This is a genomic window from Paraburkholderia sp. SIMBA_054 (assembly GCF_046534875.1).
GTDB lineage: Bacteria > Pseudomonadota > Gammaproteobacteria > Burkholderiales > Burkholderiaceae > Paraburkholderia > Paraburkholderia hospita.
Genome location: NZ_JAWRXV010000060.1, coordinates 1 through 56,390, shown reverse-complemented (window position 1 = coordinate 56,390; position 56,390 = coordinate 1). Strand labels below are relative to the sequence as shown.

58 protein-coding genes and 2 pseudogenes (1 of these 60 running past the window's edge) are annotated in these 56,390 nt (G+C 58.9%); 35 read left to right on the top strand and 25 right to left on the bottom strand.

Going from position 1 to position 56,390, the window contains the following annotated elements; genetic code table 11:
• Positions 1-606, bottom strand: the 5' portion of a protein-coding gene (locus SB822_RS43725) for a hypothetical protein (RefSeq protein WP_086917353.1). The gene continues 192 nt to the left of window position 1, outside the view; the window shows 606 of its 798 coding nt (coding positions 1-606); its start codon is at positions 604-606; the stop codon falls past the left edge of the window.
• 589 nt (positions 607-1,195) lie between these two features.
• Here SB822_RS43725 and SB822_RS43720 point away from each other — a divergent pair.
• The 9 genes from SB822_RS43720 (at position 1,196) to SB822_RS43680 (ending at position 6,164) form a co-directional block, all read left to right on the top strand.
• Positions 1,196-1,624, top strand: coding sequence for a hypothetical protein (locus SB822_RS43720; RefSeq protein ID WP_410857585.1), 429 nt, complete (start codon positions 1,196-1,198; stop codon positions 1,622-1,624).
• A complete protein-coding gene (locus SB822_RS43715) occupies positions 1,621-1,899 on the top strand; it encodes a hypothetical protein (RefSeq protein WP_410857584.1) in 279 nt (92 codons plus the stop codon). The genes SB822_RS43720 and SB822_RS43715 overlap by 4 nt, the downstream gene beginning before the upstream one ends.
• Positions 1,896-2,174: a hypothetical protein gene (locus SB822_RS43710; RefSeq protein WP_086917356.1), complete on the top strand. Its 279-nt coding sequence runs from the start codon at positions 1,896-1,898 to the stop codon at positions 2,172-2,174. The genes SB822_RS43715 and SB822_RS43710 overlap by 4 nt, the downstream gene beginning before the upstream one ends.
• Positions 2,175-2,198: 24 nt before the next feature.
• The gene (locus SB822_RS43705) at positions 2,199-3,446 is read left to right on the top strand and encodes a DUF1173 family protein (protein ID WP_410857583.1); all 1,248 of its coding nucleotides are present in this window, start codon (positions 2,199-2,201) and stop codon (positions 3,444-3,446) included.
• A gap of 100 nt (positions 3,447-3,546) precedes the next feature.
• Positions 3,547-3,942, top strand: a complete 396-nt coding sequence (locus SB822_RS43700) for a hypothetical protein (protein ID WP_410857582.1) — start codon at positions 3,547-3,549, stop codon at positions 3,940-3,942.
• 39 nt (positions 3,943-3,981) lie between these two features.
• Positions 3,982-4,335 (top strand): hypothetical protein, encoded by a 354-nt coding sequence (locus SB822_RS43695; protein WP_133062231.1) that lies wholly within the window; start codon positions 3,982-3,984, stop codon positions 4,333-4,335.
• A 433-nt stretch (positions 4,336-4,768) separates the two neighbouring features.
• The gene (locus SB822_RS43690; protein ID WP_086917360.1) at positions 4,769-5,161 is read left to right on the top strand and encodes a hypothetical protein; all 393 of its coding nucleotides are present in this window, start codon (positions 4,769-4,771) and stop codon (positions 5,159-5,161) included.
• A gap of 106 nt (positions 5,162-5,267) precedes the next feature.
• Positions 5,268-5,942 (top strand): hypothetical protein, encoded by a 675-nt coding sequence (locus SB822_RS43685; protein WP_410857581.1) that lies wholly within the window; start codon positions 5,268-5,270, stop codon positions 5,940-5,942.
• Positions 5,943-6,023: 81 nt separating this feature from the next.
• A complete protein-coding gene (locus SB822_RS43680) occupies positions 6,024-6,164 on the top strand; it encodes a hypothetical protein (RefSeq protein ID WP_165904502.1) in 141 nt (46 codons plus the stop codon).
• Between the two features lie 357 nt (positions 6,165-6,521).
• Here SB822_RS43680 and SB822_RS43675 read toward each other — a convergent pair whose 3' ends face one another.
• Positions 6,522-7,652: an integrase domain-containing protein gene (locus tag SB822_RS43675; RefSeq protein WP_086917362.1), complete on the bottom strand. Its 1,131-nt coding sequence runs from the start codon at positions 7,650-7,652 to the stop codon at positions 6,522-6,524.
• 1,241 nt (positions 7,653-8,893) lie between these two features.
• Between SB822_RS43675 and SB822_RS43670 the strand changes: the two genes are divergently transcribed.
• The 4 genes from SB822_RS43670 to SB822_RS43655 all read left to right on the top strand — a co-directional run bounded on the left by SB822_RS43670 (position 8,894) and on the right by SB822_RS43655 (position 10,777).
• On the top strand, positions 8,894-9,913 hold the full coding sequence (locus SB822_RS43670; protein ID WP_086917363.1) for a PRTRC system protein D: 1,020 nt from the start codon (positions 8,894-8,896) through the stop codon (positions 9,911-9,913).
• Complete coding sequence (locus tag SB822_RS43665; protein WP_086917364.1) at positions 9,910-10,302, top strand: hypothetical protein; 393 nt, start codon at positions 9,910-9,912, stop codon at positions 10,300-10,302. The genes SB822_RS43670 and SB822_RS43665 overlap by 4 nt, the downstream gene beginning before the upstream one ends.
• A gap of 99 nt (positions 10,303-10,401) precedes the next feature.
• Positions 10,402-10,554: a hypothetical protein gene (locus SB822_RS43660; RefSeq protein WP_165904503.1), complete on the top strand. Its 153-nt coding sequence runs from the start codon at positions 10,402-10,404 to the stop codon at positions 10,552-10,554.
• Positions 10,547-10,777, top strand: a complete 231-nt coding sequence (locus tag SB822_RS43655) for a hypothetical protein (protein WP_410857580.1) — start codon at positions 10,547-10,549, stop codon at positions 10,775-10,777. The genes SB822_RS43660 and SB822_RS43655 overlap by 8 nt, the downstream gene beginning before the upstream one ends.
• Before the next feature lie 76 nt (positions 10,778-10,853).
• Here SB822_RS43655 and SB822_RS43650 read toward each other — a convergent pair whose 3' ends face one another.
• The 5 genes from SB822_RS43650 to SB822_RS43630 all read right to left on the bottom strand — a co-directional run bounded on the left by SB822_RS43650 (position 10,854) and on the right by SB822_RS43630 (position 14,238).
• Positions 10,854-11,075, bottom strand: a complete 222-nt coding sequence (locus SB822_RS43650; RefSeq protein WP_410857579.1) for a hypothetical protein — start codon at positions 11,073-11,075, stop codon at positions 10,854-10,856.
• 104 nt (positions 11,076-11,179) lie between these two features.
• The gene (locus tag SB822_RS43645; protein ID WP_086917367.1) at positions 11,180-12,274 is read right to left on the bottom strand and encodes a primase-helicase zinc-binding domain-containing protein; all 1,095 of its coding nucleotides are present in this window, start codon (positions 12,272-12,274) and stop codon (positions 11,180-11,182) included.
• Positions 12,275-12,550: 276 nt separating this feature from the next.
• Positions 12,551-13,369, bottom strand: coding sequence for a hypothetical protein (locus SB822_RS43640; protein WP_410857578.1), 819 nt, complete (start codon positions 13,367-13,369; stop codon positions 12,551-12,553).
• Positions 13,370-13,378: 9 nt separating this feature from the next.
• Complete coding sequence (locus SB822_RS43635; protein ID WP_086917369.1) at positions 13,379-13,813, bottom strand: hypothetical protein; 435 nt, start codon at positions 13,811-13,813, stop codon at positions 13,379-13,381.
• 95 nt (positions 13,814-13,908) lie between these two features.
• Positions 13,909-14,238 (bottom strand): hypothetical protein, encoded by a 330-nt coding sequence (locus tag SB822_RS43630; protein ID WP_086917370.1) that lies wholly within the window; start codon positions 14,236-14,238, stop codon positions 13,909-13,911.
• A gap of 388 nt (positions 14,239-14,626) precedes the next feature.
• On the opposite strand from SB822_RS43630, the gene SB822_RS43625 reads away from it, so the two are divergent.
• The 6 genes from SB822_RS43625 (at position 14,627) to SB822_RS43600 (ending at position 19,929) form a co-directional block, all read left to right on the top strand.
• Complete coding sequence (locus SB822_RS43625) at positions 14,627-15,301, top strand: nuclease-related domain-containing protein (RefSeq protein WP_410857577.1); 675 nt, start codon at positions 14,627-14,629, stop codon at positions 15,299-15,301.
• A gap of 354 nt (positions 15,302-15,655) precedes the next feature.
• Positions 15,656-16,939 (top strand): hypothetical protein, encoded by a 1,284-nt coding sequence (locus SB822_RS43620; protein WP_086917372.1) that lies wholly within the window; start codon positions 15,656-15,658, stop codon positions 16,937-16,939.
• A gap of 65 nt (positions 16,940-17,004) precedes the next feature.
• Entirely contained in the window at positions 17,005-18,189 is a 1,185-nt protein-coding gene (locus tag SB822_RS43615; RefSeq protein ID WP_086917373.1) for a FlhC family transcriptional regulator, read from the top strand.
• 15 nt (positions 18,190-18,204) lie between these two features.
• Complete coding sequence (locus SB822_RS43610) at positions 18,205-18,375, top strand: hypothetical protein (protein ID WP_410857576.1); 171 nt, start codon at positions 18,205-18,207, stop codon at positions 18,373-18,375.
• Between the two features lies 1 nt (position 18,376).
• Positions 18,377-18,751, top strand: a complete 375-nt coding sequence (locus SB822_RS43605) for a hypothetical protein (protein WP_410857575.1) — start codon at positions 18,377-18,379, stop codon at positions 18,749-18,751.
• Between the two features lie 191 nt (positions 18,752-18,942).
• Positions 18,943-19,929, top strand: coding sequence for a CAP domain-containing protein (locus tag SB822_RS43600; protein WP_410857574.1), 987 nt, complete (start codon positions 18,943-18,945; stop codon positions 19,927-19,929).
• A gap of 721 nt (positions 19,930-20,650) precedes the next feature.
• Here the strand turns inward: SB822_RS43600 and SB822_RS43595 are convergent.
• The 15 genes from SB822_RS43595 to SB822_RS43525 all read right to left on the bottom strand — a co-directional run bounded on the left by SB822_RS43595 (position 20,651) and on the right by SB822_RS43525 (position 37,580).
• Positions 20,651-21,796 (bottom strand): hypothetical protein, encoded by a 1,146-nt coding sequence (locus tag SB822_RS43595; protein WP_086917376.1) that lies wholly within the window; start codon positions 21,794-21,796, stop codon positions 20,651-20,653.
• A gap of 15 nt (positions 21,797-21,811) precedes the next feature.
• On the bottom strand, positions 21,812-22,399 hold the full coding sequence (locus SB822_RS43590) for a type 4 pilus major pilin (RefSeq protein ID WP_086917377.1): 588 nt from the start codon (positions 22,397-22,399) through the stop codon (positions 21,812-21,814).
• Positions 22,400-22,464: 65 nt separating this feature from the next.
• Positions 22,465-23,583, bottom strand: a complete 1,119-nt coding sequence (locus SB822_RS43585) for a type II secretion system protein (protein ID WP_086917378.1) — start codon at positions 23,581-23,583, stop codon at positions 22,465-22,467.
• 15 nt (positions 23,584-23,598) lie between these two features.
• Positions 23,599-26,058 carry an ATPase, T2SS/T4P/T4SS family gene (locus tag SB822_RS43580; RefSeq protein WP_410857573.1) on the bottom strand — a complete coding sequence of 820 codons (2,460 nt, stop codon included), beginning with the start codon at positions 26,056-26,058 and terminating at the stop codon, positions 23,599-23,601.
• A 4-nt stretch (positions 26,059-26,062) separates the two neighbouring features.
• Positions 26,063-26,674 carry a hypothetical protein gene (locus SB822_RS43575; protein WP_410857572.1) on the bottom strand — a complete coding sequence of 204 codons (612 nt, stop codon included), beginning with the start codon at positions 26,672-26,674 and terminating at the stop codon, positions 26,063-26,065.
• The gene (locus tag SB822_RS43570) at positions 26,661-28,013 is read right to left on the bottom strand and encodes a hypothetical protein (RefSeq protein ID WP_410857571.1); all 1,353 of its coding nucleotides are present in this window, start codon (positions 28,011-28,013) and stop codon (positions 26,661-26,663) included. Before SB822_RS43570 ends, SB822_RS43575 begins: the two co-directional genes overlap by 14 nt.
• Positions 27,950-29,566 carry a type II secretory pathway protein gene (locus tag SB822_RS43565; protein ID WP_410857570.1) on the bottom strand — a complete coding sequence of 539 codons (1,617 nt, stop codon included), beginning with the start codon at positions 29,564-29,566 and terminating at the stop codon, positions 27,950-27,952. The genes SB822_RS43570 and SB822_RS43565 overlap by 64 nt, the downstream gene beginning before the upstream one ends.
• 5 nt (positions 29,567-29,571) lie before the next feature.
• Positions 29,572-30,195 (bottom strand): toxin co-regulated pilus biosynthesis Q family protein, encoded by a 624-nt coding sequence (locus SB822_RS43560; RefSeq protein WP_086917382.1) that lies wholly within the window; start codon positions 30,193-30,195, stop codon positions 29,572-29,574.
• Positions 30,196-30,200: 5 nt separating this feature from the next.
• Entirely contained in the window at positions 30,201-30,629 is a 429-nt protein-coding gene (locus SB822_RS43555) for a lytic transglycosylase domain-containing protein (RefSeq protein WP_086917383.1), read from the bottom strand.
• A complete protein-coding gene (locus SB822_RS43550) occupies positions 30,626-31,879 on the bottom strand; it encodes a TrbG/VirB9 family P-type conjugative transfer protein (protein ID WP_086917384.1) in 1,254 nt (417 codons plus the stop codon). The genes SB822_RS43555 and SB822_RS43550 overlap by 4 nt, the downstream gene beginning before the upstream one ends.
• Positions 31,876-32,682, bottom strand: coding sequence for a transglycosylase SLT domain-containing protein (locus tag SB822_RS43545; RefSeq protein WP_086917385.1), 807 nt, complete (start codon positions 32,680-32,682; stop codon positions 31,876-31,878). The genes SB822_RS43550 and SB822_RS43545 overlap by 4 nt, the downstream gene beginning before the upstream one ends.
• Entirely contained in the window at positions 32,675-33,940 is a 1,266-nt protein-coding gene (locus SB822_RS43540; RefSeq protein WP_410857569.1) for a TrbI/VirB10 family protein, read from the bottom strand. The genes SB822_RS43545 and SB822_RS43540 overlap by 8 nt, the downstream gene beginning before the upstream one ends.
• A gap of 2 nt (positions 33,941-33,942) precedes the next feature.
• The gene (locus tag SB822_RS43535) at positions 33,943-34,818 is read right to left on the bottom strand and encodes a TrbG/VirB9 family P-type conjugative transfer protein (protein ID WP_086917387.1); all 876 of its coding nucleotides are present in this window, start codon (positions 34,816-34,818) and stop codon (positions 33,943-33,945) included.
• Positions 34,819-34,823: 5 nt separating this feature from the next.
• Positions 34,824-35,534 (bottom strand): type IV secretion system protein, encoded by a 711-nt coding sequence (locus SB822_RS43530; RefSeq protein WP_086917388.1) that lies wholly within the window; start codon positions 35,532-35,534, stop codon positions 34,824-34,826.
• Between the two features lie 651 nt (positions 35,535-36,185).
• The gene (locus SB822_RS43525; RefSeq protein WP_086917389.1) at positions 36,186-37,580 is read right to left on the bottom strand and encodes a replication initiation protein; all 1,395 of its coding nucleotides are present in this window, start codon (positions 37,578-37,580) and stop codon (positions 36,186-36,188) included.
• A gap of 1,062 nt (positions 37,581-38,642) precedes the next feature.
• On the opposite strand from SB822_RS43525, the gene SB822_RS43520 reads away from it, so the two are divergent.
• The 9 genes and pseudogenes from SB822_RS43520 (at position 38,643) to SB822_RS43480 (ending at position 48,492) form a co-directional block, all read left to right on the top strand.
• The gene (locus tag SB822_RS43520) at positions 38,643-39,851 is read left to right on the top strand and encodes a ParA family protein (RefSeq protein ID WP_410857589.1); all 1,209 of its coding nucleotides are present in this window, start codon (positions 38,643-38,645) and stop codon (positions 39,849-39,851) included.
• Complete coding sequence (locus tag SB822_RS43515; protein ID WP_086917390.1) at positions 39,848-40,837, top strand: ParB/RepB/Spo0J family partition protein; 990 nt, start codon at positions 39,848-39,850, stop codon at positions 40,835-40,837. Before SB822_RS43520 ends, SB822_RS43515 begins: the two co-directional genes overlap by 4 nt.
• A 661-nt stretch (positions 40,838-41,498) precedes the next feature.
• A complete protein-coding gene (locus SB822_RS43510) occupies positions 41,499-42,443 on the top strand; it encodes a hypothetical protein (RefSeq protein ID WP_410857568.1) in 945 nt (314 codons plus the stop codon).
• A gap of 1,588 nt (positions 42,444-44,031) precedes the next feature.
• Positions 44,032-44,205 (top strand): hypothetical protein, encoded by a 174-nt coding sequence (locus tag SB822_RS43505; RefSeq protein ID WP_410857567.1) that lies wholly within the window; start codon positions 44,032-44,034, stop codon positions 44,203-44,205.
• A 265-nt stretch (positions 44,206-44,470) separates the two neighbouring features.
• Positions 44,471-44,735, top strand: a pseudogene (locus SB822_RS43500) (DUF2182 domain-containing protein); the annotation flags it as partial.
• 207 nt (positions 44,736-44,942) lie between these two features.
• Positions 44,943-45,401 (top strand): SET domain-containing protein, encoded by a 459-nt coding sequence (locus SB822_RS43495; protein ID WP_410857566.1) that lies wholly within the window; start codon positions 44,943-44,945, stop codon positions 45,399-45,401.
• An 853-nt stretch (positions 45,402-46,254) separates the two neighbouring features.
• Positions 46,255-47,337, top strand: a complete 1,083-nt coding sequence (locus SB822_RS43490; RefSeq protein WP_410857565.1) for a patatin-like phospholipase family protein — start codon at positions 46,255-46,257, stop codon at positions 47,335-47,337.
• A gap of 487 nt (positions 47,338-47,824) precedes the next feature.
• On the top strand, positions 47,825-48,115 hold the full coding sequence (locus tag SB822_RS43485; RefSeq protein ID WP_410857564.1) for a hypothetical protein: 291 nt from the start codon (positions 47,825-47,827) through the stop codon (positions 48,113-48,115).
• Between the two features lie 170 nt (positions 48,116-48,285).
• Positions 48,286-48,492, top strand: coding sequence for a hypothetical protein (locus SB822_RS43480; RefSeq protein WP_410857563.1), 207 nt, complete (start codon positions 48,286-48,288; stop codon positions 48,490-48,492).
• A 131-nt stretch (positions 48,493-48,623) separates the two neighbouring features.
• On the opposite strand, the gene SB822_RS43475 is transcribed toward SB822_RS43480, so the two are convergent.
• Positions 48,624-49,037 carry a hypothetical protein gene (locus tag SB822_RS43475; protein WP_410857562.1) on the bottom strand — a complete coding sequence of 138 codons (414 nt, stop codon included), beginning with the start codon at positions 49,035-49,037 and terminating at the stop codon, positions 48,624-48,626.
• Between the two features lie 35 nt (positions 49,038-49,072).
• Here SB822_RS43475 and SB822_RS43470 point away from each other — a divergent pair, with 35 nt between their 5' ends.
• The 5 genes from SB822_RS43470 (at position 49,073) to SB822_RS43450 (ending at position 52,216) form a co-directional block, all read left to right on the top strand.
• Positions 49,073-49,294 (top strand): hypothetical protein, encoded by a 222-nt coding sequence (locus SB822_RS43470; protein ID WP_410857561.1) that lies wholly within the window; start codon positions 49,073-49,075, stop codon positions 49,292-49,294.
• A 66-nt stretch (positions 49,295-49,360) separates the two neighbouring features.
• Positions 49,361-49,534, top strand: coding sequence for a hypothetical protein (locus SB822_RS43465; RefSeq protein WP_410857560.1), 174 nt, complete (start codon positions 49,361-49,363; stop codon positions 49,532-49,534).
• Between the two features lie 21 nt (positions 49,535-49,555).
• Positions 49,556-49,774 (top strand): hypothetical protein, encoded by a 219-nt coding sequence (locus SB822_RS43460; protein ID WP_410857559.1) that lies wholly within the window; start codon positions 49,556-49,558, stop codon positions 49,772-49,774.
• A gap of 315 nt (positions 49,775-50,089) precedes the next feature.
• A complete protein-coding gene (locus SB822_RS43455) occupies positions 50,090-50,518 on the top strand; it encodes a hypothetical protein (RefSeq protein ID WP_410857558.1) in 429 nt (142 codons plus the stop codon).
• A 267-nt stretch (positions 50,519-50,785) separates the two neighbouring features.
• The gene (locus SB822_RS43450) at positions 50,786-52,216 is read left to right on the top strand and encodes an ISKra4 family transposase (protein ID WP_410857557.1); all 1,431 of its coding nucleotides are present in this window, start codon (positions 50,786-50,788) and stop codon (positions 52,214-52,216) included.
• 165 nt (positions 52,217-52,381) lie between these two features.
• On the opposite strand, the gene SB822_RS43445 is transcribed toward SB822_RS43450, so the two are convergent.
• Positions 52,382-53,359 carry a YeeE/YedE thiosulfate transporter family protein gene (locus SB822_RS43445; RefSeq protein WP_410857556.1) on the bottom strand — a complete coding sequence of 326 codons (978 nt, stop codon included), beginning with the start codon at positions 53,357-53,359 and terminating at the stop codon, positions 52,382-52,384.
• 380 nt (positions 53,360-53,739) lie between these two features.
• The gene (locus SB822_RS43440; protein WP_410857555.1) at positions 53,740-54,324 is read right to left on the bottom strand and encodes a CGNR zinc finger domain-containing protein; all 585 of its coding nucleotides are present in this window, start codon (positions 54,322-54,324) and stop codon (positions 53,740-53,742) included.
• A 345-nt stretch (positions 54,325-54,669) separates the two neighbouring features.
• Here SB822_RS43440 and SB822_RS43435 point away from each other — a divergent pair.
• Positions 54,670-54,936, top strand: a pseudogene (locus tag SB822_RS43435) (transposase); the annotation flags it as partial.
• 559 nt (positions 54,937-55,495) lie between these two features.
• Positions 55,496-56,353, top strand: a complete 858-nt coding sequence (ltrA, locus tag SB822_RS43430; protein ID WP_410857554.1) for a group II intron reverse transcriptase/maturase — start codon at positions 55,496-55,498, stop codon at positions 56,351-56,353.
• The last annotated feature ends 37 nt before the right edge of the window (positions 56,354-56,390 follow it).

Genomic DNA, 56,390 nt, shown 5'->3' with positions numbered 1-56,390 from the left:
CGCGAGGGCATCGAAACCCGCGTGAGACGCGAACGCGGCGAGACCGCGCATCAGTCCTGCAACTGTCGACTGGCTGTGATAGGTAGCCTTGCGCAGACTCGAACCGAAACAGGCCTCACTCCAGATCCTGCCTTCGAGCACGATTGCACTCGTCGTCCGCTTGATCTCCGAATTCGGACGAATCCCGAATCCATCGATGAGCAGCTTCGCGGCCTGAATCAGACCGATTCGCTTGCCCGCGTCGCCGCTGAATGTGCGTTCGAGGTGCGACCAGAAGGCATCGAAATCAGGACATTTGCCCGCTCTGAGCGCGCCGCGAATGTCCACCGAAGCGTTTTCGAGTTCCTTGTCTTCGTTGATCTCCAGCCGCCCGCCCGGTGGCGAAAACTGCGCGATCGCCTTGGTCACCAGAACGTGCGCGAGTCGGCCGCAGAAGTCTGAAAGCTCGCGCTCTGTCTTGTAGTCGGCTCTCGACTCGGTCGCGCGGTAGACGTATTGCTCGCCGCCGCGCGGAAACAAGGCCTCTTCCACTGCGGCGACTTCGAGATAGGCAGCCGCTGCCTTGGTCTGTGCATCCTTGAACTGCTGAACCAGTGCTGTGTACATGGGGTATCCCTGTGGGAATGCGACGGGGACACCGCGCCAGAGCGGGAGTGGTCCCGTCTGGGTTGAAGAACGTGCCGCGAGTGCGGACGTCGTATGAATGCGCCGAAGCGCGGTCAGTCGATGCGCGTATGCGCGTGTGATGCGTGAACGATACTGGCTTCACAGCGGAGCGACAGGCTCGAATGACGACGTTTTCGACATGCCTCTTGTATGCGCCCCGTGAGCGTTGTCCACAGAAACTGTGCACAAGTTTGTGGATAACACATTCCAACCGCCTCGATGGAACGTCCCCATCTGGGGTGACTACCAATCGGTCAGCATCGACCGCCGACTCTTTCAGGCGAGCGTGCGTAACACTCCCACGCGGCCAAGTTCTTATTACACGTAACGGCTACTCACGACGAATGATCACGGTTTTGGCATGTCTTTTTGCATATGCAATTACGTTTCACTTTCATTTTTTCGCGAAATGCGAGAGCGCAGCGAGCTAAGGCGATCGATTTCCTGCGTCTTTTGCGCAGTCGTCCCTCTGGTTGCAGCCGGAAAATACGCGTAACGCCCGCGAAAGCGGCACCGGGCACCGTCACCGATGAAATTTAGTCACCGAGCTACGCTATCCATCCTTGCCCTCGCCGTTGCCTCGTCGGTGGGTTCGATCGGACTCGCAGGCCTCCAGTTGAAGCCGCGGAGTGCGGCTGCCGACGTCATCATCAATACCGCGATCGTCGCGGAACTCAATGGCGTGCATGATGCCCTGAAGGACATTCCCGACACAGTACGCAACGGCGTTCTCGCGCGGCACGGCGTCGGCTCGGAACAGGCATTGGCCGATTCACTGGAAGCGCAACGCACGCATCTGGCGCAGGCCGAAGAGGCACGCGCGCTGGAGTTGCGCACCAACGACAGGAGATCCGCCATTCTGCTGGTTCTCACGCTTTTCAACGCGTTCGCGGCGGCATTGGGTGGAATCTCTCTATACGAAGCCTACCGGGCGAATCGTCGCCAAAGCGCTCCGTGATAACTCCGGATGAAATCAGCAGCCTGCGACCCTCGACGTTCTATCGCGTCCTGACGCGCGGATTTCGCCTGTCCGACGGCTACTTTCCCGGCCTGCTACTTGAACGCATGTTCATCCGGCAGATCGACGTTGAAGGCATCACGCTTCTCGAATTCCAGGCCATCGGCGGCTCGCGTCTCGTCCACGACGCCGCATCGATTGAGCGGATTGAGCCGTTAGGGCGCGCTCCACGAACGGCCGATACCCTGCGACAACCCGCCTGCGAGCAGTCATGACGATCATTTACGTGGAATTCTTCGACCATACCCTCGACCCCAAAGGCACCCGCGCTGGCGCGAAGCCGTCGATGGGTATGCCCGACAGCTGGCTCGATGCCCTCATTGGAGACGGCCACGTTGAGCAACGTGACTACGTTGCGCCCGGTGTCCTGAAAAGCATCACCGCGCGATTCCCGACACATGCGCATCGCGAGCAGTTCACATCAGCCGTGCGTGAAGTCAGCAAGCTCATGGGCACGCGCGCGGTCGTGCATGGCGATCGGACCTGGTAGCAGCAACCCCACAACGGAAAAGACATGGCACACATCGCGTTCGACGGCCTGACCATTCCTCTCGAAGAGATACAGGACAATCCTGCCCGATTCGCCACGCGGCTAGAACGGGCGAAAAAGATCCCGGGATATGCGGTGTGCTGCTGCCGGCCGTCGATTCCCGGCAAGCCGTTGCGCCTTGTCGTGCGTCGCTATGGCGCGCTCTTTCATCTCGCGCGCTGGCCCGAAGAAGGCCACCTGCACGACCGTCACCTGTGCGCCTTCTTTGCAGAAAGAGGTCCTCTCGAAGAATCGCCCGGACGCGCACACGACGCGATCCGAAACACGCCCAAAGGCCTGAACGCGAAGCTCGATATTTCGCTATCTGTACGCACGGTCGCTACTGTGACCCGTACGCCCAGCACCGAACCCACCCGTTCCAATACACGTCGTTCGGCACCGCTGCTGGGTTTTCTTCAGCGGATCTGGATGGACTCTGGCCTCAACCAGTGGAAAGGCGGCCCCCAACGCAACTGGGGCACGTGCAACGCGCAATTACTGGCGCTGCTCGGCGAAGGAAAGATAAATGGCAAGCCTATTCAGGACGTTCTGCATGTGATGCGCCGATACGAGGAAGCTGAGCAGGCGACTTTGAAGGCCGAGCTCGACTCCTTTCTCAGTCGCATCCAGACTTCGAAAACGGGCTCTGAGCGTGGTGTCGTGATCGCCGAGGTTAAGACGGTCGATCAGTCGAAGTACGGCTTTGTCGTGAAGATCCGTCAGACGTTCGAGCCGTTCTACGCGTCGAAAGACCTCATCGAGAAGACCGCCGCCTCCTATCGGCACGCGTGGCCGATGATCGGAAAATCCGAGGCCCGGATCGTCGCGGCGCTGTTGCTCGAGCGGACGAAGGACGGAAATCTTCGCGTGATCGATCTCGCCCTTCAACTCTGCAACAGTTCGTTCATTCCTTGCGATTCGAGCTACGAGGTCGCGATGGCCAACCGTCTGGTTGAAGAGCACCGCCGCTTCGTCAAACCGATGCGGCTGACCGACGGCGACATCATGCTCCCAGACTTCCGCCTGATCGATACGGCGCCGGCGACGGCAATAGAAGTGTATGGGAGGGAGTCGAACGACACCTACCGTGCCAGAAAAGCACAGAAGCAATCGCTCTATGCCCAAGGTGGCGAACCGTGCGTCGAATGGGTGCCGCCCGCTCCTCTCTCTGCAGTGGTCCTGCCTGCCGCAACTCGACATCACATCTTTGCCGGATACGTTTGTGCGACCTAAAGCACTTTTTGAAGGATCACAAGTGACGTCCAATTCCTTTTTTTTGCAGCGCGCGATTCCGTGCGACGCAGACTGGCACGTAAGCTATCCGGCACTCTGCATGGCAAGCTCGACCGATCCCGTTGATGAGCGGCGCAAACAGATCGTCGCGGCCGCTGCCGACGACACGAACATTCGCATGGTGTTCTTCAGTTCGCTCGGCGCGATCCTCGACTTTCAGGCGTCGTGGGATGAACTCGATGCGACAACGCAAGGCTGGCTCGCCTTCACCACCCGCTGGAATCGCTGGTGGTTGCCCGACGTCACGGCGCTCACTGCAATCGACCGTCACGCGCACGTGCCTTCCGATGTCCGCTTTGTCAAGGGAAACGTCCCGTGCAGCCCGACCGACACGACCGCGTTCCGTCAGTATCTCGACACCATCGAATATCACTACCGGCGCGACGAATCCATCTCGCGAGTCCTGTTCGCGCCTGATGCTACCGTTGCTGCTTAGGTGAGCACCGCGACCGCCTGTGCCAAAGAGATAACGATCATGAACATTACCGACGCGCGCATCCGACAGATCGAAAATGAGCAAGCGGCCCTGCCCGGCGCAACGCGAAACAACCTGACGATCCGCACTGTTCGCGCCGTTCTCGCAGAAATGGGCGTTGACGCAAGCACAATTGAGGCGGCTGCCGATGGGGATGTGCAACCGGCTTCGATTCCGGAACGCACCGACAGCGCTGCGTATCTTGCCCGTCGATTTCGAGACATGGCAAAAACGAGTCGGACTCTTGCGAACGATGACAGCCAGGAAGCTGCAAGCGCCCTCGAACGCGACGCCTCAATCTATGACCAGTGCGCGAATTTGATCGAGGCATTAGCAGCGAGTGAATCGCTGTGACGGAACAAGATCGCATCGTTCTGCATTCTTGAATGGCAACACCTGATGGGCGACAAAACGAGTTCCGTTATCCCTTTTCCGCGTGCACGCGTCACTACCGACGATCGCAAGCATCGTCCAGGCGAATGCTCGCACCACCACATCAAACTGGATACGCACGGAGGCATTGTGACCTGCCGCGACTGCGGCACGTCGCTTACGCCGTTCTGGGCGCTCAGTATGCTCGCCGACCAGTACGCTCTCGCAGTGGCCCAGATCGATCGGTTACAGGACCGCGTGTCGAGAGCGGACGCACGCATTCTCGAACTGTCTCGCGAACTCGACCAGCACGTCGAAACCGAAAGAGCACGAAAAACGGCACCAGACGCGCCTTGACGCGCCCTGCTCCCGTGATCGAATAGGACTCGACTGTCTATCACTGGAGCATTTCTTCATGAAGCGCACGTTCGACTGCGGCCACAGCGGCAAGGGCAAGTATTGCCACGCGTGCGCCATGCTCGCGAAAACCAAAGAAAATGCCCGTGCCGCGCGCGAAAGCAAACGATCCGAAAAGGCCCGCGCTGCCAGCATGGACCCCATCGACCTTTCCTGCGTAGATCATCTGGTTGCAGTACAGAGAGAGGCACGCGGTCTGCTACTACAGGTGCGAGACGGTACGCATCCCTTCGCGCTCAAAGGGAAGCCGATCAAGTCCTCGAAGGGACAGCTCGTATCTGTTCCTGTCGGACGATCGTATCGTCTGATGTTTGATGCAAACACGCTTGCTCCGCTCGAATTACTCACTCACGAGAGCTATAACAAGGTCGTAGAAACCCGCCCTGTTTGAGTAGAGCGTGTCAATGACCGATTTCTAGCCGTTTTGTGCGATTATCACGAGCAGACAAGACGCACCAATCTACAATAGCGTTACAGCTCTTGAACGAAAAAACGCAATGACTGACGAACTCTTCCCCTGCGCCCATTGCGGCGGCAACTGGGCTTTCGGATGGTCCCAACGCGTAATCAACCAGCGATCCAGACCGTTGACTGACTGGTCTCAGGTCGGCAGCAACGCCGGCCGTGCGCTGATCATGGACGACTTCGAGCCGCGCCCCCCTTCGGATCGACCAACCGAGTCCGTCTGCTGCATCTGCTGCGAAGACTGCGGGATGCAGACACCTTGGTTTCCCATCGGCAACGACAAGCACGCCGCGCTGAATAAGGCTGGCAAGGTCTGGAATGAGCGCCTGAACCGACCGGCAGCCACAGAAGGCGATTTGCTGGACCTCGTCCGCAAGGAGATTTCGCCCGTCGACGCGCCTTACATCCTCGACCTGCTTGCCCGAACCAGCGGGGATTGGGAAACGCGTGGGCCGATCTTCGCTGCGCTCGCGCAAAAGGTCATCGACGGGAAAATCACCGCCCGCGATTTCTGGCCGATCGAACCGGTGCTGATGGACGCCGCACGCTACCGCACGCTCCAGCAGCTCGCCCGCTTCGTCTACATCGATGGTGTGGCATCGGTGCAGTTCCCGCGGATTCCCGCAACCGGCGGCGACGAGGAATGCCCGTTTGAGACCCGCGTTTCGCTGGCCGTAGACGATCTGCCTGATCGCAGTCGTTGGTGACTTGACTTCACGCAGGCGACGCCATACTGGATTCAGGTCTCTCCGGTTGGTGAGGCCAGCCAAAGCCAATAGAGAAAACGCATGTCACCCATCGACTATATCCGCGCTGCCTTTCGCCACCGTACGGAGCTCATGCCCGAGATCGCGACGGTATTTGCACTCGGCATCATCTTCACCTATCACGCGTTGACCAGCCCCGCCCTCGACTGGATGTTTCGCTGAAAACGTCGGGCCCTGTCTTGCTCGATGCCGAAAGAAGTAAAGAACGCAAAGCGCAGGCGCATACGGAAACTCGGTCCCGCTCCGGATGACCTTTGTATGGGGCGTCATGAAGGACTAGAGCAAAGCATCAGCGTGAGACCCTGATTGATGCACGAAGCTGTCCGTCCGAGGGGCAGGCTTTCCTCCAAAGTGCCCATAACGTGTAATGGGCACTTTGTGTGGGAGAAATTTTTAACTCGTTGAATCTTCAACATTTCCTGAGACCCGATACTGTAGCCACCTAAGCACATCGACCGTTTTGTGGCTACAGTTCCGCCCTGCCCCTACGACTGTGAGCGACGCACTCCTCGCGGGCGTTCACACTTTCCCCAGAAGTCGATACAGCGCCTGTCGCGAGATACCCATGGCGATGGCTGCCTGACTCTTTATCCCCTTGGCTTCGTCAACAGCTTGCTCGGCCATCTCCCTCGTCATCTTTCGGGACTTCGTTGCAGCGAGCGCGTTATGCGTTGAGAGATAAGCGTTCGCCTTTGTCCTGCGACTATGGCCAGCAGCCTCGACCACACGCTGCATTGCTTCGGCGTGCGCCTCGCGATCGACGCGTCCGGCCGATTGCTTGATCGGGGCCGGTACACCCGTCAGCCGTTCATACATCTGCTGCAGAAATTGATGCCGCAAACCGTGGCTGGTGACACCGATCCCGGAATTGGTCACGCCGTGTTTTTCGAGGACGCGGTAGTAGCGGTTCTTCCACTGCTGTTTCGTCACGCCGTGCGGGATCATCGATCCGGTATACGGGTTGGCAAGATGCGCTGCTTCTTCGAGGACGGCCAGCTTGAATTCAATCGGCACAACGCGATCGCGGCCGCCCTTGGTGCCACGCGTGACACCAAGCATGCCATCGTCGCGTACCGCCTCGGCCGGCCTTAGGAGAAAACTCTCTTCGACCCGCAGGCCGAATGCTGCCTGAAGCTTGAGCTGGATCGCGACGTATGGCTCAGTCATGGCGATCTCTTCGATCTTTGCAGCGGCGTCAATGCCGTTCCCCTCCCATGACTTGTCCTCGAGAGCCACATACGACCGCACGAGGTTGCTCGACTCGCGATCCGCGTAATCGGCAAGTGTGCCGACAAGATTCGGCTTTTTCATCCATTCCGCAAGCGCGCGCAGATAGGTGAGCTTGTTTTCAATCGAGCCGCCGCTCAGGCCCGCTTTGATCCACAGATCAACCAGAACCTGAATATGCTTCTGCTTGAGCGCATACGGCGATTGAAGCGCGTACCCGTTCTGCCGCAGTTCCTCGAACGACCGACAAATCTGCTGCGTCCGATAGGTCTGCGTCTTGATCGACAGCGGCTTGGCGCTGATTCTGGTACGGCTATGGACGCGGTCCACATTCGTCAGGAACATCTCTTCCAGTGCAGCCTTGAAATCCGCAGGCAACCGATAGTCACGCAGCACCGCGCGCACGTTCAATATTGCGGCCATCTTTGTTGTTCCTCAGTCGTTGCAGGTACGTGCCTTTGCGAGCACCTGCTGCCCTTCGTTACCAGGCCTTCTCTTTGCGCTGCGCGCGAGACTCAGGGAGCCTATCCCCCGCCTCATCGTCCGCTTTGCGCTCCGCGTTACCCCGCCGGGTCATACCTTCCTGTCCTTTAGCGATTCCATTTGATCAGCCCCGCACGTGGAAGAAACGTGCATCGACTGTCCGTACTGCTGCCTGCTGCCAGACTCACGCCTCGCGTAATGCCTGCCTGCGACCCTGCTGCGTTGTGCATCCTCGAACCGGATCTGCCGTTGCAGAACCCATCGTCGTTGAATCGCATCCCCGCTGCTGTCGCTGGTCGAGCCACAGAGCTTTCGCTCCGCGAACCCGGCTATGCGGCTGCTACGGCTACCGAACCGGCCTTTGCGCGCTCTCGCGCGCCCGTGTACGCAAGTCTCGCGACCCGCACGACGCGGCCAACTGCCCGGTAATTCCTTTTGCGCACTTTTGTATCCGGCTGCGCCTACCGTTCGTCTTCCGTACAGGGAACATGTCGCCACAATGGCGCGCACATTCCCCCACCCCCAAGCACGTTCAATCAGCCGCAGTGTGGTTCGGGCCTCATGTAACGCACCCAGCTTCGTGTGCTGAAAGGGTGTGTCCATGCTCTTTGAGCGTAGTTCGTTCTGGCGTCCAGACTGTCCGACTGTCCGCTTGAACTTCCGCTCAAATTGCAAATTCGGGCAAAACCGCCCGCTAACCCAATGGATATCGCGGGTCCGGTGTCCTCAAATTGCGCCGGATTGCTTTTGATTTGAATCAGAAAAAGGCCGCATCAGATTGCGGCCTGCGACAGAAGGGGATTTCGCCAGGCATAGCGATTCCCTTCAATGATGAAACTCAAGGTCGATGCGCAGTTCGCGCGGTGGGTAACGCAGAGATTAACGGGGTCGCTTGGCACGCGGTGCTGCGAAAGCTGCGTAAATGTTGCGAGCTTTGATTCCTTGACTTCATTCCCAAGTCGCTAGAGTTGGAACGTCACAAAGAGCTTTGGCCCAAGGTTGGTCCGAGTGCGGGCCAAGCGAAACTCCAAGGCAGCTATCTGGCGAAGCGTTGAAGGTGGCTCGGGCCAAGCTTGGACCCAGCGGCGTATTCGCCATCGCCCTTGTTCAACTTCGGGCCAAACATGGCCCAAGCTTGGACCAAGCAACGTGACTTGATCTAACAACTCTGGAGAGAGCAAATGAAAGTATCAGTTTTTGCAGTCGACGTCGGATATGGAAACACCAAAAGCGCGTTCCGCATGGGTTCTGACATTGCGACCCAGATGTTCCCGTCTCTGGCGCCTATTGCAGTGAGCGACGCAGTGTCGGGCTTCGGCCAAGGTGTGCTACATGCACGCAAGGTCGCACCCATCGAGGTCGACGGCGCAACGTACGAGATCGGGCCGGGTGTTGAACTGTCTTCGGCATATGGCAACGCAGGGCGAACCTTGTCGGAAGACTTCTGCCTCACGCCCAACTATGCCGCACTTCTCGGCGGCTCACTCCATTTCGCAGGGGTGACGGAAGTCGAGCGCATGGTGCTCGGGCTACCCGTCCATAGCATCACGAAGTATTCCGCGCATCTGCGCGACGCGTTCACCGGCACCCTGAACTTCGGCCACGGCCCGGTCAAGGTAGGCTCTGTTAAAGTCGTACCCCAGCCGCTCGGCTCCCTGGTGTCATTCTCTGAATATGGCGGCAGCCGGTTCGACCGCGAGAATGCCCATCTCGTGATCGACGTCGGCTATTTCACGACTGACTGGGTGGTGGCGCATGGTTTCACAATGAACGATCGCCGCAGTGGCGGCGCACCGGGCGGTGCATCGCATGTCTACAAGAGCATCGCTTCCCTGATTGCGAAGCAGGAAGGTGAACCGGTCGACGATATCGAACGCATCGACAAGTGCCTCCGCGAGAAGAAGCCCATGCTGTTCTATGGCAAGGACATCGACCTCGTTCCCTTTCTCGAACAGTCACAGGCAGTCGTCAACTCAACGGTCAAGGAAATGCAGAACAGGGTTGGTCGCACCGCCGACTTGCGCTCGATCGTCCTCACCGGTGGCGGTGCAGGGCTGTACGAACCAGCGATCCGCGCTGCCTTCCCGCGCGTTCAGCTCGACGTCCTTGATGCGCCCTGCTACGCGAACGCGAAAGGCTTCCTGATCGTCGGTGAATCGACACTCGCGCGTGAGCGCAAGACGATGGGAGCCGCCGCATGAATGAGGTCACACTGGTCAAGGTAACGCTCAACGAAGCGACCGACCCTGATCTGTATGCCTACATCATGCGGTACGACAATCCCCGCGTGCGTGCTGGTGCTATCAGAGCGCTTGCGAGGGCAGCTCTCCGGGGTGAGCGCAGCCATTCGACAGCGGAATCAATAGCGGCGGTCGAACTGCCGCCCGTGACGATGCCTCGGTTGCCAGCTCAGTCCAGCGGCAGTGACATGCAGACGGACGCGGCCGCGAGCAAGCCCGATCTCCGCCCCGCCACCGATCTGATCGCTACGCGTGAGACGGCAATCACGCCTTCTTCCGATGCGAGCAGAGCGGGCAACGGCAGACGGTTCGACGAAGACGCGATTGCAGACCAGTTCGCGCAATTCTGATCAGGGCCGGCGACCTTGACTTCGCGTAGTATTTGCGAAGATAGGTCATCGGCTTGTCGGCACTTCACTGCCGGAGCCTCAACCTAATGGAGTCACACTGTGGAACTCTTCAACGTACTTGCGCAGGCCGACTGGACGCGTGCCGCGCGCTTCTGGCTTCTCGTCGCAGTGGCGCTCGCTGCGTTGGAGTCTGCTTATCATTTCCGTGGTGTGCTCAAAGCATGGCTTCGCAAAGGAGGCGATCATGTTTGAAAAGTTTAAGGGCCTCTCGCCTGCTGGCCGTCGAGCGGTCATCGCCGTCGCCCTGTTCGCCATCATGTTCGTCGACGTGTTGCTCCCTAAATGCGATTTCACGGTCGCCCTCTTTCTGGTGAGCGGCCTTGGTGGCATCTGGGCAATGGGTCTGATGCGCCCCATCCTGCTTTTCCTCTTTTTCCTGATGAGGGCTGTCCTCCGCTACAAAGCCATCGACTAGTGATGGGCTTCCCTGCCGTTCCAGCGGACGAAAAAAAACCCGGCCTATTAAGCCGGGTTTTTCTTTATGGGGTTGGTTAATGCAATAACGAAACACCTTGCGCGCGCGCCTGATGGCGAATGCAGTAGAACCATGCAGCATCAAGATCGACGCCGACCTTCTCAGGCTTGATGTTGCCTCGCTGGTGACGGTCGATCACATCGTAGGCGACCGCTTCCGACTTACCGACGCGCACGGAGCCGTTTTTGACGCCCGACGTTGCAATGATCTCAAACCGGCCAACAATCATCGTGAACATGCTTTTCTCCATTGAAAAGGCCCGACGGATTGCGGCCCCGATGGGGACGAATCCCCACCGGGCGGTTTAAGAAACAACACTTCAGCGGGGATGCCCGCCTTCAATCAAACATGCAGCGCCTGACGCTCCCTCCCCGCTCCCGGAGGAACGACGAGAGCGCGCGGCGCGGTGCAGGACGCCAACCACTCGTCTGCGAAATCGGTCCCTCGCACTTTGGGCCGGTGAATGATCACCGTGTACCCTTCCGCTCGAAGCCGCTTCGCGAGAATCAGCGCCGAATCCATCCCGGGCGATTTGCGCGTCTTGGGATCGACCACATCGAAGTCCGCGAAAATATGGACAACGCGGATACCGAGGCCTTCCGGCACAACGAAATCCGAAAGAAGGTTTCTGTTCAGGCAGTACCAGACTGGCACGCGAAACATCATGTGCGCCGCGAGCACTGTCTCCAGGCCCTCACCCACTCCGATTTCACCGTTCACAGGTTCCATCAACCGGACCGCGCCGCCGTTTAGCTTGTTCACGGTCACGTCGTTCATCTTCGCCGGCAGAACTTCACCATCGTTAGTGATGATCGTCGCCTTCGCGGGCTTCGACCGATCGAGGAAAGTTCGATGCAGCGTGCCGAGCCGACCGTCCGGCAATACGAACCGGGCAAGAATCCCGGGCCACTCGCCGATCAGCTTCTTCTCATAGCGATACTCGAGCATTCCAAGCCTCAACGCAGACGACGGCCCAACGGCCAGACCGGGAACGCGTGAACGAAGGTAGCGCGATATGAGATCGTCGCGCCCATTGGCAATCGCATTTCCCCACATCGAGTCGAGCCGCTTTTGTGCCCATGCCGGATCAGCCTTTCGGCGCGGGGCGGTGCCCTGCGTCTTGACGGCGTCGTTTCGTGCTGCTGCCGGAACGCCACCGGCGAGCTCAAGCATCAATTTCCAGAAAGGAATCCCCGCGATCTTGCAGATCAGTTCGAATCCGTCACCGGCTTTAGGGCCACCTGCATTGCATTTACGGCAAACCCAGTCGCCGCGGTTGCGTAGATTGTCATACGTGAAGCGGTCGTTGCCGCCACAAATCGGGCAAGGCGATCCCTTTCCCGTCAGCGAGCTTGCTGGCACTCCATACTTCTGGAGCAACGCAATCCACTGCTCCGGGGACAACTTGGGAGGCGGCTTGACATCTTTATCAAACATTTGTCACTCCAGATTGTGGTGTGGTAGAGGTCGATGCCTTCGAAAAGGCGGAAAACCGTTGCTCAAAAAAGCCGTCCGGGAACGCGATTGCGCACCGGCTCGAACGGCTTTTTTCAGCAAGGATGGTCTGATGGAAGGATTGGCCGCTGACTGCGGTGCGAAGAAGATCTCTCCCTCGTCGCTTTGCCCGTTCCACGCTGGGTACGGTCAAAGCAACGAAGGTGAGTTAATACGGGATCGATGGTGAGAATCTTCGGGATCAGTGCCAGTAGCCGATCACTTTTTCGTGATGGACCACAGCCACTTGTCCCAGAGAATCTGTGCTCCCGACGCATCGAGCTTGGGCCGACCATCGTTGCCGACGGCTGGAACCTTGATTTTTCCAAGGCGCCGGACCTCGACACGATCGCCAATATGGCAGCGCGCTTCGGCGATGGCTTCACGCAGTCCCTCGCCCTGCAGAACGTGCTGCTCGCCGCGTTGCTCAAGCGTCAGGCAGAAGGAGACATATGTCTTTCCCGGGCGTTTTCCATCCGGAAACTCCTTCTCGCCCCACTCTCTCACCTTGCCGTAGTGCGGGCGCTCGGATCGATGGGATTGTTGGGCCTTTACGGGTAGCTCCAGTGCCGGCGCATTGTCGATCACTAACGGGACAGGTTGGACATTCGCTCCAGCGCGCCCGCGCGAACCCGGATGGGCATGCTGTGAAGTGCTCGCTCCCGGGACGTCGGCAATCGGGACATCTGTCACGTCTGCCCGCGCTGACCGGATTGCTTCTGCGATCGCTTCCAGCATCGAGCATTGGTGCTCGCGCTGAACGGCCCAGTGGGGTTCCAGCGCCGGTATCAGCTTCATACCGACTGATGTCTCGCGCAGCTCGTAGTCGAATGTCGGGTGGAACTGGACAACGACGTCGCCCTCATCGCGAAAAAGCCGAGCCTGCCCAGCGATCACAACGTGACGCTCGTTATCCGCGCCGCGCCCCACTTCAACGGGAGGCGGCTGCGAAGGGGCTGAAGGGGCTGCCGAGCGCGGTGGCTGCGCAGCGCTCCCAAACAGGCCATCGAACATGCGGCCGAAGGAAGATGTAGTCATCACATCCCCCTACAGCAGGCTGCCGAAACAGCTGTGACGGACGTCTTCCATGTCCCGCTTGAGCAGCGGATTGCTCATGATGACGTCCTGGAGGATCTCCGGGTCAACGCCATTTATGAGGCAGACATACCGGTACGGCAAGGCACCGTCCCAGAATTCCATCACCCAACCGAGCGTCGCGCGATAGTCTTCCATCTCCAGCTTCTTTCTGTTTCTGAGCCGCTCGCTGAACAGCGTGCAGCAATCCATCAGCGATTCGGGCATGTTGTCACCCCGACGACTGTCGGTCGCGAGACTGATCAGTGCGTCGACCATTTTCTCCCGCACGTCCTCGCTCCAGAACTGCGGATCGGGAAGCGGATCGACCTTTGCCGGTGGAGGCGCGACGATCGGCGAAGCTCCGCCGAACATGTCGAGTTGCCATGCCGCAATTTCGTTTTCCATGGGATTTCTCCGTTGAACGGGAACCCATGACCCCGCAACGGGTTGGGTTCCCGTTGGGGTAAAGGTGCATGGACGCCCAAATGGGCGTCCATGCGTTACAGGCCAGCAGACTTGTCGTCAGTGCCCGTTTTAAGAGGAGCAACGACAGGCGACTTTGCGTACTGTCGTTTGATAGGCGTAACCGTAGCGGTCACGTTTTCGTCTGGTTTTGCTTGAGGCGTGGCGGCCGCTGGCGGTGCCTTGGCGTCGCTAGCCTCAACATCTGCTCGATGCGCATCGCGGATCGATTTCTTGATCCACATGAACACCATGTAGCCGACGAACAGAGCAGCAAAAAACGAATGGGCCGCGAAATACAACCCGATACAAACAAGAAGGAACGACAGCGGCGTGCGCGTCGCTTTCGCAACAAACTGATTCGGCATTTTTCTCTCCAGAAAAATTAACGCACTAGGGGATGTCCAGGCTGGTCAGCGCTGGAGGGGTTTCGATGCTCGGGTGAGCAGGGAAATCTGATGCGCGGAGAGACGCTTTCGTCACGGCTCAGCGGAGCCGTGGCGAAAACAGCAATCAACGAAGGAAGAGAGATTGAGAAGCAGAGACGCGAGCGTGGCCCGGCAGAGCCTGCATTCGATGCGTAGGAAACGCGGTGGTTAGTGAAAATTTACGCATCTGCGCGCATAGCGTGTGCGGGAAAGCTGCGAAAAACATACGCTCTTTGTCGCCCGATCCCAATTTGCTATTTCTGGCGCCTTGACTTCACAGCCGACGTGTCAAGCTGGTTTCCAGTTCAACACCGATGAAGGCACCGCGATGGTCCTCGAGATAGCACTTGCGATAGGCGCCTACCAGTTAGTCCGCCGCTTCAAGAAACGCACCAAGGTCACCTGGCAAGGGCTGAAGCCTTTGAGCCGGGCGGAAGCGCTGGGCGCACAGGGCGAGGCAGCAGCGCACGCAAAATTGAAAGAGACGCTGGAATGGCTCTGCGGTTCGGATTACGTCCTGCTGGGTGCGCCGCTGGTTATCGAGCATGCGCCAGGCACAGCGTTTCCGACCGCTGAAATCGATCATCTCGCCGTGACTCCATTCGGAATCTTCGTCTTCGAGACGAAGAACTGGTCAGGGCGGATCGCCCCATCGACCGCGCACGGGATGCTCACCCGCGTTGGGTCCGATCTACGCGCAGAAGATCGCCGCTCCCCCATAGCCCAGAACAGGACGAAGATTGACTTCTTCCGCTCGAACCTCCCGCCCGTCTGGCCGGTGACGGGAGCTGGCCTCTTCACGTCGCCCGCGGCAACGCTGGATGCAGCACTGCATTCCGATCTGCTGACCCTCGCCGACCTTCCGCAATGGCTGCGCTCAAGACGCGACGCATTTGCCGGACTGCGACCGATCGACGTTCAGAAAGCGATGGCCGCCGTCACCCTGCTGGTGCGAAGAAGTGAGACCGATCTGCTCGAACATAAGGCGATCGTTAGCAGGTAATTTCTTTCGTGTCAATTAGACCGTACCCTCGAAAATGGTACTAAATGTTTCCGACATGTGACCGTTAAACGATTACGCTCGCGGCATTTCCGTGCGTCAAAGGTCGAAAGAGCGGTCGAAACGCACCTCTTTCGAAGAAACGACCGGCTTTGTTCAGCTTAATCTTCGTTACACATGTAACTACCTCGCGACGGGACCCGTCGCCGAGGAAAGAAAGAGTCAGGAAGTCGTCGTCGCATTCCGACATCGCCCGATAGCCGCAACCCGCAAACGCCCAAGCTGGTCACCCTTGGCTCTAAAGGGCTGTTGTTTGTACGACCGGGGTGGTCGTGTATTTAACTGTTGGAGAGAACAATGCAAACAAGCAAGACATCCAGCACGGAAATTAAGCTCGCAGGCCGGCCGCCTGTCGTAGCAGCCGTGCATGACGTTACGAAATTTGATCCGCTGGACGAGCTTGTGTTCAGCTTGCAGGATCCGAACGCCGTCACGCGCAACAACATCGCGAACGCCGCACAAAAGATTTTTGGAGCGGGCCCCGAATCGGCGGATTTCATTGCGAAGCTCGTCGAGCACATGATGTCCGTTTCGGAATCGCGGTCGAAAGTGGTCGCCGAACTGGTCATTCTCGGGGGACACCTTTCCCAAATGATGAAGTCCGCGATCACCCACCACACCGGCAAGGTCGGTGACTCGACGAAGGCACGAAGAAAAGGCGCGTCGCTCTGCCTGGACTTTTTCCACGAGGCTCTGAATATCACTCGCCCAAGCGCTTACAACTACATGCGCTGCCATCAAAGATTTGCCGACGATGCTGAGGCCGTGAAGATCTTCAGCTTCGGCGAACTCAATCTGCTGGCCACTCCGGAAGTGACTGACGACCAGATCCGACTCATCAAGGAAAAGAAGAACGCGGACCCCAAGATGGGCCGCGAGGACATTGCGGCGATGCTCAAGGAGCTTCAGTCCAAGGACGAAGCGATCATTGACCGCGACAAGCAGCTGGACAACCTCGAAGGCCTGCTTGCCGATAATAAGCTTCAACTGGATGTCAGCGTGCGCGAAAACCGCCATCTGATGGAGCAGTTGGCGGGACATGAGCGCAGCCTCGCCGAACAGGACAGAAGCATTGCCAATTTGCAGGAACTGCTCGCGCAACGTTCATCCGGGTATCCCGCGTTGGAACAGGAGCTTGCGGCTAAAAACAAGGCGCTTGAGGAGACAACCGCCGAACTGAAGGCTATGCGTGCGGCGAAACCCAAAACGGAACGCGTGGAAGTTCCGGTCGAAAAGCTGCCTGGCGCTTACAAGAACCTCTCAGATGCCTGTGCGGATGCGATGGGCGAACTGAAAGAACTTCAGGAGCAAAAAGATGACCTCGCAAAGGAGATCGAGAGTCTCCGCGCCAGCGTCGCCGCGCAGCAGTCGGAACGTGAGGCCGCCGCAGCAGTGAAGAACGCACTCGACGATCTCACTAACGCGTGGGGAGAGGTCTCCGGAAAGATGGCTACCGTCCAGTTGGCAGTTCAAGCGTCCAGCAATCCCGAACAGTACAACCCGACACTGGAAGCGCTCGCCGCAGCGATGCGCAAGACGCTTTCCGAAGTTGAAGCTGCGCTGAACCGCAAGGCGCACTAAACCATACTGTGCTCGGGGTGAGCGACACTCCGTCGCTCGTAGTTGAACAAGAAAAAGACTAAATCATGCAAAAAGAACTTCGCGGCCACAGTGAGCCGACCAACCTTCTGCTTTCGGCGTGGCTGGCCGAAAAAATTCAGCGCCACAATTTTGGGCTGACCGACTTCATGCGCCGCGCGCTCGCGGCACACCGTCAGCTAGAGAACGTATTCGCCCTGTCACTCGCGGACATGGAAACGTTCGAGAAGTACATCGGTGCGAAGGCGACTCTTATGAATATGCCGTTCATGGCACTCGCCCCGGTTCTCGACGATCCGCGCGACTGGGAATCCTTCGTCGACGGCGTAATGTCCTCGCAGAAGGTAGAAGCGTTGACGGAGGCCATGCCACGCCTCGATCAGATCACAAGCCGGGATATCTACCACTACAACCAGGCATATGTGCAACTCATCAAGGACGTGTTGCACATGAACATGCTCGCGGTGCCGTTGCTTGGCATCTCGATTGAGCTTGCAAACTATCTCAGGCAGCTGCCGATGGCCCGTCTTGAGAAGGCTATCGGCTCTATCCGCTTCCCGCTGTTCCGATGGCGCTTCGAAGACCCGAATTTCTGGATGGAATATGCAGCTGGCTGGGTGACGGAAGAAACGGTTGCCCATTACCTCATGCGCACGTCGCCAGTTCGCTCCGACACCCTTCCCTATAAGCACATCTGGACTGAACTGCGCCTTGAGCGTGAAGACAAGGAAATCTACGCGCGTCTGATGATGGCGCAGGGATGCCGTGCATCGACGGCGATCGACTTGTTCAATCTGAATCCGAACAAGGCGCGGACGACCTACAAAGACATTCACGGTGTGAGCTCGCCTTGCGGCTGCCGAGCTAATTCTCTGCCTTGGTACGTCGATAGCGCGGTGCGCCGGCTGCAGGCGACCGTCTACGTCTGGCTGTATCGCAACGGTCTGGCCGCTGGCGGCAACATCCCGCAGTCGTTGATCTCAGCGAACGACATTATGGCGAAGATGTTCGGCAAGAACCTGATGATCACAGCCGACCGCGCTAACCATTTGACCCGCTCGATGGCCATGGACTCGCGCCTGACGATCGCCGCGTGCCGGAGTTGCTCAACCGACTACGTGCTGTCGAACAGTGAAGGAAAGATCGAACTGGCGAAAGACTTTTCATGCCCTGGCTGCAACTATTTGCTTTCGACGAAGGCCCAGGCAAGCAAGCGCAGAGCGTCCATCTGACCGTAGGAGACCGACATGGCCGCGGCATTTCCTGTAGAAGCTGGATGGGTAGTCTTTTCTCGTGACGGGCGTGCTCAATTCGGCTGGCGCGATGTGGAGACAGGCGCCTTCTATTCCGAGGCCGATGGCGAATGCATCGCAGATGCGATCGGCGCGGTCGAATTCTGCTCCGACGTTCTACATTGACATGCAGGACTTCGCCCATCTCTTCAGCGATAGCGTCGCGGCCTGGCTGAGAGGCCGCGGCGACGCGCGGTTTTTGAGGTACGAGCGCCACTATCGCGCGGAACGCTCAGCGGCCAAGGACGCAACAAGCTTCGATCTCGAAAAATCCAACGAAGTGTATGCAGCGCGTTGCCGTCACGCAGGCGGGCGCCTTGCCCTTGTCGTGCAGAGCAAGGCGTTCCGACACCTTGTGGTTTTCCTGACCATGGTGTGGGCCGGTTCGCTCCTGATCCCGATCATCGGCGCATCGCAGCCAGTACCCGTCGCGATCATGCTGGTTGCATCGTTTGGTGCGCTACGCATAAAGCGGTGGCGCGAACGCCCGCGTCGGCGGTAGCAAACGGTTGCGTGTTCACAACGGTGCGAGCACCACAAAAACTTACAATGCGTGCGCGGTCGGAAACAACGCGGTGCACGATGCGACGTGAAGGAACTGGCAGCCAAGCTGCCTTGACTTTTCGCGGCCCTCTATAAGATGAAATCAAGGTTGCGCGGGGGCGCGGCCACATTAGACACGAGGACCTAAGAATGAAAAGCAGCAAACTCGCATTGACGGCGGTTTCGATCGCGGCAGCTATGGCTCTGGCCGCATGCGGCGGTGGTGGTGGCGGCGGTAATGCAAGCAGCCCGACTACTCCACCGGCCGCCCCGCCCAGCCCCACAACCGGTAATGTGACGACGCCGCAATACGCAGCGAATAGCGCAGAGCAGACGATCTTCACCACGCTGAACCAGTATCGTCAACAATGCGGCTTTCCGGCTCTGACCGAGAACACTTTGCTAGACAAAGCAACGGCGAACCATTCGAGCTATATGGCACAAGCCAATGCGGTCAGCGATTCCGAGACCGCCGGAAAGGCAGGTTACACCGGGGTGACTTTCTCGGATCGCGCGGCGGCGGTCGGCTTCCCCTCTGGCAGTGTTGCAGTCGGCGGCGTCAGCAACGGATTCTGGACGACCCCCGCCCTTACCGAAACTGGCTACGGGCAAAACTTGTTGTACGGGTGGATCTCCGGCGTTTATCACATCGGCACCGTTGTATGGCCCGTAACCCAAGTCGGTGTTGGCTACGCGGAGACTACTTTCAACGGCGCTCCGCAGGCTTGGGGGGCATTGACCCTTGCAAACCTCCAGTCCGTTATTAGCAATGGACCGCTCACGTTCCCCTGCCAAGGGACGACGGGCGTACCATACAAGGCGCTCGGCGAAACGCCGACTCCGCCGAATACGTCGGGTGCCTGGGGCACTCCGATCGGGGTCGCTGGCAACCCGCAAGATACGATCGTTTTGCAAACGGCGTCCATCACGGACACGTCGACCGGTACACCTGCTAGCGTGCAATTGCTCGATTCGTCGAAGGATCCAAACAAGCTCATTCCCGCATACGAGGCGGTCGCCTATCCGAGTTCGCCGCTGTCGCCCAATACCAGCTACGCCGTCACCATTACGGGTACGGTCAACGGAGTGGCGTTCTCGCGTAGTTTCACTTTCACGACCGGCAACGTCGTCGGCTAATCAAAACTGATCTAGCAAAAACGCCCCGCGCGACTCGCCGGGGCGTTTTTTTAGTGACGGCGATAACCGTCAGTGATTACACGCGCCACCGGTCGCAGACGACGCCTGACCAATAACCACTCCAACGACGGTCGACCCGTTGACGTAGCATGCGGCTCTGTAGTTGTTTCGGTCAAAGCATGGCAAAGAGTAAGTGGGGCCGTCGTAGTTGCGCCCATACAGAGCAGTCCAGCTAGGAATGCCGTTCGCCGCGGCGTATGTAGCGGCGGTGCTAAGGAGAAACGGGTCAGTAGTTTGGCTCCAAGACGATGTCGCGACGTACTGTGACGGAATCGAGGCGTTGCACGACGCAGATGGGTCTTGGGGTGCGGGCGCTTGACAGTTCGGGCCAGCCCAACTTGTCCCATTCCACGTTGCGGGACTCGCCTCGGACCATCCTGCCGGGCATGTCGGCGGCGGCGTATAGCTGCACTGTGGATCGCTGAATCTTGAACCAATCCAGCTAGCCGGCGTTACCGTCGTCCAGCCGGGACTTGTCGAGCAGGTCGTAGGCGTCTGATAGGCGCGAGTCAGATGCGGAGTACACGTGGCGTCGTAGTAGTTGGATGAGCAGACTACGGGATTGCCGGCCATCGCAACGTTTGCTGAGAGGACAGTACAAAGAAGCGTCGCACGGATCGATGGTAGAGCAGCTTGATTTCTTTTCATCTTGTGAACTTTCTTAATATGAGCAATATGTTCCCGCGTATGCCATCCCCGGGACTCCCGCACCGGCCCCATCTGTAATGCGAACTTGCCAATAGCTGCCGTTGTCGTAGGCGTTAAAGTTCACCGTGGCAGACTGGTTCACATACCAGTTCTGCGGCGTGAGTTCCACAATCGCGGTTCCGCCTGCGGGACACGACGGCTTCGCAACGGTCGAGCCATCCGCGACAGGGTTGTATCCCATTCGCAGGACCCGCCCCCCGTTCGGAAGCCAGATGCCTGACTGACAAGTCAATTGCTGTCCCGAGCCATCGCTATTGTTCGCGATAGCGCCGTTTGGGGAGCAGGGATTGCGCGGAGAAGCGATGTTGCCCGCCTGAAGGGTGGTGCTCGATGAAACCGAATTGCCCTTTACCGCGCCCGTTGCTGCCACGCTACCCGCCGTCACTGCCCCACTCGCTTCTATCGTCTGGGTCGCAATGTCGTTGACGTTTTTCAGACTGACGTTGTTGACGTCCTGGTCGCCCGTCCACGTCACGCTGCCGTCGCGCCGGATGTAGATCGAATTGCCGTCCGAGTCGGGACCATTCGTGGCCATGATCGACGCGGCTTTTGAACCCAGCGGGTTCGGTGCGGTAAATGAACCATTGATGCCGGTGATGGTGCCCGGCGCCTGCGCATTTGAATATCCGAACTGGCTTGTTCCGGCCAGTTTTGACCCGGCCACTGCAATCTGCGCAGCTCCCGCGACGTCTGCTTTTCCGCCCTTCAGCAGGGGCTGTGTCGGATACAGCGCAAACGAGACGTGGCAATCGCCCGCGGCCTGCGTACAACCCGTCGGCACCATCGTCATTGATACCGCATATCCACCGCCCCAGAACGGGCCCAGGCTGTGCGCCTGCTTCAGATTGCCAGCCGACTTAAGCTGGTCGAGCGTAGGCGGAGTCAACGTAGCGTTGTTGCCTGACGCGGTGTATTGCGAGAGAAGCGATGTGAAGTTGTCCGTGATCCAGCTGTCGTAGGCCGTCACGAGCGTGGCTTCGTTCTGACCTTCAATCGCCAGCATCGTATCCCGCTTGTGCGCGACGTCCTCCTTGATGCCCTGCACCGTCAGGATCGCCGCGCCAAGCAGCACGAACATCATTTCCAGTAAGCTGCCCATGGACGCCTGGCCCGATCACGTACGCGACGTATAAAGCTGCAGCGTCGCATACGCGCCCGCCGATTCACAGGCCGCGCCCGCCACGCTGCTGCTGAACGTCGTCGTCGGGCCTGACACAGTCGTCGCGCCAACGGCGACTTGCGAGTACGTGTTGGTCAGCGCAGCGACACTCATCGCACACACGGCAGTCGGTACCTGGTACGACATGATGATTGAGTCATTTGCCGTGCTGAGCGAGCCAACCGAGATGGTCACCGGCTGGTTGAAGATGCCCTTCAACGACGACTTGTCGGATGCCAGCCGCGCACCGGCCGCATCAAATGCGCGGTTGGTCGCGAGCGTGGTCAACGTCTCTGCCCCGAAATCCGCGTCGTTCTGCGTCGCGTTCAGAATGCCGGTATGGAACATCTGCGCTTCGCTGGTGAACTGCGACGACTTGATGGTCGTATAAACGTACGCGCTACCCTTGATGACGGCGATCGCGAGCAGTGCTGCCCCAGCCATGTATGCGCCTGCCTCGATGAGCGACAATTCGCCGGACTGCTTCTTGAGCCGGCCGAACTTGATAAGACGCGCCCGGTTTGCCACCTTTTGCTGTTGCATGGAATATTCCCCGAAAATTATTTGCATGCCGCGCCGTAACGGCCGCGATCCGATAGAAGTTGCATTTATTGCGAGCCTGCCGAAGGAATGCCGCCACTCATGTTCACGGCGCCCGTCACTACATACGAGCCGATACCGACGGTCATGAACACGACGACCGCGAAGCCCAGCAGCATGTAATGCGTCAGCCGCGCATTGCGCTTCACCGCCTCGACGACCCGAGCGAGCGAATCACGGCCAAGGGACTTGATGGCCGCCTCGAACTGGTCGCGCCCTGCGGCATCGGTGATCGTGTCAACGATCATTTCCGAGAAGATGCCCGTGTCAAGGGCACGCATCGGTTGATCCGGGCGCTGCGTGAGACGCTTGCTCATCGTGTTGAGGTGCCAGCGCATCCAGGGATCGGCGCTCTTGGCGATCCGGTTGATCGCCGCACGCAACGTCAGGTTCGATTCGAACAACCCGGCCAACGAGACGATCAGTAAGGCGGCCCGCATGTCGCGCCGGTTGCGCCACATCAGCGGGAATCGGTCGAACCGGTTGCGAAGCGGTCCCACCCAGCGCTTGAGCGTCCAGAAATAGCCCGCTATGAGGCTCGTGACGACCGATGCGGAGATCCACCAGTAGTCGTAGGCGAACGTGTCGATGCGGTAGAAGATCTGCCCGAAGTCTGGCCACTGTTCGAGCGGCTTGATCTCGACCACCTGTGGATAAATCACCCCGCCGAACATCATGCAGAAGCCGTACAGATAGACCAGCAGGAACGTCGGGTAGGCAAGCTGCAGCGACGTCTGCGAAGACAACGTGCGCTTTGCAAAGGCTGCCATCTCGGCCAACTCGAAGCCTCGGATCACCGCGTCTTTCTGCGTCGACTCGCCGGCAATGTCGAACAGCGTGTACTCATCGCCGGGAATATACGGTCGTATCGCTGCGGCGAAAGAGTCACCCTTCACCAGGCGGTCGCGCACGCGCGCGAACACCTTCCACTCGATCCGGTTGCGCGCCCTGTTTCGCGTTTCATAAGTCTCGAGCCGCTCGCGCAGCGTCTCGACATCACGCAGACCTTTCTTTTCGATATCGAGGCGCGTTTCCTTGTAGAAGGATTCGCGCACGCTCTGGAAGCGCCAGCGCGCAAGGCGCATCTGCGTCGCTTCGGGAAGCATGGCAATCAACGAACTGAACATTACGCACGGACCTCGTCACAGTTTCCCGTCAGCACCCGGCATCACGCGATATTGCGCGAAGGACTGCATCGAACGGTTGATGAATTGTGGGTCGATTTCGCCGCGCGAAGCCTTGAAAAGAGCATGTTCATATACCGTCTTTCCGGTCATGTCCTCGTTGTCGAAGCCGGTCGTACGCTCTCTGCGCCATACTGCGCGCGCACCACGCCAGTCGCGCGCGGCGATACGCTCGCGGAACTCCTCCGTCGGACGGTAAAGCTCGGCTACTAGCGTCGGCCGCATCGTGCCCCCTGCGACCTTGCCGTCGCGTGCAAACAGGCCATCCAGGCGACAGGTCGGGCATCCAGCATGATTCCGGCAAGCCATCTTCGATGTATCGAGGCCAAATTTCGAGCGCAGCAGTTCGAGATCCCGCTGGGGCATCACTTCTTCGGCGGGCAGCTTGCAGTCCTTGCACAAGGTCGGCACGAGCTTCTGGTTGCCGACCGCGTTGATGAAGCCCTCGGCGGCCAGTTCGTCGATCGGCAGCTGTAGCCGGCCACCCGCCATCCGCATTACCGCCGAGATGATGTCGCCCGCATGCAGCGAGAAACGGACTGGGTGCCCGGTCATTGCCAGTTCCGACACCAGCCCCATCACGACGCGATCACGCACTTCCGAGATCGTCACGTCGTCCGGGTCCATCCGCATGAGCGTCCGGATCACTTCCGCATATTTGCGGCTCGCCTCTTCGTCTGACTCGTCCGGCCGACGGATGATCGAGATCTCCGAGAGCCACGGCAACGGATATTCGGACGGCTCACTGACGGCGAACTGCTTTTTCAGTTCACGGTCGGGAAGCATGTAGGAAAGTGCCCGTAGCAGCGTGGTCTTGCCCGAACCCGTCTCGCCGGTGAGCACCGTAATGCCCCCGCTGACATGGTTTAGCGTCTCGATGAGCGAAAGCTGGCTCGGCGACAGCCCCATCTGGTCAGGCATCAGCACCGAGTAATTCTTGAAGTTGCCATCAAGCAGACGCAAACCAACGTCGTAACCTCCAACCGTCGACGCGGACTGCCATCGCAGGTTTACCGTGTCCCTGCCGAGTACCAGCGGAATCATGGCCGACTGCGGTGCGCTCGGCTGGAATGAGTTTCCCGAGTTTGTGTTCTTCTGGACGAGGTCCGAGTAGGCGGCAGACAGCGCCCGGCGCACCATGTTTTTCGGCAGCCGCCGATAGGTATAAAGGTCACCGTTCACCCGAAAGCGCACTTCGACTTCTGACAGGAAGTCTCGCGGCTCGATGTGGACGTCGCTCGCTCCGTACGCGTGGGCAGCCTCGATAATGTCGCGGAAGTTGCCAATGGCGCGTGATGCCTCGCGCTCCCCACCCTTGACGGCAACGTCACGCTTGCGCTCGTAGATGGCCGCGATGACCTCTTCCGTCGCGATCATCTCTTCCTGCACAAGCAGGTCATGCGACGCGAGGTCTTTCAAAAAGGTCGCGAACTGTGCGCGTTCGCTAAAGCGCGCAGTCGTTGCAACGATCGCAATACCTGGCTGAATCTCTACCGCAACAAATTCTTTGCGTACGGCCGCTGATACCCGGAGCACCGAGTCCGCATCGACCCCCGTGATGACGCGCTTGTAGTCTGGTAGCGCCTCTGCGGAAACGAGCGTCGGCCTCCCGTTCAGCGCGCCTGTAGGATCGCTGTCATCGTCGTCATCGACGGAAGCGGGCAAGTTATCCATGGTCCGCTCGACGCGCGCGCTGGCGGGCGGGCGGCTCGCGTAACCAGACGCGCTCGATTCTGCTTCGGTCGCGGCGGGAGCAGTCACCGGCTCGGGCACCCTCGCCGCAATGGCTGGGCGGTCGGCTCCTTCACGGCTCGCAGTATCAGCGACCGGCGCGGAAGTGGACGCTGTCCGCGTCGAAGGCGAAACGGGACGCGCAGGCACGTCGTTCGTTCCGGCGTCGGCGCGAGTCTGTTGTGCAAGCATGGCTTCCAGTTCGCGCAGTGCCCTGTCGCCTTCCGCGTAACGGTCGCCGAGACCGCCGACAACATCGCCCGCGTTCGCAGCGCTGGGCTCAAGGTCGCTTTCGACAGACCGCGGCATCAGTGCAGTTTGCGCACGCGCCGTCGGCTCCGCTGTGCGAGCCGTCCCGACCTGCGATGCTTCCGGCTGAGCCTCTATCGTCTCACGCTCGACATGCGGCGCCGCTTCCACCGCGCCAGACTCAGTGAAATTCTCGACGTCCTCGATGTCGTCGCCTGACAGCTTGCGGCCGAGGAACGACACCGTCGGATTGATGGCGCGCGTCGGCTCTTGTGCACGCTGCTTCGTGCCTTTCACGAAGCTCGGCTCCTGCGCTACCCGTGCGGCTGATCCGCCGCCCTCGACAAAAGAAGCGGGCCGCACGCCACGCAGACGTTTCAGAAAACCGCCACCACCTGCCTGGTCTTCGTCCGGTTCGACTCCAGAAAAAAGGCCCATTTGCTTACCTCGCGTTGAAAAGCACCGTTGCCGGACCCACACCACCAGGGGCGCCGGCAGGCAGAGGGCCACCGAGATCGGTTACCGCGCGGACAGCAGCACTATCGCCCGTCGGGCCCGATCCCGTGTCGGGCGCGGATATGACCTCCGACCACGTGCGCTTCCCTTCGGACACCGTGACGTGATACCCATCGACTCGCGTTACCACCCAGCCGTTGAGCAGCTTCGCGCCACGTGCTGCCGAGTAGATACCCCCCTGATAGTCGTACAGCACGTGCGCTCCGCTCATGTCGCTGTACGCGCCAACGAACGAGACGGGTGGGCTGAATCGGGGGGGCGGCCCTTGCCGTTTAGGCGGCTTGCTTGCGGCAGCGACCTGAGCATCGGGCGCTGGCGCCGGTGAATTCAGCGGTGCATTGAGTCCGACGCCCACCGAAGCAGCGCCTGCGGGAGGCTGTGTTCCATCCGCCTTGCGCATTGTGTTGACGAGGTTCTGACGCGCGAGGCCGTCAATGTCATCGAGCGTGAGGTGCTTTTCGTCTGCATGCGCGAAGCCCGTCACGCATAGCAGGAAGATAGATGCCGCCGTGCGACGGGCCGCGTTATTGGAGAACATAGTATTTACCCTTCGCGGTGAAATGCACGCCGGTGCCGTCTTCTTTCAGTTCAAGCTCAAGCGTGTCCAGAGACATGTTGTCCGGCAGCCGCGACAGCAGCCGGCTTTGCCACATATAGCCTTCGATGCTCCAGTCACCCGACTGGACGAGCGGACCCTTCACCTCGCCAGCAAGCGGCTGACGTGCGAGCAGACGCTGGGGCGGTCGGAGCGTGACCACATAGCCGTGACTCATCAGTTGGTCGGGCTTCGTCGACAGCCGTTGGGGATCGGTCTGAAGCTGCTTGATCAGCGCCTGCGCAGTCGGCCACTGCTTCGCCTGTGCGAGCGCGAGCTTTTGCACGCGCGGCACGGCCGGGCCTCTCGTCTGGAGCGACAGACCGCCCGCATCGAATACGACCGGCCGCATGTCGGCGGACGCGCGGGCGTCAAATTCCTTGAATGTGCCGCCCTCGCGCTTGTAGGTGATCGAACAGTTGCCCGCCACGCCGCATGACGCCTTCTGGAACTGCCACCCCGCCATGTTCGTTTCCTGATTCCGGAAAATGTCGAACAGGGCAGGCGCAAGTGCCGAAGCCATCGGAATCTGTCCGGCAAACGCGCGAGCGACCGCAGTCTGATAGTCCTGCATGTAGTTCGGCGGCGGCGCTGGCGGTGGCGGAGGCGGGCTGATGCTCATCGCCTCGCTCATACCGTAGATGAGCGCAACAGCAATCACCATCACCGGGATCGCCGTCGGCACCTTGACGGGCACCTTCCTGATCAGGCCAATGCTCTTGCCGCGCAGCAGTTCGCTCACGGCGAACGGTTCGTCGACGTCGCCGAGATCGGCGCCGTATCCGATCGTGACGAGATCGACGCGGTTTTTTGCGCACTCGTCTTCCCACGCGACACGTTTTGTCTCAATCGTATGCAGCGCAACGGTTTCGTCGACACGGACGGTGCCGCGCACGACCAGCACCGCATGCACGCGCTGCCCGTCCTGGATCAGCACGAGCACGGCAGGTTTGGTGCGCACCCGCTCGAGCCCGGCGACGCGCGCGGCCGCCGAATACAACTTCATGCCGCCCTTTCGCTCCACAGCGTCGGGCGCGCAGAAGCCCGCTACCGTCTCTTCCTTGCCCTTGAGTTCAACGTAGTGCGTCGCGTCGAGTTCCTGCGCATAGCGCCTACGCTCGGCTGCCCCGCCCTTCGTCGCGTAGGCGCGCCACTCCAGGCCAAAGACGAGCCTGGCCTTCTTTTCGTTGGGAATGGTCTCGAAATGCATCGCGCCGCTCACATCGACGGTACGACGGTCGCGGTCAGCATGATCACCTGGAACGTCTTCGCCTTGTTCCATGCGCCACTGGCGCCCAGGATGCCGTTGTTACTCGACCCGTCATAGTTGTTGGTGATGGCGCCATACATGACGACGGTCTGACCATCAGCGAGCGCGATAGTCTGGTCATCCTTGCTGCCCACAATATCGGGCAACTGGATCTGCTGGGCCGACTGCCCAGATCCCGTTCCGATGGTGGTGAAAGGACCATTCAGCTTGGAGTTGTCGCTCCAGTACGACAGGATGATCTGGTTGTGATCGTTCACCGACGGCAGGATGTTCACGAAGTCACCGACCGTAACCGACCCTGGTTGCAGGCCCGGCACCCCGCCCGTCGTTCCACTGATAGAGCCTGCCGATGGAGTGGTCGCCGCGAGGTAGCCCTTCGTCTCAAAAGATCCGATCGACACGGGCAGACCATTAAGCGTCACCTTCGTCTGCGTGTTATCCGAGATGGTCTTGCCATACGTATTGACCGCGCTGACGACGGCGTTCGTGCCCGTCAGGGGCGCGTTTGGCGTCAGGATCGACAGACCAACCTGGCCAGCTGCGGTCGCGAGCGTCGTCGGCGAGACGATGCTGATCGAGTACTTCTTCAGGCCCTCCGAGATTCGGTTAAAGACGATGTCTGCACTTACGCCAGCCTGCGAGCCGTCGTTGAGTGCGATCTGCAAGGTACGCACGCGAATCGCGACCTGCCGCGTGAAGACTGCGTTTTCGTGCTTGAGCACATCGCTCATCCGGTCGACTGCCTCCTTCGTATCGCGCACGGTGACCAGACGGGTCTGCGCATTGACCGTGATCTTGCCCAGCGGAGTTTTCAGGCTCTCCAGTTCCTTGGTGATCGACGCGATCTGGTCGAAGGTGCCGTCCCGTCCCGTAGAGGTGACAGCCGAGAACGAACCGGTGTTAGCGCTGGTCGTACCCGTGCCATTAGACTGCGAGCCGGTTGAGGTGTCGGTACCCTTCGACAACGTCGACTTGATGCTCACCGCGCCCGGAATGGCGGCGATCTGGAAGGTGCGAGTTACGAACCGCGAGATATTGATCGTCGCACCATCGAAGCTCCACGCCAGACCGAGATCCTCTGTCACGCTGTGCAGGTACTGGCCGATGCGCGCGTTTCCGGCCTGCCGGTAGACGGGTTCAACGGTGCCGCTCGCGGACGGCAGCGGACCACGCGCCTGCCCGCCCGCCGTGCCCGAGGCCGTATCGATCAGGGAGTCGCGCGAAATGAACACGTCAGGGCTCAGGTGAAAGGGGTAGCCCGTCGCATTCGAGACCAGCGTTGCGATCCTCGTGATCGTGAGGTTCGCTGGCAGTGTGATGGTCTTTTCACGGAAGACAGCAGGCAGCGTCGCCTCGTACGCGACTGGCACAAGCCGGTCGCCGAGGAACGCAGTCGGCACATGTTCAACGAGCGGCATCGAGTCGCCAATATTCGCCATCGCATGCGTTGCGTCACGCGTCGACGCATCGTATGCGCCGTTGATGTCGGATTGCGAGATCGCGCAACCCGTCAGGGCGGACGCCAGCAGAAGGGAAACAGCAGCCTGGAAACGGTTGATGCGCATCTTGATTAATCCTGGCAGTTGGCTGCGCGTGCGACCACGCGAACCACGTTGTTGGTGTGTACGCAAACGCGCGTGGGCGTGCGCATATGGTTCGTGGCTCGCATCACCTGCGTGAGGACAGCGTCAAAGTCGCCGCTAAACGTCGCATTGAATTCGAGCGGCAGGTCATCGTCGATCTTCCATGCAAGCTGCCAGCCTTGCTGCTGTAGCCAGCGGTCAAGGGCGTTGCGCAGATTGATGTCCTGCGGTGTGATCGCGAACGACAGAACGCCAGCGGATGCAGACGCCGGCGTTCCCGGCAGGACAATCGGTGTGACGGCAGTGGATGCGGGCGCCTGCGGTGCAGGAACCGGCGGTTCGGGTGTGGAAGCCAGTACTGGCGGTAGCGATGCCTGCGACGACGCAGTCCGGGCACCGGGACTGCCGGGGGGAGCGACCATCGCCAGCGTGGCAACAGGCGCTACCGGCGCCGTGGGCGCACCGAGCAACTGCCAGCCATCGCCCGAAGGCGGGGAGAGTTTTGACTGGGAAAACGACGCGGTCGTGAACCCCGTCATTGCGAGGAGTGCGAGTAACTGCGCGACCAGCGAGGCGCGACGACGGGAGGGCATGATGATCATTTGCTTCATGAGATTCAGTGGGCCGCGCGCTGGATGCGCCGATAAATGTTGTTCGCGTACACCAGTTGCTTGTTGGTCGAGACGGCGTTGTACGCACCAACCGCCTTCCACGTCGGGCCGAACTGCCTGATGTTCGACGCAAGGATCCATGTGCCAACGTAGCCGTTGACGCACGGGTTGAACAGGGACTCGCGCGTAATGCCGTAGCGCCTGAGCTTTGGAAGCCACGACGAGTTGATCTGCATGAGGCCAATGTCCTCCGAGCCATCCGTGTTCACGTTGATCGCACTGGCACGCATCCCTGACTCCTGTTGCGCGATCGCGCGAACCAGCATCACGTTGACGTGGTGATACTGCGCGGCATCATCGAGGCAATCGGCGAACGCCGGATGACTGCACATCAGGACGGGCACCATGAGCTTCGTGACTGATCGGACGTTCATGATTTCGGACGATCGAAAAAGCGCACATCATGCTTGCGCGTCACATTCACGACGTTGCCGTCCGCGTTCACGATGAACTGGTCGGCAGTGCCGTTGAACTTGTAATAGCGCCCCTTCTGCTCACCCGATCCCATGTGAGCGACGTCCGAAACCTTCACGTTGCCGACGGTGTCAGCAAACTTGAAGTAGGTCGATCCTTCCTTGTCGAACACGCCCTCGAGGCCCGCGCTGTTTTTCGGCTCAAAGACGTAGACAAGACCTGCGACTCGCGCGACCTCAACACTGTCCGAACCGTTCGACACCACGAACCGCTCTGCCCGGTTAAACGTCACGACATTGCTTGAGTCGTCCCATTTTGGCTTGAGGGAATGCCCGTCCATGTCCCGAAAGACGAGCTCTTTTGCAGGCCTTTGTGCAAAGCGGATCTGGATGTGCGTGTCGTCGCCATCGCGGATCGCGATAGCCCCGAATTTCACCGCCAGCCCGTCCTGCGATTGCGCCTTGTCGGAGACCGCCGTCGCACCACTCGCGGCAGAATCCGGCACTACGCCCGCCGTCTGCGTTTCGCCAACGATGGGATCAGCGGGCGCGGCGCTCGCGACGTAGTTCACACCGGTCGACTTGACGGCAGCACGACGCAGCGTGACGTGGTGCGCGGTGAAATCGACGTCCGCATAGAGGTCCACAGCGCCGAGCAGGCGGTCGAGCGACTGCATCCAGTTCTCGCCATCGCGCGTCGCGAAGCTCAGCGCGTTCGTGAGGTCCACGTCCTTCTGTGCGGACCCGGTCCACCCCTGCGGCACCAGTGCCTTAACCATCTGGGCGAGCGGCAACGTTGCGCTCATCGGGCGTGTCGTCTCCAGTCGAGCGCGTGCGCCGATCAGCGCAAGGCGGTTCGAGAAACCCGTGAAGCCGGCGGGCATGTCACCGCTGCGGTTACCCCGCTCGGAAGTAAAACTGTTGGACTTTTTCCAGCGCGCCGTTGCACTGGACCCGCCGACCGAATATGAAATGACTTCTGGCGTGCCTGACACGACGATGTACGGGCCTTCGGTATGGCCGCCCTCAACCTTCAGGACCTGGCCCGCACGCGGCTGCAGGTACGTGTCGGTGCCATCGTTGAACACAAGCGCCGGGCGCTCGGTCATGTTGCCGTTGATCTGGTAGTCGAAGTCGAGCGGATCGGTGCTCGCAGCCGACGCGGACAGCGAGAACACTGCCAGCGCGATAAGGGATAGCGTCTGCTTCATAAGCCGCGGTCGAGTTGGGAGAGATGCTGGATGAAGCGCGCGAGATACTCGCGGCCCGGTTGAGGGTTCGCACTGTGGTAATACGCCACGGCTTTCACCGCCGAGTTCGTCTTGCGATAGTTCTCGTTGAGGATGTCTTCAGCCACACGGATATTCGTTGCGGGCGCAAGTGCTTCCCACGGCGACGCGAAGCGCTGCCGGTGGTAGCACCAGTTGATCTGCATGAGGCCTACGTCGAAATCGCAGCGACCGTCGGAGATGAGAAAGCGGACCGCCTTGTAGGCGTCGTCGCGCGTGCGGAAGAAGAAACCACGGCCTGCGACGTTAAGCGTCCATGGCCACGCGCGACCGTTGTAGGCCGACTCATTGAGCGCGACGCCCGCAAGGATCTTCGCGTCGACGCTTGTATGCATGACGTCGAATGGTGTCTGCGCAGACGCACAGGACCAGCCGCCACGGCGCTCGGTCAACGCGGCCTGCGCTTCGTCGTCAAGCACAGCTGGCTGCAGCCACCCATTGCGCACCAGTAACGCCTGCAGGCTTTCCGGCGTGCCATCAACGAGAACAGATGCGAAGCCGCGTGACCTAGGCGTGATGCTTTGCCCTCTCAGCGGTTGAGCCCATGTAAGGAAGCGCTGGAGGCCGCATGCGTACACGGGCCTGCCGGGAAGCTCCAGCACGGACCGCTCGCCGTGTTCTTCAATGACAAAGCGCGTTGGGCTGATCACCGTCTCGATCACTGCGGCACCCGCCGACGAGCACGTGGCCGTCAGCAGCAGCGCAGCGATGGCGCGCCTAGTCATGGTACGGCTCCATCACGATGTCCTGCGTGACCTGCACCAGGAACTTCTCGCCTGGCTTGACCGTGATCGTCGGCGGGATGTTCTGGTTGCGTTGAAGCACGGCCTGGGCCGTCGTCGCAGCCACCTGCCCTGCAGTGCTCCCGGTGGTCGTTATGCCGATCGGGCTTGCCGTCGTGGAGGTCGTTGACCCATTGTCGAAGCTTTTCAGCAGCACAGCGGTAATAAAGCCTGCGCCAAAGATCGCCAGGAAGTGGTTGTTAACATCGCCCGAAAAACCGGCCGCGCCATTCTGATCCGCACCCTGCATGCCGTTCATCGGCACGCTCTTGCCGTTGGGCAGCCGCAGGCTGGTCGACGCGACAAGCAGACGCTCCTGTCCGACCTTGATGTCCGCGCTATACGAGCCGTTGATGAACGAACCCTTCGGGATCATCAGGCAGTCGCCACGCAGGCTGTCGTAGATGTCCTCGTCGACCATCAGCGCAACGCGGCCAGGCTTGTCCGAATTGAGGCCTTCGACGGTCTTTACATGAATGTTGTGCGGAGGCGTGAGCGTGCAACCGCGCGACCGACCGTTGAAGGTCGTCTGTTCGATTCCGCCCTGCCCCGCTGCGTCCTTGAGGAAAGCGCGATCACGGTCTTCGGGCGCCTGGCCCTGTTTGCCGAGTGCAAGTGCCATCGCATCGACCGGATTCTGCGCATTCGCAGTAGCCGAAGCGCGCGCAGCACGAAAGTCTTCGAGCGACGGGACGCCAGCCGGCGTAGTGGCGGCCTGCTGAGTAGAGTTGCGACCCGAGCCCGTCGTCTTGAAGATCGGCGACGTGTAGATCGCGTCCTGCTTGTTACTTTCTGCGAGAGCGCGGGTATCGCCGCCGTCCTGAGCCACTTCCCTCTGGAAGTCGTTACCCGTCAGCATCGGTTTGGCAGATGGCTTCTGGGTGGCAGCAGCATCGGACGCAGCGCGCGCGGCCGCCGCTTCTGACGCCGCGGCTTCCTGTTGCTGGCGGACCATCTGATCGATGTCCGAGCCGCCCTTCCCCGCTGGAACTTCGGTGCTGCTCTTGAGCGCACTTGCCTTCTTCAGGCGGGCTTCTTCCTGTGCCTGATTGCTTGCCTTCAGTTCGTAGAAGAAGCCCAATACGCCAATGATGATTCCTGCGACCAGACCTATGCTCAGGATCGCGTTGCGGGGCGTCTTGCCTTTGACGAGCGCCGCCTGTTCAGGCGTCGGCGCGCTCTGGTCGTTCTTCTTCGCCACGATCAGAACACTCCAAAGACGCGGTGCCGGCCGCGCGTAACCGTCACTTCATCCTTTCCGGACACGAGCACGATCTCGTCGGCAAGGCGCTGGAACACGAGAAAATCGCCGCGCCTGATGAAGTTGCCCACTACCCGATCTCCGTGATCCTTGTACATGGGAACCGGCCATGTCTGCGCTTTCGCCGGCATCCGCATCCAGATGGAGTGACCATCATCGAAAACCACTTCAGGCTTGAACTCGGCGCTTCCGTCGACCGAGTAATCCCAGTTCAGCTCGTCGGGGGACACGCTGATATTGCCCGAGTCGATCGCGCGCTCACCCCCAACTGCGTCAGCGCCAGCCGAGTCGTCGCGAGCTGCCGCTCGTGTCATCGGCGAGCGCGGATACTGAAATCGCACTGTCTGGTAAAAGAATCCTCCAGCCGGCGACGCGATCAGCGTGAAGTCGTACTCACGCCGGTTCGTCGTCAGGTGCAGCGTGTTCACGAGATCGGGCTTATGCGGCTTGATGAACACATGGTTCATCTTGTCGTCATCGATTTCCCACTGGATGCTGTCGCCCATTGCCGGGTCGGCAATCAGCTTCTCGCCCGGCTCCAGCTCTATCGTCGTCAGCTTGAGCGGCGCCGTGAGGATGCGAAAGATCTGGTCCCGGCTGTATGAGAACACGCCAATGCGGGCATCGCCCGGCATCGTGAGGGGGTCCGCCCCACTGTTGAACGGATTCACCGGGCTCATCGGATCACTCACGATCATCGCGGTGTTGATCGCCCCTGCATCTGCGGGGCGCTTGGCCTGTGCGGCCGCCATCGGTAAAACGATCGCGGCAAGGGTCAGGGCGATGCCGATCGTAGGTCGGAGAGGTTTCGTGATCATGGGGCTCAAGCTCCGCCCGTCCGCTCAAGACGGAAAAACGGGATGAAGATGCCGAAAGGGTTTTTGGTGAGGGCCGCGTCCGCTGTGGGTGCAACGATCTGATAACGCAGAGTCAGCGCGTAGGACTTCACGTCGGGCTTGCCCGTCGCACCGGCCTGAGAAGTCGTCGTTGTGAATTCAACGAGAACCGTCTGATCCTCAAGCAGTGCAATGTTCCGCACGTTCACTTCGCGAATCAGTTTCGGGTTGGCCGTGATCTGCTGGAACGGCGCGTCGTCCCGCAGCCAGCTTTTAAACTGGTCCGTCGCCGCCCCGATCATCTGCGCCTTCACCGAGTTGATGTTGGCTGACATACGGGACGTGTTGAGACTGTCGGTAAGAACCGGCTCGATCGTGAACCACCGCACAACCATGTCGTTCATGCTTGTGCGGATCGCCTGCGAGTCCGGCTTGTATGCGACGAGCTCTGTCACGACCGGATGACCGCTCACGTCCGCTGACACACCGACTACCTTCGTGACCGACGGCGGAGGCTGGCGTGTCCACACTGCGCCCCCGGCAACCACAATAGCTGCGAAGGCGATAAGCATCCAGCGATTGGCCTCAACCCTCAGCTTGGTGCTGGTCTCGAAGATCACCTGTGCGGGATCTTCCTCGGCGAAAGAGCCGGGGGCCGTGGAGAGCGCGGCCTGACGCTTGTTCCTGAAAATACGCATGGCAACCCTTGATGAATGGCTACCATTGAAACAACTTCTGATGCGGAATTTGAGGCGAAAGGCGCAGAGAATTGAGCGCCTTTATGCTCACGGTCCTCATGCATTGCCCGCTATCGCGGGCGGGTGTTTTTATTACGTGTTAAGGCTACTCCCGGGGAATGAGTGCTTGTTTCGTAGCTCTTTTACACCCCATCGCCCAAGGAATTTGTGCATTCTCGTCGTATTGCTGTAGCCACAAAAGAGCGGAACGCGCAGGAATGGCTACAGTTTCGTCGCACGCGAACTTATTTAAATTCATACACTTAGAACGACCCGCAGTTCGGACAAGCCATTACACGTAAAAAGACAGCGCGCTTAATCTCACAAGCTCGCCAGGGCTTGTCTCGAAATTGTGCGATATTCGTACGCTCCCCGAGCGCTCCTATCGCTTCTACCGACGGGGTCCCAGTCGCCACCCACAGTTGAGACTCTCACGGATGGACGCCTGCGAACCGCGTATTTGATATGCTCGCTACCCATCAGCCGGTCCGCGTGGCACTTCAGCGGCCGCAGCTGTCGCGTGGTGGTGAAACGGTCTGGATTAAGCGACGATCTATTCGGAGAGGCTCGTGCGGGTCTACGAGGTGTGAAGCCGAGTGTTCGCGTGTCGCTTTAAGCCTTGGCGGCGGCTTTCGCTTTCGTGCGCAGGAACACGAAGGAGTAGAGCGCAAAGGATAGGTCCTTATGCGCCAGCACTTCCGACTCTTGGATCGTCGCAGGGTTGAGCTTTACCCGCTTGATGGCCAGCTTACCAGCCGCGGATGCGATAAATGCACGCATGAAGTCCTTTTGCGCCCTACTGTCCGCCTTGTGATACGCCTCACGCCCAAGGTCGGCATTCTCGACCGTCCTAGTTTTGCTGCGCTCCTCTGCCGCTGCGGTGCTTGCGGCGACGGCTGCTGTAGCCAGTTGCCTAGTGCTGGACTCCGCCCTCCCCCGTTCCTGCTGCTGTTGCTGGACCGTTAGCATTTTGCGGTCAGCGTCCGATAGCTTGTAGCCATCAGTGATAGCCTTTAGCAGGTAGGCGCCCGGACTCTTTTTGATTTGGCCGGAGTCGACCTTGGCGCGCGTGTATTCGATTGCCTGGAGAATACGCTCATCCGACCAAACAGCGCGGTTTTGCGAGATGGTGTTGAACTGCTTTTCAGTGAAGCCGAATTCGTTCTTCAGCGTCGTGTAGATCTCTTGCGCGCCAAGGAGGCTCGCTCGAATGGCCCCAGCAGTTTCTTTGCGCGTCAGCCTGAAACGAATCCGGTCGATCTTCTTCGACTTCGGGTTCACGGTGCGAGTCTCGTAGTTCAACTCAATGTCGGAGACTGCGTTAATCTGCTTAACCGCCTTGTCGAGGTTGTCGCGTTTGAAATACTTGAATTCGGTTGCGGGCGACGCAGCTTTCCCGGGCCAGCCACGTACCACATCGACTTCGAACCATTCGGTTATGCCTTCTGCTACGTAACCGATGACGTGGTCGTAGATAGCTCTAGCATACGTAAGCGTGAAGGCGGAGGTGATTCGCAGGCTCAGCCAGTGCGACTTCACCGGATCCTTGATGTGCGGAATGAGCGGCTCCGGTACAGCAAACGTGATCCGCCCTTTGTCGATACCGACGATACCGATGAGCTGCACGGACACCCACTTTTCATCCTCTCCGGACGTGCTACCCGTGGGCGATGACGAAACCTGGATCAAAGCCTTTTGAGCCTCAGACACCACCGTTCGCAGGTGCTTATAGTTGTAACTGTCATAACGCATGAGCCATCGGAAGTAGCTCAGCTCAACGTCGTAAACCTTCGGGGTTGTTGGTTCCTGCGCCACGATGAAATGCGCCGCGTCCAGGAATCGCCTGGCTGTAATGCCCACATCGGTGATGTCGATGAAAACGTTGTTACGTTGATAGCCAATTTCCTTCGTCGATTCGTTGATTGGCGTATCTGTGGCGAGCATCTCCTCGAACAGCTCAAACGACAGCTGGCGCGAGGTTGCGCGTGTCGTGATGTTGTTTGCCATCGGGGATCGTGTCCCTAGTTACCGGTCGCGGAGAATCTAACACGTGTAGGTGAGATGTCAATACAAAAAGACTCACCATGAAAACGAGCAATTCACAGTTCTGAGCAGGGAGCATTGGCACGCGCGTGCTCAACAGATTCGCTTACTTTCTGCGTTGAACGGATGATGGCCGGGGTTGTTTGTTTTTTAATTCTTTTAAAAACGAAAAACCAACAAACGAACTACAGAGAATCAACAATCTTCGTAAAAACAATCGCTTAGCGCCGTGTAGGTGAGCACTTTTGTGCTTGAGGTGAGAGTTTTTGTTGGGCGAAGGTGAGTGGAAATCCTTTGTGAATGTGAGAAGTTTACCAGCGTCGGGTGAGTGATGCTGTAAGCATGGAGAGATGGTGAGCATTTTTGTTGAAGATGGTTGCCGCTCGTGGAGACCCTTATCTGGCAAAGGGACTCCGGGGAAAATGACCGTAAGTGGGTGAGTAGTATTGTTGAAACGATGGTGAGTGATTTTGTGCGTGGCCGTAGTTTGGGTGCTCGATTTTTCGGCTCGATCCGCGCGAAGGCGCCCGAACGGTGCTCTTTAGTCGATGGCGCCTGTGGATAAGACGTTGGGCGGGGATGATGGTGAGTAATTTTGCGGGTAGGCGCGGCCTTCTCCGCAGTCCACGTCCGCCGCTCGTTCTGGGCCGTGAGAAGCGAAGCTGCCGGCTACTAACGTGGATGCAGTTCGCTTGGGGCAGGAGTGTCTCCGGGCGGCGAGGCGGGAATGCGTTGGTGAGTACAATTGTTGAAAAAACCAATAGGCACGTCAGCTGGCCAATTCCGCCCCCCACCTTTCGCCATCGCTTCGACGTATTTCAACAATTCCTCTCACCATGAAGCGCACTTGATAGCTTGTTTCGACATGGCCGGCTAATGGGTCCATCCCGCCTGGTCGTTGACGTTTTTATGTTGCATTTCAGCGGTTTAGGCGGGAAATTTCAGAAGCCAGCTAATGTGAAAGCGATTTTGTCAAAGTTTTCGAGTATTCTACGCTTTGTCCTGATTTCCGGTAAAAGTGTAAAAATGATGCTTAAGGCCGAATTCCCCGCTATCACACGCAAGGTCCCTCTCGCGAAAATCGCTAGATTTGCGAAAAAGCTGGACGGACTGACAGCCGAACTGCGCGAGCAGATCCTTACGCCAAGGCCGCGAAAGGCGCCACCGAACTTTACGACTGCCGAAGTAGCAGATTTGTGCGGGCTGGACCGAACCAAACTCCACTACCAAGCAACGCGTGAAGGCAGCACGTTGCCGCCGGGCGTTGCGCACGGCACGGGCCGTAGCCGCCTGTTCAGCTTGGCCGAGGCACGCACCTACGTACAACAACTGTCGGAAATCTATCAATCGCCGCTCGTGACTGGTCGCGAGGCCGACGGCAAGATTGTTCTAGTTGCGAACTTCAAGGGTGGGTCGACGAAGACTACGACGACCATGTGCATTTCTCAGGGGTTGTCCTTGCGTGGGCGGAAAGTACTCGTGGTTGACTTGGACCCGCAGGCCTCACTGTCCGAACTCTGCGGACTTTATGCTGAGAACGAGGTCGACGAGGATTCGACCGTGCTCCCTTTTATCTACAACGAAGAGATGGAAGGAGGTCTGGAATATGCGATCAAGGAAACTTATTGGGACGGCTTGGATGTGATTCCCGCGCATCCATCGCTGTTCAGTGCGGAGTTCTTCATCCCCTCGATGCTTAAGACTCGCCCGAGCTATCAGTTTTGGGCAATCCTTCGGAAAGGCTTGGAGCCGCTGCGCAAGAAATACGACTACATCATCTTGGACACTGCGCCCTCCCTCTCCTATCTGACTTTAAACGCGTTGATGGCAGCTGATTCGATGGTGATGCCCTTGGTGCCGGAGAGCCTTGACTTCATCAGCTCGGTGTCGTTCTGGGGGCTGTTTTCGGATATTGCCGCGAACTTCATGGAGAAGGAGTCAAACAAGGTCTACGATTTTATCTCCGTCATTCTGTCGAAGGTGGATACAAGCCCGACCTCATCTGCACCCATTGTTCGTTCCTGGACGCAACGCGCGTACGAAGACTGGCTGACCACGACCGAGATTCCCGCGAGTTCGGTGATGAGCAATGGGGCGCTAGCGCTCTCGACAGTGTTTGACCTCAGCAAATCCGACGGGGTTTCAAAGACGGTGCAGCGTGTACGCCAACCGCTGGTCGAATACTGCAGGTGGATTGACAACATGTACGTCGATGAATGGAGTCTCGCGCAATGAGCAGCATTCGTGATCGTATGGCTCAACAAACTGCCAACCTCCGGAAGACGTCCTCAATCTCTGACGAGGAGATGGAAACGACCAAGCCCGTGGCTGAGAAGCCGAAGACGGGACCTGGGATGGCGGGGGCGTTGGCGGCCGCACAACTCAAAATTCAAGAGTTGGAAGCGAGTGGAGGCCAGGCAACGATTCCAGTTGCGGAGGTGGTGCCGAACCCATGGCAACCTCGACGGATTTTTGTCGAGGCCGAGCTTTCGGACCTTGCAGAGTCAATTCGCGAAAAGGGATTAGTTCAGCCGGTGGCGGTGCGTCGCGTCGAGTCTGGCTACCAGCTGATCGCTGGTGAGCGGCGATTGCGTGCGCACAAGATCTTGGGCATGGAGCAGATTAAGGCGGTAATAGTCGAATGCTCCGATGAGGACATGGTAGTTCTCGCGTTGGTAGAGAACATCGGGCGCGCCAACCTGACCGACTATGAAGTTGCGATTTCGCTCCGTCGGGCGGAAGCAGAGTTCCCGAATCGAAAGCGACTTGCTGAGTCTCTCGGTATGTCGCGCGCCGGGCTGTATCAATTTTTGGCGTTCGACAAGCTCCCTGATTTCATCAAGGAACATTTGGACTTGCAACCGGCGTTGCTTGGGTGCAACGCCGCAGAAGAAATTGTGTCCGCTATCAAGAAACATGGTGCCGCCGGCTTGGATGCCGCGAAGGATTTGTGGCCGGACGTCGTTAAAGGAGAAATTCTCCAGGGCCGATATGCTGCGGCAATCGTAGCGCAGGCCACACGTCAGGGTTCACGAGCGGAGGCGCGCGAGCGGAGTATTGCGAAGTTCTTTTCGGGCAAGGAACAGGCTGGAAGCATTACGAAGGACGTCAACTCCTTCACTGTCAAGATCAAGACTGGGTCGCTTAGCGAGGTTCAAGAGACTCGTATCCGGCAGCTGATCAGCGAACTGTACCGGGAAGAGCCAAGCGCGCAGCAGTAATGCAGCCCATCCGAGAGAAGCCCGCAACTGCGGGCTTTTTTCATGCCCTCTGTCAAAGGCGGTCGGCGCTGTGAAGCATGAAGAACAGACGCATTCGGAGATCGACGCTCTGTGAAACATGAAGAGGCTTTGGTTCGTCAACTCTGCTTCGGATGGACAGGGACGCACGGTGTCAGTAGTACCGACACTTCGGCCTGTCGATCACTTCGCTTGTCGCGAGTGTCGGTATTACTGACACTCTTTTATAAGCCTCGAGGGGCGCCGACACAAAACGTGTCAGTAATACTGACGCCCGGCAGATACGCGTCCTGCCCGAAGCTGCATGGGCCAAAGAGTCTTGCAGCATCCACGAGGCGACGAGCGCGCGGAGCGGGTATGCGTCGTTTGGCCCGAAATTGTTAAGGGTTCAAGCTTGTGCCAACGATGTCCCAAATTCGGGCCAACAAACGCGTAAGAAATTGGCTTGGCCCCTACTCGGGCCAAAGATGGGCCAAAGAGCGGTGCGCGACGCGCCAACGGGTACGAGAAGAAGGCGCACGTATGCTCTCTACGTCCGTACGATCGCGATTCTCGAGGCGCGTTGAAATCTCGTTGCGGAGAGTTGAAGCCTGGTGGTGACGGAAGTCTCAGTGACCTTGACTGAGTCCGACGGTAGTGTCTAATGAATCGACGGCTTCAAACGCTCGGAAACAGCCCACGTTTAGTGGCCCTTTTGGCGATTGTTTCGATTGGCCTTGTTAGATACTTCGTTGTCGCACTCGCGCACATCGATATGCAAAAAGAACTCACTTATACGGCGGCAGACCCTCTTCGGTTGGCCGCGCTCTACCACGCCGGCAACGGTACTCACTGGTCCTCCTACAGACAAGCGGCAGTGGTGCTGACCGAGAAACTCAAGATAAAGGTGGGATTCGCCAGGATCCGTGAAGCGGTAGCGGTATCCGAACTTCCTACAGAGATCCTCGCAATTTTCAGCGAAGTGGGAATCGTCAACAAAACCGCGCGGGAACTGTTGAAAGCCGCAAAGACACACGGTGTCTCTTCCTTGGTTGATCGCGCGAGAACATTGGATCCTCAGGGGAAGTCGCGCGCTCAGTTGTCCGCGCATGTCTGCGGGAAACATGTTCTTGCGGGTTCGAAGCAGCAGTATTCCAACCCCCTGTTGCTGGCCGATGAATACAGGGAAGGGCTCGCGAAGGGCAGATGGATCTCTATGACAGGGGCCGCTGTGCATCTCGGGGTTCACAGGCAAACGATCGCAAGGGCAAACGCGATCGCATCTATCCCAAGCGAACTGCTGGACCTCTTTCCCGCGATCAGTACCGAGATGGGAGAGCGACTCGTTGGCCTGGTCAAGATCAGGGGAGTGAAAAAAATGAGAGCGCTTGCCATAGAGGCAGGGCGTGTAATCCCCCGGCTTTCTCAGGATGAACTGGTTGGCCACCTCGTTGGATTGGCCCGCAACACGGGTTCTGTGAAGCTGAACAGATCCGGCCGCAACCTGATTCTGACCTACAACCTCGGACCCGCTGACGACAATGTCGAAACCAGGCTTGCCATGATGGCCGCGATTCTAAATGCTGGCGGCGTCGTTAAGCCCAGATAAACCTATGTACTGAGTTTGAGCAAGACGGATAGGATGGCGCGCTACCGCGCGTCATTTGGCCTTTAAGAGAGGGAGTCAGATCTCTGTAAGTCGCATTCCTGAGAAAGGATTCGGCCTCCCGATACTGACGGGCCAGCTCGGCGGTTGCATAGGTTGATGTCGTGTCGAGCGAGTCGTGCACTGCGAAATTTCGAGCGCTTTCAAGGCTCATGCCGTTCGCGACCACATGCGACACGAATGGGTGCCGCGGCCAGTGGGGACTCACGCCTACTCTGCGCGGTGCAAAAAGCACCCTGCGAGACTGTCCGTGTAGGTGGCGAAGGTGCGGAGTTGGCGGATGACGCTTCGCTTTGAAGGTTTGACATCCACGGGGCATGCGGCAGTGCACCCATTTGTGGTCCGCAGGCACCACTCAGCTCGGCAAAGGCAGAGCCGGCGAATCCGAGTCGCGCGCTGCGAGTGGGGCGCCTGTCGCGCGTGCCCTCAAGAGATAGGCGGAAATCCTCAGGCGGGTGAGTGCCGCGTCGGCCCCCGACGGGACGCGGGTCCCAGTAGGCAGCGGCACCTCCTCGCTAAGTCATACGCAATCAGAACCTCTGCAGAGGGGAGAAGCACAACGCCGGTAGCGTGAGTACCTTCCAGGATGCCGATGTAGGCGTCGAACTCGGTCCTCGTCGAGTCGCAGATACGCCGGCCGATCCTGCCGTGCCTACCAAGCCAGGCGCCGTGTACCCGGTACTGTGCGAGGACCGGCGTCGCGGGTCTCTTGTGGCGGTCGCTTTCTCGGCCAGCGACCGCGCTACGATCGCCTTGTCGGATATCTACCCGGCACCAAATTGGATGCGTTTGGCGGCACGGGGGCAGGATGTCCGGGGACGGGTAGACCGTGATGTGCACGCAAGGTGGAACAGGTACGCCCGCCCATCAAGCGCCGCGAGCGCGCTGGTATGCCGCCGCGAGCGTAGGGTTCGCAAACATGCTGAAGCTCAACATAATGGGCGGTAATGTCAATCACCAGCGTTGCCCGGTCGGTCGTCCGTGAAACATCCGGGGCGGCGGATAAAAAGTTATAAATCATTGATTTAGTGATCTTTATTCGAGTCATTTGTCGAATGTTTCACGGAAAAGGACAGGCCGAGGTCCGTCGGCAGCCAGTGGCCGCCGGTGAAGCGCACTCTTGCAAGTTTCGCACCGAAATGTAGTGTTCAATACGTTATTCGTAACGTCGCGGCTGATTGCGGTAAACGTGAGACCGACGCAAGAGGAAGATCAAAGCCCGAGTGCGAATCGGAACTGCGCTGATCGTGTGGCATGGGTGCCGCTTGCGCTTAAGGGCAGCGGTACCGACTTCGTGTCGCGTTGGGCAGACCGGTTTCGACGCGGTAGTAGGCAAGCCATGTGACTGGTCGTCGAAGCACGGGCGAGGAGGGCGCGCGACGGAGTTTCAACCGTGGCGAGCCCGGTGACACGCGGGTTATCACCACAGGCCGGTGCCATGCGCCCCCGGAAATAATTTCAGCGACATCCCGGCGCCACACCCGTCCCCTATACTATTTTCCGACTACAAGCAGAGTAAAGGGCGGAGTCTATGGCCGAACAGAAAGCTGACGACACGAACAGCGCAATCGAACGCCTGTTGCGTGAGATCGATCTGCTTGACCGGCTCGAGCGTGAGGGGCATCTGGTCACGAATGGTCCGCAGCTGCGCCGACAACTGAAGGCAACCCTCCAGCACCTGCGCGCCCGCGTGATGACCGACTAGCGGCAGGCATCAGCAACGGAAAAGGCTTTGTCGGTCCGCAGGACTGGATCGCGTTGCCGCCCCTGCATTCCCGCATTGAATCGCCGGGACCACCGGCCAGTCGCCCTGCGGGAGGCCAGCACCTTTCGGTGCGGTGCGTCGTCGGCACACGTCTTTCCAACCGCGCCCGTGAGCCAGCGCTTCACGGGCGACGGAATTCGCGGGTCGCGGTCGAGCGAGCCGCGCCAGATTTCGAGGTACGTGAGGGTAAAGGCAAGCTCAAGGAAGCGGGCAGTGGCGCGGCGGAACGGTCGTCGCAACAGTTTCCTGCCCGGGATCGCCACGGGCTGTTTTGCGTCGGATGTTGCTGGACGCTGATGTTCCTGATGTTTGCGGTCGGCACCGGCCGCACAGGATGGATGCTGACGCTCGGCGCGGCGATGTCGGCTGAAAAGAATCTGCCTCAAGGCCGCCGATTGAGCACCCCGTTCGGCGTTGCCCTGCCGGGATGGGCGGTGCTGATGGTCACCAACGGCCCTCTGCATTTCTGACCGGCACGACTGCGATCCCCGGTGTCGCACGCCCTGGCTACCCCCAAAACAACCGATTGATGCCGGGTAGGCGAGACCTCGACCCGGCTTCCCCGTCGTCCCCGCTTGTCGTGCAATGCCCCATCACAGGTTGGGAATCGATAGACTTCCTCATCACGGGGCCGTCAATCAGACGGCAGTCGCGTCTGTCAGTCATCCGGGGTTCAAATGCCGGGCCGTCGTCGTATAGCGGTGCGCAAGTCACCGATCCATGGAAGAGGCGTCTTTGCGACACAGGATATCGCCACGGGCGACCTGGTTTGCGAGTACAAGGGAAAACTCGTGCCGTGGGAGAGTGCAGCGCGTGCTGTGTCGCAAGACCCCGCTCAGCCCGACCATACGTTCCTGTTCGATCTGGGCAATGGATACGTCATCGATGGTGGGCTCGGCGGCAACAATGCAAGGTGGATCAATCACTCGTGCGAGCCGAACTGTCTGCCGGAACTGGACGGGACGCGGATATTCATTCGCGCCGGGCGGCATATTGCGTCGGGCGAGGAACTGAGCATCGATTACGCCCTGGTGAGCCACGAACCCCGCTCAAAGAGCCTGCGCGATCGATACCGCTGCCACTGTGGCGCCCCGCGTTGTCGCGGAACCATGCTCGCCGGGAGGCGCTCCCGGTAGCTATGGTAGTTGCAGAAGTTCCTCTGCTTCGCCGGGCAGGTGAAAAATTGTCGATTCTGGTATCGGTAGTTGGACAGAGCCACCGCTCAAGGCATTGCAACACGAAGGGATCCGCTGACGGGCACATGGCAACCGCGACCAGCGTCGTTGTCCTTCATGCCTACCCACCGCCTCCCTTTCATTCAGCGCGGGTGGGCGTCGCGACGGGCGCAGCAGCTGTTCCGCGGATCTGATCACCGCAGGCCGGCAGGGCAGGGCACTACCGCAGGGTGCGAAGGGGCTACTGTTTGCGAAGGTCCAGACGTGATCCGTGTCGGCGCCTATGAGCTGAACCGGTCGGCTCAAGGTGCCCGGGTGCCTGAACCCGGGAGGCCTGGCAGCCGCGGAATATCGACCTGTCCCGCAACCGGCCTTCTCGCGTGCGACACAGCTCCAGGCGCGACGGACCGACGTCTGGGGGGCATAAAACACTTACGTGGCGGAATATGGCTGCGTGCGTTCAGTCGACGAACCACGGGAATTGGACCCCTGAGCCGACCGGGCGGATATGATGAGGATAACGAACCGGATGGCAATGGATCGATGGGCGACGTGTAATCGCTCGCAAGGCGAGACATCGTTCCTGACCGGTTCGTGTTTCAGCCAACAACACCAAAAGTCCAACCGATGTTACCCGGCCCCATGCCCGGCTGGGTTCATCGACGAAGGCACCGATGAAAGCCCGGCCGGCGTCTGTCACCCCGCCACAGACGCGAACCCATGCGCCCGTTGACACTTGCGGGTCTTGTCCTACGCTACAAAGATTAATTTATTTACGAAGGCGCGCCCCATGGCGGCGTGACGGAGGCTAACGATGCCAGCAAAGGATACGCCGAAGACGGTATGCCTCGCCCTGCAGGGCGGCGGCGCACATGCCGCGTTCGGATGGGGGGCGCTCGATCGGCTGCTGGACGAAGTCGCGGCCGGACGGCTGCGCATTGCCGCCATCAGCGGCACCAGTGGCGGCGCTCTCAACGGAGCAGCGTGCACGGCCGGCCTGAACCAGAGTGCGGCGCAGGCGCGCCAGCGCCTGACGCAGCTGTGGGAATCCGTCGCCGGGAAATCGTACTGGTCGCCCGCGCTTAACTGGCCGCTACCGGCGTCCCATTCGCCGCGCGAGTGGAACGTCGACTACAACCCGTTCGTGATCGTTCAGGGCATGGCCCAGCAAGTCGGTTCGCCGTATCTGACACCCTGGCTGCGCGACGAGATCGGTACGATCATGGACGCAGTCATCGGAGACTACGGGCTGCTCCAGCATCCGGACGGCCAGGCGCCGCAGCTCTTTGTCGCGGCCACAAACGTGAACCGCACTTCGCTGCGCATTTTCGGCCCGCCCGATCTCGCCTCGTCTGCTCCCTTGATGGCGTCCACCTGTTTTCCGACGCTCTTCGAAGCGGTGGAAATTGATGGCGAGTTCTACTGGGACGACGGATACATGGCGAACCCGGCGCTCGATCCGCTACTTGCTCACGGCGACGATCTGCTCACGGTTCTGATCGACCCGCTCGTCATCGACGGGCCGCCGAAGTGGCCCCGCCAGATCGTCAACCGGATCAACGAGGTCAGCTTCGGTGCGTCATGGGTGCTAGCCGTCCGGCAGATCGGGCTGGTCAACGATCTGATCGCCAGGGGCTTGCTCACGGGTGGCGGCTACACGCAAAAGCGTTTTCACGTGATTCGAGACGATGCACTTATGAACGAGATCGGCGCAGCCTCCAAGGACACGCCATCGCTCGCCTTCTTCCGCGCACTGCGCGACGCCGGTGCGCGCGCCGCGGACCGGTGGGTCGAGGCGCATTTCGACGACATCGGCGTGAAATCGAGCTTCGACCTCGACGATGAGGTCAAGCAGCGCCTGAAGGGGACCCAGCAGGCGCAGCATACCGCGCAATAGCCCCGGGCCATGCCACGTAACGGATACGGGCAACCTTGAACGGCGGTATGCCGGGGCGTCCCGCTGGCATTTGCCGGTCAATCTGTCCACCCTGCGCCCCACCAGTTCCTGCGAGGATCTCATGCACCTGCGCACCTTCCGTTCCGGGCTCAACCGCGGAAGCTCACGTGACAGATGCAAGGCGTCGGGAATGCTGGTGAGGCGCAATCCGGACCAGGACATTGCGTTTCACTCCAACGTCGTCCCCCGGAGTCTCGCGAACGCGAAAAGCCCCGCTAAAATAGAGCGATCATCCAGATGTGCATTGGCAGCGACTTGAGTTCGAAGCGAAGCCGGGGACGGGTTACCCACCCCCGGCGGACGCTGACAAAAGCGATGCTGTTGCCGATGGACAAGGTCTCCGCGCGCAGGACCAGTCCTTGTCCCATCACCTTGCCCTTGCAGCCTGGCGCGGCGGCATGGCAACGGCCATCTGTTTAATGAACTGATGCGGACCGCGTACGTTGCGTGGTTCCTCCAGCGGGACGGCTATGGAAGCGAACCGGTCGGGCAGTTCAAGACAGGCGAATATGCCGTCGAGGCAGCGCTTGAGCGGGCGCAGGCGTCAAACGAATGGGTGCTCGCAGAGGATGCCGTGCCAGCCTTTGAAAAGCGGCTGGTGTTGCATGACGCCCAGGTCGCCGTTGCGCCGCTACACAAGGTGATCGACGCCGAGAGTCGGCTTCGCCGGTTTTTGGCCGGAACGTCGCGTTCGCCCATACCGGAACGATCCGACTGATTTCCTGTCGGGTACCGATCTGCTACGTGGTTCATGTGTGATCGTCAGGCGATTGAACAACCCTCTCTTGACGCAGCGGGGCGATGACCAGGATCATGCTGACATGTCTTGTAGCCTGATGTTTTTCATTGAAAGCTTGAAATGAACTATCTGGAAGTTAGGAGAGCGTCATGTCGTCGCCGACGCAACGCGAGATTGATGCGCCGCCATATCGACTGGTCATCAACGTTCAGCCAAAGTATCGAACTGGATCGCCCGGAGAGATCGAGGGGTATGTTGCGCGCGGCATTGTCACGAGGCTGGACGGATCGCCGGTCTATGAAAGCTCCAGTACCAGATTTTCGACGGGGAAATCTTCATTGATCCCGAACCTGTAGATCGTCAATCCACCGGACAAGATAATTGTCGGTCTTTACGAACCGGCAATTCGCGATGACGAACCGCGGGCGCGAGACGTGATCAACACCGGGTTCCCGCACTAGAATTGTGTCTCGGTGAAGGATGGCAATCACTCTTCGGCTCCCTTCTCTGCGGATGTAGCAGGAGCGGTGTCGACAGCGACGTCAAGCCTTTCGCCGTCATGCATTTCGACGATCACCTGGGCGTCTGGGTTGTTGATGTCCCGCGGGTACCGATACCGCTCCCCATTCTTCTCCATCGCGCTGTCAGCGACAGGGGGTGGGAAGAAGGCAAACACGTCCTTGCGATTCCTGAACTTCTCGCTGATTTGCGAGTAGCGCACCTTCATGCCCGGCTGATTGACGTTGAGGAAATATCCAACCGGCTTCGCATTGACAGCGGTATGTTCCAGTTCCGCGATGCGCGAGGCGCGCTGTTCGAGGGCGTTGGCGGCTTCGTGCCACAAGGCGCGATCCGGCAACGTGCGCAGCCGCTCCACCAGATTCGTGATGCTGTCGCTCATGCTACGATTCCTTTGAGAGCGAATGGGAGAGCGTCGTGGAAGATGAGATCTACGCGACTCACACGCACATCGCACGAGTCCGTGTGATGAAGACTGGTGCAGGCTCTTATCGCGGAATTGTTCATCTCCGGGAAGTGGGAGCCGAACCCGAATCGGACGATCCGCACGAAACCGAAACTGACTTCGCGCACGAGGACCAGGCGCGGGACGCAGCGCGCGCCCTTGCTAGCAAATTGCTTAAAGAACAGGAATCCTGAATTGCCGCGCCGGCCTTCAGAACCCCGGCAACCGCCGAAGCGGCGAAAACGGCGACGGAGATAGCCATGTGGACCTGCCGAAACTGCAATGCACGTTTTGCCTTCGATGAGATCGAAGCCCAAACCGACGAAAGCGGATTTTTTTTTATTTGTCGCGACTGTGACTACCGGAACAGGCTGATGAACATCGGTCCAGACGCGGCGGGGCGCTTGCAGCTTGTCCAGCGCGATGACGAGTAGAACACCTTTTCGGAGACAGCCATGCAGTTCGACTACAGGGAGTTTTACATCGACGCGTCGCCTCGCGATGAAGGTGGCCGTTACTACGCCCGCGCAAAGATCTATCGGCGCGCCCTGGTGGACGGAGATGCCGTAGAAGTGAAGTATTCGGGTGACCTTGGCCAATATCCTTCCGACGCGGACGCTATCGAAGCGGCGCAGCATTGGGCGATCCAGTGGTGCGACAACCGATCCGGATAAGCATACGGATTTCCCGGAATGGCTCTGATATGCCGAAGTTTCGGGCTCCGCACACCGGCCTTGGGACAACGCCGCAAAACGGCCACGGCGCGAGCGCTTTCTGTTCGTTCATGGTGTCGTTGTCCTTGCGGTTAGATTGCGCGGCGACGCTCGCCATCAGTTTCTCGCGCGCGAAATTCGCCGCGATGAAGGGTGTCGCGACGTCCGGGCAAATGCTGGTTCCGATCATCCGGACTTGGGCGGTCTTCGAAAGCGGGGCGCCGAATATCGCCCGGCCCGTCCAACTCGCACGTTCCAACCTATGGGAGTAGAGCCATGGTCGCAGTCAAACTCGACGATCTTTCTATGGCCTTCGACTTCGTTAACTACGCGGCGCCGATGGAGCACAACGCGTATGTCTCGCTCGATACGGGCAAGGTCTATTGGACATCTGATTCCAACGACGCCTTCGACGAGGAAATTCCTGACGACCTTGAAACTTCGGACCGATACCTTGCGATACCGCATAAGAACGATCTTGATCTTGGAAAAACTCTCGCCTTGCGGTTTGTCGCACAGGAGTTGCCTGCGTGCTACGACCAGGTCGAAGGATTTTTCCGACGGCAAGGAGCTTACGCGCGCTTCAAGGATTTGCTGGAGCGCGAAGGCGTTCTCGATCTCTGGTATTCGTTTGAAGCCGACTCTGTCGAACGGGCGCTGAGGCAATGGTGTGCCGAAAACGGGCTCGAAATTCTCGAGCCGTGACGCGTAGACCGAAGCAAAGTTGTCACAACTTCGCTAATAAAGTTGTCAATTCGCGGCGTCGCGGTGCCGTCGATCAAAATAAGTCTGTCAATCCAGAATCCCGTCGAAGACAAGCCGTATAAGCTGGCGTCATTTTCAATTGACAATTTTATTTGCACCCGAAAGAGAGCGTGCAGAAGTTGGGGAGGCTCCCAAGGGGGCCGTTCGGTGGCGGCGCCGGTTTCACTTCAGGTAGGCTTACCAGTCTCGCAACGGTGGGAGCTAGCCATGCGGTTGATCATCGAAGCAAGGTTGGTCGACGGAGACAGTGACACAGTCGAGGAGGGCGACGGAGTTCTGGCCGTCGTTGAGCGCCCTGATTGCAGTATTGCTGAATTGGGCTTGTCTCTCGCGGAAGGGCGTTCGCTGCTGGCGAAGGTGCAGATCGAACTTGTTTCGAAACAGGTGCAGCGATGGCTCGCAGGCCAGGCTCATTGTGAGAGCTGCGGTGCGGCCTTGAGGCATAAAGACAGCCGCTCGACCGTGATGCGCACCGTCTACGGCAAAGTGACCATGAAGAGTCCGCGACTGTGGTCATGTGCGTGTCGAGGGACTGCGCAGACGAAGCAGCATGTGGTGCACCCCTTGTCGAAAGCGCTAGCCACGCGCGTCACCCCTGAGCTGGAGTACCTTGAGGCGAAGTGGGCAGCTCATTTGCCCTACCGGCAGGCGACGAATATGCTCAAGGAAGTGCTACCGCTGGACAACGGCATCTCGTCGAGTGGCATCCGGGATAGAATTCTTGACCTTGGAAAGCAGCTTGACGCTGAAATCGAGCGTGACATTGCGCAACTGCCCCAGTCTGTTGCGGACGAAACGGTTCGCGAGTGCAGTCATGTCGCCGCAGTGAGCGTCGACTCGGCGTGGCTGCGCAATTGCGACCCCGGGAGAGACCCTGGCCGCCACGTGAATATCGTCGCGGGACGGGCGACGTTCACTGATAGTCGCTCAAAGCTGTATGCCTATGTGCACAAGGAAGTGACCTCGGCCGCAGCGCGACTCGATCAGTTCCTCAGCCGGTACGGTGTGGCTAGCGATGAACGCGTGACTGTAATCAGCGACGACGCCGGTGAGTTCGGGAAGACCGTTGAGGGCAGTCAGCTGGCGCGCGGCCGGATCCTCGACTGGTTTCATATTGCGATGAAGTTCAGGGCGGCGGAGCGTTCCGTATTCGGCAGCAAGATGATCGACTCGATGGAACGGGAGTCGGTGGAAGCCGAGATCATCCACGCCAAATGGCTGGTCTGGCATGGAAAGGGCAGCAAGGCGTTGGAGCGGATCAAGGCACTGGACATTCGGCTGCTGGCAAGACAGGGATACGAATTCAATACGTTGTGGTGGAATCTGAACACTGTCTCCAGTTACCTGAAGAAGAACGCGGGCACGTTGGTCAACTACGGAGCCCGGCATCGCAAGGGCCTGCCGATCAGCAGCAGTATCGCCGAGTCCGCGGTGAACCAGGTCGTCAGCTGCCGTATGGCCAAGAAGCGACAGATGCGCTGGACAGACGAAGGGGCACATTGCATGGCACAGGTCAGGGTTGCGGTGTTGAACGGGGAATTCTCGCCCCGTCGCATCTCGACATTCAAGACTGCCGACAGCGGTTACGGCAAATGCACCGGGCCAATGGACACGACAGACCGAGCAGTCATGCAGTAAGTTCTGAAATCCTAACGAATCTCTCCCCAATTTTTGCACACTCTCATTCGAAGTGAAATAAAAGTGACAACACGATCGCGCTTTCGCCCGTGGTTGCTAGGGAAGAGTAGTGGCAGAATCATTACGGCCTACGCATGCGCGATGCGGAGAACTGAATTTTCGTGATCAGAGAGATTGCGTTCTTACTTTGCTATGAGCAGTGCGGCCGGAGATTCGTAGAAGCGCGTAGACCGTTATAAAGATCGATATCAAACCGACCCACGCATACGGGAAAAGCAGAGGCACCCCCACTAATATCAACCCCGTGTTCCCACCGGGGATCAGCGATGCGCCTACGCCCATGATTACGCCACCCGTGAGACGGCGAATGACTAAGCCGAAGGCGGGAACTGACGATCGGAGGCGCCCCGCCGTAGCTCCGCCAATAAGGGCGCCTGCGAATAGCGCGCCACAGAGCGGCAGCCTCCAGCCTAACTTCAACCCGCCACCGAAACCGGATTTTGTGGAATGAGCGAAATCAGCGAGAATGTCTGTGTAGTTCCAGTTTCCTGCCACAGCAAATACAACGAGAAAACTGATGGCGATGATAGTCGTTGCAACATGTGGCGACCAGACGTGTTCCAGCGTGCTTCGATTGCGTTTAACGATTTCCAACTTATGTATAAAGATCCTCACGAAGACGAACCCGAGCGCCAATGCCACCTTCCAATTTTCCCCAGAGAAAAGAACTGATTCCTGACCCAATGCCCGAGGAACGGGTAAAAGCACCGCCACGAGTGCGCCAAAATAAAATCCAACAGGCATGCTCAGATACGACCACTCGCCGGAACCGATACGTGCGACTGTGCCGAAGATACAAGCGCCGTTCACCACCGCACCCGCTCCAAATAACACACCTCCAATCACAGTATGCAAACCTCGTGCGTAGTCCAGAGGCGTTGTGGTGATCATGCCGACTACGTTCAGTATTACGAACCCTGCGCCAGACCAGACCGACGCTTCAAGGAGGGCGGCGATTTTGTTAGCGCGCTGATAGTCCACCAACTCCCTGATGGCGGACACGGCACACGTTTCGCCACGCTGATTTGCAAACCCCATTAGGCCGGCGGCTGTGCAGGCGAGAAGAAAATGCGCGACATTCACATTAGTCCTGCTTTGCGTCTTAAGGGATTTATCGGCCCACTGAATAGACTTTAATATCGGTCGCCAGTACCGCACATAGGAGCAGTTTGAACCCATCCGCACATTGAGTATCGAGGCACCCTTAAAGTGGCCATATACCGGTTACTCAGTCTAAATTTCAACCGTGATGGGACCAAATCAGATCGGTCGCTCCGGGCGAAGCAGTCACTGAGACGGGTCGTGAGAGATCGGGGTCATCGTGACCCGTGGCAAGAATTTGGACAGGCGCAATCTGGGCGGCGTGTGCACGGGACGCCCGAGATTCGATGTTTCTCGAGTCTATCGTTGAATTTCGCCGTGAATGAATCGGCAGCTACGTGGTGATGCAGCCGCTGTGTGACTTAATCACACCTTTCAACCTGCCGTTGACGTATCCGAAAATTGGCCGCTTTTCGCCGATTGCCGCACATCGCCATACTGCACCAACGTCTACGATGGGCCTTAGTCCGATCATAAAACCAAAGCACACAATCGGCAGCTTCGCATTTTCGGATCAGGTCGAAATCTCCGTTGACTAGCAACTGGGCCGCGGCTTCCGAAACTGGCGTCAACACCTGCTCTGGCGTATTTTTTTCGTACTCATGTCGCACCTCCAAGTGACCATCAACACGTCGTGTCAAGAAAACGTGATACCGGCCACGAGTCAAGAAGGAATTGAGTGCGGCAATATTAACCAGGTTTCCGGATTTTTTCTGTGACACGAGTTCCCGGATCACATCGCGTAGTCTGCGCGCGGCATTCGCCAATGAACCTCGTTTGAAGTCCGATGCAATGTCATCACCTCGAACGCCCATCGTTCTGAGCCAATCAACTACGTCTTTGTCGGTCTCCAAGTATTCGTATAGGCCGTTTTCCCCTTGCGCAATTGTGTTCAGAAAATCTAACACTGGATCGTCTGCAAGAGTAAGGAAATCAGGCTTTAACATTGAAATTTCTCCAACAAGCATGGGAAGGTGTATCCATGTCGCGGCGTCGCGGAACGTAAGCGCGATACTAGACAATCAAGCCCAAACCGGCGATGCGTCCCTTCTCATCTACTGTTGACATTGTTTCACGATTCGTGGCGGCGTGGATTAGTAGGTCATGTCAGGAAGCGAATGCAGCCACGCAAAAAAGTTGCACCGTCGCATTAGCTCGGATCATCAGATTCCGATGGCGTCGACGGCTGCCAATTTTGTGGCGATAGCAGGGCCGGTGGCAGATTGACTGACCTTGCCCCCAAAAAACGAATCCCTTGCTGAGTGTGTAAACTCAAGCAAGGAGAAGAAACGATGACGGTCAAGGCAAAGCGGGCGCAGTACACGCTCGAATTCAAACTGGAAGCAGTCCGGTTGGTGAAAAACGGGCAGAGTCTGGCTGCGGTGTCGGCGACGCTGGGCGTGGTGCAGCAGACTCTTCACAACTGGGTCAAGGCGGACAGGGAAGGCAAACTGGCCGGAGCCGGAGCGAAGCCGGTCAGTCCAGAGCAGATGGAGCTGGCACGGTTAAGAGCGGAAGTGTCTCGCCTGAAGATGGAGCTCGACATCACAAAAAAAGCGGCGGCGTGTGTGCTATGAAAACTGTTTGATCGATGAGGGTGGGCCCCTCGATGTCGTCTTTCAGGAGAAGGCATCAAACCACTTCAAGCTGCTGCGTTTAAGAGGCGTGGTGGTGAGCGTTGAAGGAAAAGGCGCAGGGAATGCGTCAGGTAGGGAATAACGAGACGAGCGCAAGCGAACCGTCGATGAGGTGTCGATAGCTTTTTCCACTCGTCGTCAAAACCAGGGTTCACGCTGCACCCTGGGAAGAACCAAGCGGAAGCCTGATGACTGGCTTGGTGGCGACCGGCATATAGACGGCGTGACGTTACTCCAGGCGATCGAATGGAACATAGGAACCTGTCATCACGATGCGAAGGGAGAAGCTTGATTTGAAGGACTCGAAGAAAGCGAGAGTACCGATGCGGGGTACAGGGGCGGAGCATTTCGTAGTAGCGATGAAGCCTCGTAATGGGGGTGGAGCGAAGGGAATGCGTCATCCGGCAAGACCTGTGGGCCAACCAGACAATGGGATGAGCCGATGAGTCGAGCGAGGCCGTTTGCAATAACGAAGCAGTCAGTGTGGGCAGCATGGCTTCAGGTGAAAGCGAACCATGGCGCGCATGGTGTGGATGGGCAGACCATCGAGGCATTTGAACAGCGGCTTGGACGCAATCTGTACAAGCTGTGGAACCGGATGTCTTCAGGGAGCTACTTCCCCCCGCCGGTGCGCGGCGTGGAAATTCCGAAGGGCAACGACAGGAACCGCAAGCGGTTATTGGGGATTCCCACGGTGGCGGACCGCGTTGCCCAGGCGGTTGCACGCAATCATCTTGAAGCGCAGGTAGAGCCCTGTTTCCATCCTGATTCCTATGCTTACCGTCCTTCCAGGTCGGCGCTGGACGCGATTGCTGCTGTTCGGGGTCGATGCTGGAAATACGACTGGGTACTGGAATTTGACATCAAAGGTGCGTTTGACCATGTTGATCACGAACTCATGATGAAAGCGGTGCGGCAACATGCCCGCTGCACATGGGTGGAGCTGTACGTGGAACGCTGGCTGAAGGCGCCGATGATGAGGGGACAGGAAATGGTGTCGCGGACGCAGGGCACGCCGCAGGGCGGTGTCGTCAGCCCGGTACTGTTCAATCTCTACATGCATTATGCCTTTGATACCTGGATGGCGAGGCACTTTCCGGACACGTCGTTCGTGCGGTATGCGGATGATGGATTGGTCCACTGTAAAAGCGAAGCCGAAGCCAGACGGTTGCAGGAGGCAATCGGTGCGCGTCTGAAGGCCTGTGGTCTGGAATTGCATCCGGAGAAGACGAGGATCGTGTACTGTCGGGATGGGAATCGCAAGAATGACTATCCGCACACGAGCTTCGACTTTCTCGGGGCGCTATCAAATCTGAAGTGCAACACCTTCCTCGTGTAAGGTGCGCACATGCAAAAAAGAAGAACGTATCAACAGC

Excerpts from the sequence above, each read along its gene's own strand:
- SB822_RS43610 (WP_410857576.1), top strand. The coding sequence starts at position 18,205 with ATGGCCGCGGCATTTCCTGTAGAAGCTGGATGGGTAGTCTTTTCTCGT.
- SB822_RS43655 (WP_410857580.1), top strand. The coding sequence starts at position 10,547 with ATGTTTGAAAAGTTTAAGGGCCTCTCGCCTGCTGGCCGTCGAGCGGTC.
- SB822_RS43635 (WP_086917369.1), bottom strand. The coding sequence starts at position 13,813 with ATGGAAAACGAAATTGCGGCATGGCAACTCGACATGTTCGGCGGAGCT.
- SB822_RS43550 (WP_086917384.1), bottom strand. The coding sequence starts at position 31,879 with ATGAAGCAGACGCTATCCCTTATCGCGCTGGCAGTGTTCTCGCTGTCC.
- SB822_RS43620 (WP_086917372.1), top strand. The coding sequence starts at position 15,656 with ATGCAAACAAGCAAGACATCCAGCACGGAAATTAAGCTCGCAGGCCGG.
- SB822_RS43690 (WP_086917360.1), top strand. The coding sequence starts at position 4,769 with ATGAAGCGCACGTTCGACTGCGGCCACAGCGGCAAGGGCAAGTATTGC.
- SB822_RS43510 (WP_410857568.1), top strand. The coding sequence starts at position 41,499 with ATGAATCGACGGCTTCAAACGCTCGGAAACAGCCCACGTTTAGTGGCC.
- SB822_RS43700 (WP_410857582.1), top strand. The coding sequence starts at position 3,547 with ATGGCAAGCTCGACCGATCCCGTTGATGAGCGGCGCAAACAGATCGTC.
- SB822_RS43480 (WP_410857563.1), top strand. The coding sequence starts at position 48,286 with ATGTCGTCGCCGACGCAACGCGAGATTGATGCGCCGCCATATCGACTG.
- SB822_RS43625 (WP_410857577.1), top strand. The coding sequence starts at position 14,627 with ATGGTCCTCGAGATAGCACTTGCGATAGGCGCCTACCAGTTAGTCCGC.
- SB822_RS43490 (WP_410857565.1), top strand. The coding sequence starts at position 46,255 with ATGCCAGCAAAGGATACGCCGAAGACGGTATGCCTCGCCCTGCAGGGC.
- SB822_RS43555 (WP_086917383.1), bottom strand. The coding sequence starts at position 30,629 with ATGAACGTCCGATCAGTCACGAAGCTCATGGTGCCCGTCCTGATGTGC.
- SB822_RS43665 (WP_086917364.1), top strand. The coding sequence starts at position 9,910 with ATGAATGAGGTCACACTGGTCAAGGTAACGCTCAACGAAGCGACCGAC.
- SB822_RS43525 (WP_086917389.1), bottom strand. The coding sequence starts at position 37,580 with ATGGCAAACAACATCACGACACGCGCAACCTCGCGCCAGCTGTCGTTT.
- SB822_RS43670 (WP_086917363.1), top strand. The coding sequence starts at position 8,894 with ATGAAAGTATCAGTTTTTGCAGTCGACGTCGGATATGGAAACACCAAA.
- SB822_RS43685 (WP_410857581.1), top strand. The coding sequence starts at position 5,268 with ATGACTGACGAACTCTTCCCCTGCGCCCATTGCGGCGGCAACTGGGCT.
- SB822_RS43530 (WP_086917388.1), bottom strand. The coding sequence starts at position 35,534 with ATGCGTATTTTCAGGAACAAGCGTCAGGCCGCGCTCTCCACGGCCCCC.
- SB822_RS43545 (WP_086917385.1), bottom strand. The coding sequence starts at position 32,682 with ATGACTAGGCGCGCCATCGCTGCGCTGCTGCTGACGGCCACGTGCTCG.
- SB822_RS43465 (WP_410857560.1), top strand. The coding sequence starts at position 49,361 with ATGTGGACCTGCCGAAACTGCAATGCACGTTTTGCCTTCGATGAGATC.
- SB822_RS43650 (WP_410857579.1), bottom strand. The coding sequence starts at position 11,075 with ATGTTCACGATGATTGTTGGCCGGTTTGAGATCATTGCAACGTCGGGC.
- SB822_RS43560 (WP_086917382.1), bottom strand. The coding sequence starts at position 30,195 with ATGAAGCAAATGATCATCATGCCCTCCCGTCGTCGCGCCTCGCTGGTC.
- SB822_RS43675 (WP_086917362.1), bottom strand. The coding sequence starts at position 7,652 with ATGGCCGCAATATTGAACGTGCGCGCGGTGCTGCGTGACTATCGGTTG.
- SB822_RS43585 (WP_086917378.1), bottom strand. The coding sequence starts at position 23,583 with ATGTTCAGTTCGTTGATTGCCATGCTTCCCGAAGCGACGCAGATGCGC.
- SB822_RS43515 (WP_086917390.1), top strand. The coding sequence starts at position 39,848 with ATGAGCAGCATTCGTGATCGTATGGCTCAACAAACTGCCAACCTCCGG.
- SB822_RS43570 (WP_410857571.1), bottom strand. The coding sequence starts at position 28,013 with ATGGAACAAGGCGAAGACGTTCCAGGTGATCATGCTGACCGCGACCGT.
- SB822_RS43565 (WP_410857570.1), bottom strand. The coding sequence starts at position 29,566 with ATGCGCATCAACCGTTTCCAGGCTGCTGTTTCCCTTCTGCTGGCGTCC.
- SB822_RS43440 (WP_410857555.1), bottom strand. The coding sequence starts at position 54,324 with ATGTTAAAGCCTGATTTCCTTACTCTTGCAGACGATCCAGTGTTAGAT.
- SB822_RS43505 (WP_410857567.1), top strand. The coding sequence starts at position 44,032 with ATGGCCGAACAGAAAGCTGACGACACGAACAGCGCAATCGAACGCCTG.
- SB822_RS43705 (WP_410857583.1), top strand. The coding sequence starts at position 2,199 with ATGGCACACATCGCGTTCGACGGCCTGACCATTCCTCTCGAAGAGATA.
- SB822_RS43475 (WP_410857562.1), bottom strand. The coding sequence starts at position 49,037 with ATGAGCGACAGCATCACGAATCTGGTGGAGCGGCTGCGCACGTTGCCG.
- SB822_RS43450 (WP_410857557.1), top strand. The coding sequence starts at position 50,786 with ATGCGGTTGATCATCGAAGCAAGGTTGGTCGACGGAGACAGTGACACA.
- SB822_RS43605 (WP_410857575.1), top strand. The coding sequence starts at position 18,377 with ATGCAGGACTTCGCCCATCTCTTCAGCGATAGCGTCGCGGCCTGGCTG.
- SB822_RS43485 (WP_410857564.1), top strand. The coding sequence starts at position 47,825 with ATGCGGACCGCGTACGTTGCGTGGTTCCTCCAGCGGGACGGCTATGGA.
- SB822_RS43645 (WP_086917367.1), bottom strand. The coding sequence starts at position 12,274 with ATGTTTGATAAAGATGTCAAGCCGCCTCCCAAGTTGTCCCCGGAGCAG.
- SB822_RS43460 (WP_410857559.1), top strand. The coding sequence starts at position 49,556 with ATGCAGTTCGACTACAGGGAGTTTTACATCGACGCGTCGCCTCGCGAT.
- SB822_RS43630 (WP_086917370.1), bottom strand. The coding sequence starts at position 14,238 with ATGCCGAATCAGTTTGTTGCGAAAGCGACGCGCACGCCGCTGTCGTTC.
- SB822_RS43535 (WP_086917387.1), bottom strand. The coding sequence starts at position 34,818 with ATGATCACGAAACCTCTCCGACCTACGATCGGCATCGCCCTGACCCTT.
- SB822_RS43580 (WP_410857573.1), bottom strand. The coding sequence starts at position 26,058 with ATGGGCCTTTTTTCTGGAGTCGAACCGGACGAAGACCAGGCAGGTGGT.
- SB822_RS43455 (WP_410857558.1), top strand. The coding sequence starts at position 50,090 with ATGGTCGCAGTCAAACTCGACGATCTTTCTATGGCCTTCGACTTCGTT.
- SB822_RS43520 (WP_410857589.1), top strand. The coding sequence starts at position 38,643 with ATGATGCTTAAGGCCGAATTCCCCGCTATCACACGCAAGGTCCCTCTC.
- SB822_RS43680 (WP_165904502.1), top strand. The coding sequence starts at position 6,024 with ATGTCACCCATCGACTATATCCGCGCTGCCTTTCGCCACCGTACGGAG.
- SB822_RS43600 (WP_410857574.1), top strand. The coding sequence starts at position 18,943 with ATGAAAAGCAGCAAACTCGCATTGACGGCGGTTTCGATCGCGGCAGCT.
- SB822_RS43615 (WP_086917373.1), top strand. The coding sequence starts at position 17,005 with ATGCAAAAAGAACTTCGCGGCCACAGTGAGCCGACCAACCTTCTGCTT.
- SB822_RS43720 (WP_410857585.1), top strand. The coding sequence starts at position 1,196 with ATGAAATTTAGTCACCGAGCTACGCTATCCATCCTTGCCCTCGCCGTT.
- SB822_RS43495 (WP_410857566.1), top strand. The coding sequence starts at position 44,943 with ATGCCGGGCCGTCGTCGTATAGCGGTGCGCAAGTCACCGATCCATGGA.
- SB822_RS43590 (WP_086917377.1), bottom strand. The coding sequence starts at position 22,399 with ATGCAACAGCAAAAGGTGGCAAACCGGGCGCGTCTTATCAAGTTCGGC.
- SB822_RS43595 (WP_086917376.1), bottom strand. The coding sequence starts at position 21,796 with ATGGGCAGCTTACTGGAAATGATGTTCGTGCTGCTTGGCGCGGCGATC.
- SB822_RS43575 (WP_410857572.1), bottom strand. The coding sequence starts at position 26,674 with ATGTTCTCCAATAACGCGGCCCGTCGCACGGCGGCATCTATCTTCCTG.
- SB822_RS43710 (WP_086917356.1), top strand. The coding sequence starts at position 1,896 with ATGACGATCATTTACGTGGAATTCTTCGACCATACCCTCGACCCCAAA.
- SB822_RS43695 (WP_133062231.1), top strand. The coding sequence starts at position 3,982 with ATGAACATTACCGACGCGCGCATCCGACAGATCGAAAATGAGCAAGCG.
- SB822_RS43640 (WP_410857578.1), bottom strand. The coding sequence starts at position 13,369 with ATGACTACATCTTCCTTCGGCCGCATGTTCGATGGCCTGTTTGGGAGC.